We start from the raw sequence: 57,671 nt of genomic DNA on the forward strand, positions 1-57,671 counted from the left end.
CTGAAAGTATAAAGATGTTTTACTTAAATTTATGTCTTTGTTTTTATATCAAATAAGAGCTTCAATCAATTACATCCAACGGGTTAAAATTTTATACAAATACTATAATTGATATTGTATAAATTACCCTGAAGCAAAAGTCAAAAAATAGCAGATAAATAACTATTGCCTGTATATTTGTTATTTTTATCTTTGAAAACTATTAGCACAATAAATACCCATGATTACAAAAGCAACATCGGCAGATATTCCTGCATTAAACATATTAATCAATTCGGCATACAGGGGAGAATCATCTAAAAAAGGCTGGACAACAGAAGCTGATCTTTTAGAAGGAAAAAGAACTACTGAAGAAGAATTGATTCAAACAATTGAGGATCCTAAAAATACAATTCTGAAGTTTACTGAAAATGATAAAATCATTGGTTCAGTTTTGTTAGTAGAGAAAGAACAGCAATTGTATTTAGGAATGCTAACCGTTTCACCAGAATTGCAAAACAGCGGAATTGGTAAAAAAATGTTGGCGGAAGCTGAAAATCATGCTAAAACATTAGGTTTATCTTCGATTATTATGACGGTAATTTCAGTACGTGAAGAGCTTATTGCGTGGTACAAACGTCACGGTTATGTTGATACAGGCAAAAGAGAAGCCTTTCCTGAAAGCCATATTCATGTTACGGTATCAGAAGAACCATTAGAATTTATATTTTTGGAGAAAAAAATATAAAGCTATTTTTAGTTCAAACGTAAACTTCAATCCAGTCGCTAAGTTCCACGTAAAGACACAGAGATACAAAGAAAATCTCTGTACCTCTGAACCTTTGTTTCTTTGAACCTCTAAAAAAACTACATACTATTCTTAATCTTAGACAAAAACTCATGTGAAACTCCAAGATAGGAGGATAAATTCCTGTTGGTAACAACTTTCATTTTATGTGGATATCGTTCTGCAAACTCCTGATATCTTTGTTTGGAAGTTTTGTCTAAAACATCTAAAAGCCTTTGCTGAATAGCAATATTGGCTTTTTCGACCATTATGATGTGAAACTGAATTACTTTTGGAACGTGCTCAAATAACCACATTTTATTTGCTTTACTAATAACTATTATTTCGCTGTCTTCCATAGCTCTAACGTTGTAAGTAGTAGGTTTTTGATAATAAAAATTTTCAAGATCACACATCCATTCGTTCTCAAATGAAAAAAAAATAATTACTTCTCTTCCGTTATCGTTCAGGATGTAAGTTTTAAAAGAACCTTTTAGAATAAATACTTCATAAGAACATTTTGAATCCTGCATTTGTAAAAATTCGTTTTTCTTTAATTTGATAATCTCTAGTTTCTCTGCAATGCAATTCCATTCGTCATTTGTTAGGTTAATTTTACGTTCAATGTTTAATCTGAGGGGGCTGTACATGTGTTTTTACTTTTATTCTTACTCGGGGCGTAAGTATTTGAATTAATTAAAAATGATGTAATCGATTGCGCAAAAGTACTTTTTTTTTGAACTTTTCATCCTGCTTAACAATTATTTAAACAACAGTTTTTTGTAGATATCTTTTTTAGAATATTGAACTTGTTCAACATTTTTACAAGTAATTTTTATAGTAATTATCCAAAATATTTTTTGGAAATATTTTTCTGAAAATGTTGAACTTATTCAACATTTTTAGAAGTAATTAATTACAGTTTTGCACTCAGAAATTATAAACCCCTAAATTTAAATTATGAAAATTAAATCAACAATTTCAGTGTTCCTACTAACACTGGTATTCGGTTTTACGGCATGTAATACTGAAGAAACTGCAACAAACGAAAGCAGTACTTTATCAACTGTAAATTCTGCAGAAAATGACCTTACAACAGGCAAAGAAGGAAATTGCGCTGAAGTTCCGGGATGGGCATCCCAAAACGGTGGAACAACCGGTGGAGGAACTGCTGCAGAGACTGTGGTAGCCACTTATGCTGAATTAAAGGCAGCTATTGAGAACACTGCTGTAAAAGTGATAAAAGTTACCGGTACTATCACTATTTCTGCAAGATTATCATTTCAAAACCAAACCGGAAAAACAATTTATGGTGAGAGTGGTGCTAAAATTGTTTCAACAGACCAGACTAAAGATGGGTCAGGTATCATCTATTTTAAAGGATTAAAAAACATTATTATCCGAAACTTAATTTTTGAAGGCCCTGGAGCTTATGATACAGATGGCTGGGATAATGCAACTTTGGACAACTGTCAGAATGTATGGGTAGACCACTGTGAATTCAGAGATGGTGTTGATGGAAATTTTGACATCAAAAACAAATCTGATTATATAAGTGTTTCCTATACTAAATTTACTTATCTGAAAGCTCCAAAAGCTGGTGGCTCAGGAGGTACGGATGATCACAGATTTTCTGATTTAATTGGTTCAAGCGACAGTGCTACCGGAGATCGCGGAACATTAAGAATCACATTTGCACGTTGCTGGTGGGCAAGCGGATGTAGAGAAAGAATGCCAAGAGTTAGATTTGGAAAAGTACATATCGTTAACTGTTACTACAACAGTACCGTGAGTAATAAATGTATTGCTGCAGGTTTTGAAGCTGACATTTTGGTAGAAAAAAATTCATTCGAAAATGTTAATACCCCAATTGATTTAATGACAGGTCTTACTGCTGTAACGGTTAAAGATGATAATCTTTTTGTTGGTACTACAGGAAACAAACTTGGTAAAAACACAGCATTTACACCTCCATACACTATTGTAACGCTTAATAGTGCTGATGTAAAAGCCAATATTTCAGCAGCTGCAGGTGCAACATTTGCAGGTAATACTTGCGGTTCGTTTTAATTAAAAAAGGAGCTTCTTTTCTATAATTCAAATCACTTATTTGAAATTATGGAAAGATAATACAGAATTTGAATTAGTTTATTTAGTTAACCACGGATTACAACAATTTAAAGATTGTGTAATTCGTGGTTTTTTATTTAAAATCAAAGATTGATTCTTGGTTTATGAGTATCTTCTTTTATGCGTAAAAACTACAAAACCAATTCTGTAAACAAACGCTGAATAGTGTTTTCTAAATCCTTACAAAGTCCCGGATGCGGCCTTGAAGTTTGAATCGCCGAACTGCGTATCGCCGTTAACCATCGAAATCGGGACGGAATATCCATTTCGGCAATTGGTCCGCCATCTTTATCTCCCGTTACAATTTTCTTAAGTGCTGTTATATTACAATGCAATTGCTCAATATCAAAATCATTTGAAAGAGCTTCAATTTTGGCATCGTCAATGTGAGACAATACTTTTATAAATTTGGCTTTTTTGCAAAACAAAATGATTCCCACATTCAGAAATTCCTCGCGTTCTACCCTTGGTACTACACGAATTACGGCATACTCGTATAAGTGATTATCTTGCATTTTGAGCCTGGTTTACAAAAATTTCAGAATGATTTAATCTGGTTTGCAAAAATTGCAGATACACGTTTCTTAAAGTTTCAGGAGATTCATCCGTATCTTCCCATTGCAGCCATTCCAACGGAATCGTATTTACAATTTCTTCAAGTATTTCCATCGTTAAAAATGTTTTAAACTCGGCATCAACTTCTTTCAACAATGAAGCTTGTGGCAGTAAAACATGATCTTTTATCAACGCAAACGGGCTTTTGGCATGCTGTTCCCAGTTGTTCCAGGAATGATGAAAATACAAGCATGCACCATGATCGATCAGCCATAATTCTTTATGCCAGATCAGCATATTGGTATTTTTAAACGTACGGTCAACATTGGTAATATAAGCATCCAGCCAAACAATTTGTGATGCCTGCTTAGCATCGACAGTCGTTACAACCGGATCAAAAGTTATAGCTCCGGACAAAAAATGAAGTGCCATGTTTAATCCCTGACTTCCCTGCAATAGATCCTGAATTTCTTCGTCCCCTTCGGTTCTTCCAAAAGCTTCATCAAGATTCGCAAAAACCAATTCGGGAAGCTGTAGTTTTAAAGCTTTGGCAATTTGACCACCAATTAACTCCGCAATTAAAGCTTTTACACCATGACCGGCACCTTTAAATTTCAGGACATATTTAAAATCGTCATCGGCTTCCGCCAAAGCAGGTAAAGAACCTCCCTCACGCAGAGGCGTTATGTAACGTGTAACATTTACAGTTCTCAGATCGAAATTGTTTTTCATGTATGTAAAATATATTTCACAAGCAATATTTGCTCGAATACAAACTTACTAATTTAACTCGTCGGGTCTAATGCTTTTAACACATAGATACATAGATTTGTAAACTCAAAAACAGGCGTTTCACTTATTTAAAAACACAAAGCCATGTATCTGAAAAATGTTTTTTTTTATTTTTTTACATAAAAATACCCCTAAATAGTATCTAACTTTTCAGGGGTATTTCAAAATATGTCTTTTCTATATTCTTTACTCTTTATTCTATTCTCTTTATTCTATTCTCTTTATTCTATTCTCTTTATTCTATTCTCTTTATTCTATTCTCTTTATTCTATTCTCTAAAACTATCATTCCTCTTCATCCTCAACATGATGTGATTTCGAATAATTACGCCATTTTTCAAGGCAATCCTGAAAATCCTGAGGAAGTTCAGTGTCAAAACGCATCATTTCTTTCGTATTCGGATGCACAAAGCCAAGCGTTTTAGCATGCAGCGCCTGACGTGGCAAAGCTTTAAAACAATTCTCGATAAACTGCTTATATTTTGTAAACGTAGTTCCTTTCAAAATTAAGTGACCTCCGTAACGTTCATCATTAAACAACGGATGTCCAATATGCTTCATGTGCGCACGAATCTGGTGTGTTCTTCCTGTTTCTAATCTGCAGGAAATCAAAGTCACATAGCCAAAACGTTCCAAAACCTTATAATGTGTAATCGCGGGCTTCCCTATTTCAGGATCTGCAAAAACGGCCATTTGCATGCGGTCTTTTAAGTGTCTGGCAAGGTTTCCCTCAATTGTTCCTTCTTCTTCGGCAACATTTCCCCAAACAAGGGCAATATATTCACGCTCAGAAGTTTTCGCTTCAAATTGTTTCGCCAAATGCGTCATCGCAGCTTCGGTTTTGGCAACCACCAAAAGTCCAGAGGTATCTTTATCAATTCTATGAACCAGTCCCGGACGTTCACTGCTGTTCATTGGCAGATTATCAAAATGATGTGCCAAAGCATTTACCAGAGTTCCGGTATAATTTCCGTGACCAGGGTGTACAACCATTCCCGGTTCTTTATTAATCAGCAGCAAAGCATCATCCTCATAAACAATATTCAGCGGAAGGTCTTCCGGCAGAATATGATTTTCAAACGGCGGATGCGATAACATCACCGTAATAATATCAAAAGGTTTTACTTTATAATTTGATTTTACCGGAATATCATTCACAAAAATATTCCCTTCGCTTGCCGCATTCTGAATTTTATTCCGGGTTGCATTCGGAATCATATTCATCAAATATTTGTCAATTCGCAACAGCGCCTGACCTTTAGGTACATCAAATCTGAAATGTTCGAATAATTCGTCTTCCAGATCTAAATTTTCATTATTATTGTTCATCTTGCGGGGTTTCAGTAGTTGGCGCAGCTAAACTGTCTGTCGCCTGACTGTCATCTACATATGTTGCTTTTCCATCGCCTAAAACCAAATCAATTTTAGAAGCTTTCAACACACGGTCACCTACTTTTAAGTTTCTGCCTTTATAACGCATCTCCAAAACCATATCTTTTCCTAAGTTCGGGATATATGTAATCGTCCCTTCCTCAAGTCCTAAAGCCTTTAAAGTTGGAACAGCTTCACGATACGTTTTCTCGATTAAGTCCGGAATTTTAACAGATGAAAATCCGGAAGCATTAATTTTAATATATATTTTTCTGCCTACTTTCACTTTCGTTCCCGGCAATGGGTCCTGCTCAACAACACTGTATTTTGGAAATTCACTTCGGTAATCAACACTATCCAAAAGTACATAATCCAGGTCTAATTCGTCCAGCTTCTCTTCTACCTGCTCTTCAGTCAGTTTAGATAAATTCGGAACCTCAATTTCATGTCCGTGATCAGTTGTAAAAGTCAGCCAATGCATAAACAAATAACCCAAAACTGCAATAATAGCAGCTGCACCTAAAACTTGCAAAAAAAATACACGGCTTGTTAAATACTTACGTAAACTCATAAATTTATTTTTAGTTGTGGCAAAGATAAAGCTATTTCGTTTCAAAAAAAATGATAATTTTGTTTAAAACAAGAAAGCTTTCAATACCTTGGTATCAGAAGGAGCTTTTTCCTGCTGTCCGGCTATATCTTTTGCGGCGAACCCCGCCACAAAAGGATGTCGCTCCCATCAGGGCTAGGGCTGTAGGTTTCATAAGTACGTTTCTTCATTATTGTTCATAATCGTGTCAGACTGAGCGGAGTCGAAGTCACATATGCTGAATCACTTTGCAGGACTTCAACTCCGCTCAGTCTGACAAGCAAAACGATAAAACAAATTAGTGAAAATTAGTCGTGGCAAAAAAAAACAATTAAACGATTAAACATAATAAACATTAAAAAATGAAAAACATAGCCATCATCATGGGCGGATATTCAAGCGAATATAAAATCTCTCTAATCAGCGGAAACGTAGTACACCAATACCTCGACAAAACAAAATACGTAGGTTTCCGTATTCACATTTTTAAAGAAAAATGGGTATATGTAGACGAAAACGATGCTGAATTTCCAATTGATAAAAATGATTTTTCCGTAACAGTAAACGGGCAAAAAATTACTTTCGACTGTGTTTTTAATGCCATACACGGAACACCGGGAGAAGACGGATTAATGCAGGCTTATTTTGAATTGTTAGGTATTCCGCAATCATCCTGCGATTACTATCAATCGGCACTTACATTCAATAAACGTGATTTGCTTTCAGTCTTAAAACCATACGGAATCAAAACTGCAATTTCTTATTACCTAAATAAAGGCGACGTTATCAATACAGACGAAATCGTAAAAAAAGTAGGTTTGCCATGTTTCGTAAAACCAAACAAAGCAGGTTCAAGCTTCGGGATTTCAAAAGTAAAAACCGCTTCCGAATTACCAATTGCAATTGAAGTAGCCTACAAAGAAGATAACGAAATCATCATCGAAAGTTTCCTTGACGGAACAGAAGTTTCTGTTGGAGTAATCAATTATAAAGGCGAAATTAAAGTTCTGCCAATCACCGAAATTGTTTCCGATAATGATTTCTTTGATTATGAAGCCAAATACGAAGGAAAATCACAAGAAATAACCCCGGCAAGAATCTCAGATGAATTAACTCAAAAAGTGGCTGAAACGGCTAAACGTGCATACGAAGTATTAAAAATGAAAGGTTTCTCCAGAAGCGAATTCATCATTGTAGACAACGAACCATATATGCTCGAAATGAATACAATACCAGGCCTGACAACCGAAAGTTTGATTCCTCAGCAAGCTAAAGCAGCAGGAATTTCTCTCGAAGATTTATTCACAAATGCTATCGAGCTGGCCCTTTCATAATAAGCTACTAAGGTTCTGAGACTCTAAGATCTCAGAACCTTCTTTTTTTAATGATAAACAAACCACAATTACACCTGGACACGAGATATTATTAAACATGTGATTTTTATTTACTAATGCCATTGGCGCAAAACAATTAAATTAAATGATATTTTACGGAGCAAAATCAACTGCAATTAAAAATGGAGTAATCAGAAACGTTGCTTGTCCATATTGTCAAACAAATACAGTAATGAATTATACTGTATTTGGAAGATACGCACATATTTACTGGATTCCGTTTTTTCCGATTGGAAAACAACAAATATTAGAATGTAATCATTGTAAATCGACTTATGAATTAAAAAATTTGCCCGAAGTTATTAAACAAAAATTCCATAAAGAGCAAGAACAAAATCCTGCAAAAACACCAATAACGCATTTTACTTTTTCAATTATAATTGGATTAGGTATCGCATTTGCCTTTTTTTCCAGCTTAAAAAGCGATTCTGACAGTAAAGAATTTTCAGAAAACCCGAAAGTTGGAGATGTCTTTTTCGAAACAACGAGTACTGGAAAATACTCAACTTCGAGGGTTACAAAAGTAACAAAAGACAGTGTTTTTGTTTTAGTAAATAATATGGAAATTGAGCAAAAGTCAAGTGTTGATAAAATAAATATTGACAGCAATTTTACAACCGTTAAAGATAGCTATAGCCGAAAACAAATCATAGATTTCTATAAAGATGGAAAAACAATTTATGAAATTCAACGAAAATAAATGAAAAAAGCCATATTTCCCGGATCATTTGACCCAATCACATTAGGTCATGAAGACATTATAAAAAGAGGAATTTCACTATTTGATGAGATCGTAATCGCCATTGGTATCAATGCTGAAAAAAAATACATGTTTTCACTCGAAGAAAGAAAACGATTCATTGAGGAAACCTTTAAAAATGAACCAAAAGTAACGGTTATAACCTATGAAGGTTTAACAATTGATTTGTGCCACAAACTAAAAGCCAATTTTATTTTAAGAGGTTTGCGTAATCCTGCCGATTTCGAGTTCGAAAAAGCTATTGCACATACTAACAGGCGCTTGTCTAAAATTGAAACCGTATTTTTATTAACTGCAGCAAGAACCTCTTATATAAGTTCAAGTATTGTTCGTGATGTATTGCGAAATGGCGGGGAATATGAAATGCTGGTTCCGGATGCTGTGCGGGTTCATAAGTAATCATGTATGAAGTCATTGCGAGGAACGAAGCAAACACACTAATAAAATCACAATCTGCATAATTATGGAGCACGTCAATCGATATGAGATTGCTTCGTTCCCCGCAAAGACAAAACAAAAAAAGAAACCAAATATAAATTTGTAACCCTCCCGAATTAAAAGTAATTTCGACCCCTCAAATAAACACCAAACAATGAGCATAGAAAGAGAATTAAACAAACGCAGCGGATCGAAATGTGAACTTTGTGGCGCAACCGAAAACCTAAAGGTATATACCGTTTTACCAACACAAAAAGGCGGAATAGACGAAAGTGTATTGACTTGCAATACCTGTAATGACCAAATAGAAAATCCGGATAATGTAGATTTAAATCACTGGAGATGCTTAAACGACAGTATGTGGAACGAAAATGTTGCTGTACAGGTTGTAGCATGGAGAATGTTAAACCGTATGCGTGCTGCAGGCTGGCCACAGGAATTATTGGATATGATGTATCTCGACGAAGATACACTTGCATGGGCCCAGGCAACAGGCGAAGGAGAAGATGACGAAAATAAAATCATTCACCGCGACAGTAATGGAGTAATTTTAGAACACGGGGATTCTGTTGTTTTAATCAAAGATTTAAAAGTAAAAGGATCAAGTATGGTTGCCAAACAGGGAACTGCAGTACGTAACATCCGTTTAGATCACGAAAATGCTGAATACATTGAAGGAAAAGTAGATGGACAGCAAATTGTAATTATCACTCAATATGTGAAGAAAATATAAATTCTCAGTTACCAGTCACAGTTTTCAGTAAGTAATAAAACAGTCATGAAAACCGTAAACTAAAAAAGGCTATTCAAATTGAATAGCCTTTTTTGTATTTCTTATTTTTATTTTGAAATAAATTATTTTTGGAATAATTTATTGATTTGTTCTTTTACCAATGGTTCAGAAACGCTGTTTGTAGCAGAATCTCTGTCTTTGCTTGAAACCATAAATTGAACAGTAGCTTTATCCGGAACTACATTTCCTGTATAATGCAACCAGATATAATTATTAGGCAATTCTAATTTAATATCGTATAAAGGAGTTGCAGTAAAACCACCTACAATAATATTATAAAGATTAGTATAATCATTATCAAGGTTTTTGAAAGAGAACTTTCTTAAATTTGAAGTATCGTCATCATTCAAAATACTAGTATAATAAACAGTATATTCATCTCCAATTTTTTGAATATAATTGTTATTTACTTTTCCTAACTTTTCTACAGGCACAGTTTCTAAAACTTTAATTTGTGCAAAAGAGGCAAAACTACAGAACAAAATGGCAAGGGTAATAATCTTTTTCATAATGATTTTGGGGTTAATTTTTTAACTAATACAATATTCGCCGAAATTAATAAAAATTACCACTAAAATCATTATTTTATAAATATTAAATTGAGTTTTTTGTTCACTACCATTTCATTACAAAAATAAAAAACACATAACTTTTTAATAATCAATAAATTAAACACTTACATTACACAAAAAAAAAATTAAATATAAGACCCAAAAAAATTTATTTAAAGCACTAAAAAATCCAAAACTTACAATCAAAAAATAAGAAAATTACTTCTCCTCTTCTTTCTTAATTACCCTTCTGGCGACCTCAATTTTAAATTTTTTCCCCTTCATTTTCTCATCTTTCACATTTTTAAGCAAATCTTTCACTTTATTGTATTTTACAGCAGCAAACGAAATAAAATCTTTTACCTCAATCAAACCTAAATCTCCTTTTTCGAGTTTTCCTTTTTGAGAAAAGAATCCAACAATATCAATTTTATTCAGTTTTGTTTTCTTTCCGCCACTAATATAAATAGTTTGAAATTCCGGTGGTTTTGGTAAAGTAGTTGTATTTTCTACATTCAGGACATCCATCCCGTAATCGATATAATCAAGTTTTTTTTCACTTTCGTGGATGATGATGTACGCTGTTCCTGAAGCCTGCATACGTGCGGTACGACCATTTCTATGGGTAAATTCATCTTCTTTTAGAGGAAGATGATAATGAATTACATGTTTCATTTCCGGGATATCCAATCCACGGGCAGCCAAATCCGTTGTAACTAAATACCCCACACTTCCATTTCTAAACTGAATCAAAGCACGTTCACGCTCGTCCTGATCCATTCCGCCATGATAATACACAGAGTAAATCCCTTTTTCGTTTAACGTATCACTAATACGTTCAGCTGCGTCACGATGATTACAGAAAATAATAGCCGATTCCGATTTCAGGGAACAAATTAAATTGAATAAACTCTCTAATTTATCTTTTGAAGGAGAAACAACCATTTTCATCGAAAGATTTGCTTTTTCTTCTTCCTCAGGAATAAAATCTAAAATGGTCGGATTAACAACACGCGTATATCTTGGAATCTCAACATCTGAAGTTGCCGAAACCAGAACTCGTTTGTTCAGTTTCGATAATTTTCCGATAATAAATGACATTTGTTCATGAAAACCCAATTGAAGCGATTTATCAAATTCATCAAGAATTAAAGTCTGAATTTTATCTAAACGAAAAGTTCCTCTGTCAATATGATCAGCAATTCTTCCCGGAGTTCCGATTAAAACGGCCGGAGGATTGCTTAAGTTTTTAATTTCTGTATCAATAGAGTGGCCGCCGTAGCAAATATTTACTTTATAATCGGTACCCATTTTTTTCCAAACCTGTTCAATTTGTAATCCCAATTCACGGGAAGGAACCAAAATCAGACATTGAACCGAAAGAATTTCCGGCTGCAGTAATTCTAAAACCGGCAATAAAAAAGCTAATGTTTTTCCCGAACCAGTCGGAGAAAGCAGTAAAACATTATTATCATTAAGAATTGCGTCCTGCGCAACTTCCTGCATTTCATTTAGGCTTTCAATACCTAAATTTAAAAGTATATTATTGGAATGGTGTTTCTTATTCATTTTGCAAAAGTAAGTAAATTAGATTTGAGATTGTTAGATTTTTAGATTATCAGCAAATTGTAAAATTAATTTGACTTTCTAATAATTGCCACAAGTTTGAGGTTTTGCAGGCTTTACGGTAAAAATCTACATCACTTTAATCGTATTTCGAAACTGAAACCTGAAACTTGAAATCTTTTTAAAACAAACTGAAATTATCTATATTTGAATCACGTTTTAAAAACCAAAACATGAAACTTTTTCTTCTGCCACTCCTGCTCTTTTCATTTGCCCTTTTTGCTCAGAACGCTACAAAATATGATACTTTTTTTGAAAAAGGAAACGGAAATCAATCGGCTTCTTATCAGGAAACTATTGCGTATTACAAACTTTTAGCCAATGATTTTTCGACGATTCAAATCAAGGAAATGGGTTTAACGGATTCCGGTGAACCTTTGCATATGGTGGTTTACAATCCTGAAAAGGAATTTGATTTTGAGAAAATCCAAAAAAACAAAGCGGTACTTTTTATCAATAACGGAATTCATGCCGGCGAGCCCGACGGAATTGATGCGACCATGCAATTCTATAGAGATTTAGCAATTGGAAAAATGAAACCGCCCAAAAATACGGTTTTGGTATGTATTCCGGTTTATAATATTGACGGGGCTTTAAACCGAAATTCTACCACAAGGGCAAACCAGAATGGTCCTGAAATTTATGGCTTTAGGGGAAATGCAAGAAATTACGATTTAAATCGCGATCTGATGAAATCGGATACCCGAAATACGAAAAGTTTTGTTGAAATTTTTCAGAAAATAAACGCTGATGTTTTTATAGATAATCACGTCAGCAACGGTTCTGATTATCAATATAAACTGACCTACATTATGACACAGCACAACAAATTAGGAGCTATTCTGGGTGATTTTATGAATACCGAAATGATGCCTGCTTTAGTAAAAGATCTACAGAAAAAGAAAATTGAAACAACACCTTATGTAGATTCTTTTAAGGACACTCCGGATAAAGGTTTTGGGCAGTTTGTTGACAGTCCAAGATATACTACTGGTTATACTTCTTTGTTCAATACAATTGGTTTTGTAGTCGAAACTCATATGCTGAAAAAATATGCTGATCGCGTAAAAGTGACTTACGAATACATGAAATCAACAATGGATTTTACGGATGCCTATTACCAAAAAATCAAAGAACTTAGACTAAAAAATCTGGAACAATATCAGCCCAAAAAATCATATACTTTGCAATGGGAACTGGACAGTACAAAAGCCACCACTTTTTCATTTTCAGGATATGAAGCGGGATACAAACAAAGTGAAGCCACAACAGGAAACCGCTTGTATTACGATCGAAGTAAACCGTATAAAAAAGACGTTCCTTATATCAAAGAATTCAAATCACAAAAAGACGTTGTTATTCCATTTGCTTATATCATTCCGCATGGTTATTGGAATATTATTGATCTTTTGAAGAATAATAACATTTCGTTTACCCAACTTAAAAACGATACGATTATAGAAGTGGAAAGTTATAAAATTGCCAATTTCAAAACTGTTCCGAATGCCTACGAAGGACATTATTTACACCAAAATACAACCGTAACTTCTAAAATTGTAAAAATGGCTTTTGCCAAAGGCGATTATCTGGTTCCAACGAGTCAGAAAGGCGTGAAATATTTACTGGAAGCTTTTGAACCTGAAGGAGTAGATTCCTTTTTTAACTGGAATTTTTTCGATACCATTTTACAGCAAAAAGAACATTATTCTGATTATGTTTTTGAAGATACTGCAGCAAAACTTTTAAAAGAAAATCCAGCATTAAAAGCAGAATTAGAAACCAAAAAACAAAATGACGTCGAGTTTGCTAAAAACCCGAAAGCGCAATTAGACTGGATATACAAACATTCTGTTTATTATGAAAAAGCACATTTGCAGTATCCTGTTTATCGATTGCTTTAATTTTAACTGCAAAATTGGACAATTATATTAAACATTTGAAAAGTTTAAACGATTAATTTAAAACTAAATCATAAAAATTACCGCTCAATTATGAACAAACTTTTATTGACTTTTTTGATTTTGCTTTTTGCAAATTTATTATCCGGACAAAAATTAATTTCAGGCGAATATGATTCTGGAATGAGACTTTCGTATGATACATCTTCTAATATCCTTACTGGTTATTTTGAAAGTTATACCGGTTTGGATGAAGAAACACAAAACCCTAAGTTTTCTTGTATTTTTTATATCGAAGGTAAAGTAACAGGAAAGAAATTCTCGATTAAAACATATTACCCGGAAGACAAGAAAGATGATATGATTTCAGGTACAATTGAAATAATAGATAATAAAACAATAAAAATAAGTCTTCCTGAAGAGCATGGAGGTTGCTGGAACGTACAACATTTTGCCGATAAACCCGAAGAATTTGGTTTAGAGAAAAAAACAACCTGGACGCAAATTAGATATATAGACAATCCCAAATCTTATTTTTATAAAGATCAGTCAAATACCAATCGAACAAAAATATATTTACTCAAAGGTGATATTATTTGTGTTGATAAAATCGCAAATGGAAAAGCTTTTTGTACCTACTTTGGAAAAAAAATAACGAAAGGCTGGATAAATATAAGCGATCTGAATAAAGTATAATCGTGAAATAAATTTTAATTTCAAATATAAATTCAGCTATTAGATAAATAATTAAAAAAATGACTAAAAGATTCTAAGCCTCTGATAGCGCATTCTATGATAAAAAAACAAGTGAAAATTTAAAAATCAATTTTGAGGCATTTAATTTTGCCGCTTTTATTGATATTGCAATTGATTTTTGACCTTGATATTGAAAATTATAATTTTATTCTTCTATAATAATTTTATTTTCCTCTTCGAATAATAACTTGATGTTTTCGTAGGAGTTTTTTAGAGCTTCTTTGATTTGTTCCGGGTTTAACCAGGCAACTTTTTCAATACCTTCTTCTATTTGGCCTTGTGGTATTCCTTCAAAATCAGAATGCATTTCGAACCAATGCGTTATTTTGAGTTTATATTTTCCGTTACGTTTAAAAACGTGATATGTTTTTTGGAGTTTATCAATAATGCTAAGTTTTCCAACTCCTGTCTCCTCTTCTACTTCGCGCATGGCAGTGTTCTCAATCTCTTCGCCTTTCTCAATTCCGCCTTTAGGCAAATCCCATTTTCCGTTTCTGAAAATAAATAAAACTTCTCCTTTTTTATTATAAACCAGACCTCCGCCTGCTTTATTTACCGGAATTTTAGCTTTTAAAGTCTTCATAATCTCCTTTTCATCAGGATGATACAAATAAGCTTTCTGAATTTTATTTTGAAACATTTTGACAATAAGATGCTCAATATCAATACTCTCTAGGAGAAATAATTGAAAATCGGTCTCTCTTGAGATTTCATTTGTCAAAAAAAGTGGTTTGTCGTTCACAAAAACTTTATACATTTGTACTATGATTTTTAATAAAGATACAGCCGAAAAAACAGCCGAATTGCTTTTGCAAATAAATGCAATTAAATTGAATCCAGAAAATCCTTTTACATGGGCTTCTGGATGGAAATCACCTATTTACTGCGATAATAGGTTAATTCTTTCATTTCCGGTCATCCGAAACTACGTTCGTGATGAGTTTGCGAAGAATATAGAAAAACAATTTGGAAAACCAGATGTTATTGCCGGAGTTGCTACCGGAGCTATAGGAATTGGTATTTTAGTGGCCGAAAGCCTTGGACTGCCTTTTGTATATGTACGCCCGGAAGCAAAAAAACACGGCAGACAAAACCAGGTAGAAGGCTTTTTGCAAAAAGGTCAAAACGTGGTTGTTGTTGAAGATTTAATCAGTACCGGAAACAGCAGTTTGTTGGCTGTTGAAGCCTTACGCAACGAAGGTGCTAATATTAAAGGAATGGCGGCGATTTTTACTTATGGTTTTAATGTTGCCGAAGAGAACTTCAAAAATGCACATATCGATTTGTATACATTAAGCAATTATGATAATTTATTGGATTTAGCAGTTCAAAAACAATATATTACTGAAGATCAGCAATCTGCTTTACAAGAATGGAGTATGAGTCCATCGACTTGGGGACAAGAATAATTTTAGGATTTTGATTGCTGATTTTAGATTAATAATTTGAATTAAATAAAAATAAAAAATATATGAACTTAGAAAGTCCAAAAGTTACTGTTCAGAAATCAGCGCAGGAATTATTCGATTTATTGACTGATGTTAAGAATTTTGAGAAACTAATGCCGGATAACATTGCTAAATTTGAAGTAATTGGCGAAGATGCTTTTATTTTTGGATTGAAAGGAATGCCGGAAATAAAACTGAAAATGAAAGAAAAAACAGCTCCAAACAAAATTGTTTTGGGTGCTGCGAGTGATAAACTTCCGTTTACATTGGTTTCTAACATTGATAGTATTTCTGATTCTGAAAGTGCTGTACAATTACTATTTGAAGGAGAATTTAACGCTATGATGGCAATGATGATCAAAGGGCCAATTAGTAAGTTTATCGAAACTTTGGCTACTAATATGACCAAATTATAATTATCAATTGTTAATTATTTGATTTATACATAAAAATTTAAAGTCCGATTTTACGATCGGACTTTTTTTTTACCACAGATTCAACGAGATTTAATGATTTTTTTTGTTCACGCAGATTCTGCAGATTGAGCTGATTTATAGATTGAGCTGATTTATTTCTTTTATTCAAAGTTTTTTCAACAAAAGACAAAACCTCAGAACCTTGCCGCTTTGAGCTTTTATACCTTCCTCTAATAAAGCATCTGAATTTCCTTGATATCAAATTCTGAAACGGAATCATCTTCGAGCAAAATTTGTATTTTCCCAACAGAAGAAACACCCTGAATGATTCCCATAAAGTTTTTGTTTTCGAGATTTTTAAAAGGCATTGGAACTCCTTTTCGGAACAAAGAGTTAAAATATTCATTCCAAAAATCAGCAGAATTTGTCTTCCATAATTCGATTTTTTGTTTCATTTTTTCAATAATTAAAAATGGCAGGGAATCTTTATCAAATTCAGTTTTGCAAATTACCGCTAAGGATGAGGCATTCGGTAATCCGTCGAAATTAGTCTGGTTTACATTCAGTCCTAATCCAACTACTGACACGATCCTGCCATCACTTTTGATGATATTTTCGATTAGTATGCCACCAATTTTTTTATTGTATGCCATAATGTCGTTTGGCCATTTTATACTTAAATCAGGAATATCAAATGATTTTAATGTCTCAATTACAGCTAATGACACTATAATACTCAAATTAAAAAGCTCTTCATTATCGTAGAGAAAATCCTTAACCAAAACACTCATAATTAAGTTTTTACCCGATTCAGACTGCCATTTAGACCCCATTTGACCTTTGCCTTTTGTCTGATTCTCAGCCGTTACCACTGTAAAATTATCCAGCTCATCCTGACCCGATAATGCTTTAAGAAAATCGTTTGTAGAATCTATGGCATCGAGTTTGATTAGTTTCATTAAAATAATTTATTTATACTTAATTTAATATTTTGTTAAGGTTCAAAATTAATCACAAAAATTGGTAACTTTACAAAATCATATAAAATAATTCATGGCGAAAAAGACTATTAATAATGACGTTCTATTAGCGAACATAATCAAAGGAATTGAAGAAGTAAAAGGAAATGATATAGATATTCTTGACTTAAGAGAAATAGACACGGCTGTTTGTGACTATTTTGTTATTTGCAACGGAAGTTCTAACACTCAAGTTAACGCCATTGTAAATTCAATCCAAAAAACAGTATCCAAAGATTTAAAAGATAAACCCTGGCACGTAGAAGGAACCGATAATGCAGAATGGGTCCTAATGGATTATGTGCATATCGTAGTACATGTTTTCCAGAAACACATTCGCGAATACTATAATATTGAGAGCCTTTGGGGCGACGCCAAAATAACTACAATCGAAAATAAATACTAAAGAAACTCTCTTCTAATGGCTAAAGATAATAATCCAAATCAGAATAAATTTAGAATAAGTCCCTGGTTAATATATACCGCAATACTTCTAGTTTTTTTATTTATTAGTTTTGCAACCGGAGGATCAAACTTAAGCGAACCTATACAATTATCACCTCCTAATTTCAATAATCTTTTACAAAAAGGTCAGGTTGAAAAGGTGATTATTTACAACAAATCTGAAACTGAAGTATTTTTAACAGCAGCAGCTCTTAAAGATCCGGCTAATAAAAAAGTAGCCAAAGATATGTTTGACAGGGTAAACAAAGGCCCGCATTATATCGTAAAAGTAGGTGATATTCAAAATTTTGAAAAATCACTAAAAGCAGCGGTAGACCAAAAAAAATTAAAAGATTACTCCTTTCAGGAAAAAAACAACTGGAGTGATATTTTAATTAGTTTGTTACCAATTATCATCATTATCGGTGTTTGGATTTTCATTATGCGTAAAATGTCTGGTGGTGCCGGTGGCGGTGGCGGACAAATTTTCAACATTGGAAAATCGAAAGCTAAATTATTTGATGAAAAAACAGATATCAAAACTACTTTTAAAGACGTTGCCGGTTTAGAAGGTGCGAAAGAAGAAATACAAGAGATTGTCGAATTCCTGAAAAACCCTGAAAAGTATACAAACCTTGGAGGTAAAATCCCAAAAGGAGCTTTACTTGTAGGACCTCCGGGAACTGGTAAGACATTATTAGCAAAAGCCGTTGCAGGCGAAGCACAAGTTCCTTTCTTCTCATTGTCAGGTTCTGATTTTGTTGAGATGTTTGTAGGTGTTGGTGCTTCACGTGTACGTGATTTGTTCAAACAGGCAAAAGAAAAATCTCCTGCTATTATTTTTATCGACGAAATTGACGCTGTCGGTAGAGCAAGAGGAAAAAGTAATATGTCAGGCGGAAACGATGAGAGAGAAAATACACTGAACCAATTATTGACAGAAATGGATGGTTTTGGTACAAACTCAAACGTAATTGTTTTGGCTGCAACCAACAGAGCAGATGTTCTGGATAAAGCTTTAATGCGTGCCGGTCGTTTTGACAGACAAATTTTTGTTGACTTACCGGATATTCGCGAAAGAGCTGAAATTTTCAAAGTACACTTGGCTCCTATCAAAAAAGTTGAAGGTCTTGATTTAGATTTCTTAGCTAAACAAACCCCTGGATTCTCAGGTGCTGATATTGCAAATGTTTGTAACGAAGCTGCCTTAATTGCTGCCCGTAACAACAAAACTGCTGTAGACAGACAAGATTTCCTTGATGCAGTTGACAGAATCATCGGTGGTCTTGAAAAGAAAAATAAAATTATTACTCCTGAAGAAAAAAGAGCAATCGCTATTCACGAAGCCGGACACGCAACTGTAAGCTGGATGTTAGAGCATGCTGCACCGCTTATTAAAGTAACAATTGTTCCTCGTGGACAAAGTTTAGGAGCTGCATGGTATCTTCCGGAAGAAAGACAAATCGTCAGAACAGATCAAATGCTGGATGAAATGTGTGCTACTATGGGCGGAAGAGCTGCTGAAAAAGTAACTTTTGACCGAATTTCAACCGGAGCATTAAGCGATTTAGAAAAAGTAACACGCCAGGCTCGTGCAATGGTTACAATTTATGGTTTGAATGATAAAATTGGTAACGTTACTTATTATGATTCAACAGGCCAAAGTGAATATAATTTCTCAAAACCATATTCTGATGAAACAGCAAAAATTATTGATGCTGAAATATCTGAATTAATTGAGGGTCAATACCAAAGAGCAATTGAAATATTAGAAGAAAACAAAGACAAGTTAAATCAGCTTGCTGACATCCTAATAGAAAAAGAAGTAATTTTTAAAGATGACTTAGAAACTATTTTCGGAAAACGCACATTTGATAAAAATTTAGGAGAGGTAGTTTCTTAAATTTTAACGGAAATATTTATTATTTTTTAAAATCTTAATTCAAAATACCCTTTTGAATTAAGATTTTTTTATCTTTGAACGTTTTCAATTAACATGTAAAGTATTTCATATATAATGAGTTTTTTCAAAAAAATATTTGGTTCTGGCAATGCTTCTTCTGATGAAGAAAATGAAAGTGAGTATAGCAGCAATCCTATTTCAGAAAGTCATTTGTCCATTGATGAACAATTCATTTTTAATTTCAAGAAAAATGGAGGTAAATTTTTGTATTGCGAAAACAAACAAGAAGTTGAAGAACAATTTGAAAATATTTTAGAAGAAAATGATTGGTTTGAAAGTGAAGTTTTATGTTACGAACCGGCTCTTTTTAGTTTATTAGATGAAAATAAATTATTTTATAATTCTCCTGCAAATCCAAAATTTTTATTAGCAAGTTGTGAAAACCTAATTGCTGATGAGGGTTCTATATTGTTTTCATCCAAGCAAATCAAACAAAACAAACCAAACGAATTACCTGCAAATATTGTAGTTATTGCTACAACAAGCCAAATTCGCTGCATTAAAAGTGATGGATTAAGTGCCATTAAAAGAAAATACGAAAGAGACTACCCTACCAATATTACCACAATAAAATATTTCGAAAAAGCCAAAGAAGAAGATTTTACCCAATACGGAAGTGTTGCTAAAAATATGTACCTATTGCTCTTAGAAGATCTTTAAGATGAATGAAACACTCAAGAGAACCATTTCCGGTGCTGTTTATATCGCTTTATTACTAACATCTATTTTGTTTTCTACCGAAAGCTTTATTATTCTTTTTGGTGTTTTTCTAATTATTGCAACTTATGAGTTTTGCAATTTAGTTAAACTCAATAAAGTTTTTTCTATTCTATTTGTTTCTCTTTTTTATTCAACTGCCGCTTTAGTTAGTTTTTATAGGACTGAAACAGAAAATTACATCTCCAGTCTTCTGAAAGAAAATATTCAGCTCACTATTGATACTGATAAACTATTCTCTGTTTTACTTCTAATTACATTGATAATAGCTGTAAAATGTATTATATTTCTATTTAACAATACACAAACTATAAGCAAACCGTCTAAATATATCTATTTATTAGGATATATCATGCTGCCATTTATTTTTATCATCAAAATTTCATTCGGAATAAAAGATTATAATCCAAAAATTATTATTGGATTATTCATTCTTATCTGGACAAATGATACTTTTGCTTATTTAGTTGGAAAGTCTATAGGAAAACATAAATTATTTGAACGTGTTTCACCCAAAAAAACAATTGAAGGTTTCCTTGGCGGAGTTGTTTTTGCTGCTTTTGCAGGTTTTTTGATTTCTAAATTATACATCAGACCCAATCCTGATTTCAGTCAAAAATCTATTTTAATTTGGACTATAATCGCTTTAATTGTCAGCATTTTTGGGACAATAGGAGATTTAATTGAATCTAAATTTAAAAGGATTGCAGGTGTAAAAGACAGTGGCACCATAATGCCGGGACACGGAGGTGTATTAGATCGATTAGATAGTGTTATATTTGTAGCACCAGTTATATTTTTATTTTACCAAATTTTATATTATGTTTCATAAAGAAGGAGCCCCATCAATTTTACTAGGCACAGCTTTTACTGTTGCCGTACTTTTAATTGCTGAAAAATTTATTGACATCAATTGGCTTAGAATACTTGTTCAAATAGCAGCTCTATTGATTTTGATTATTATTCTGCAATTTTTCAGAAATCCCAAAAGAATCGCTATCAGAAACAGCGATCACATTATTGCTCCGGTAGATGGAAAAGTTGTTGTAATTGAAGAAGTTTATGAAGGTGAATTTTTTAAAGATAAACGTTTGCAGGTTTCTATATTTATGTCGCCTATCAATGTTCACGTAACCCGTTATGCAATGGATGGCATTATAAAATTCAGTAAATATCACCCTGGAAAGTTCTTAGTGGCCTGGCATCCAAAAGCAAGTGAAGAAAACGAAAGAACTACTGTTGTAATTGAAAATGATACTTTTGGACAAATATTATACAGACAAATTGCAGGTGCATTAGCCCGCAGAATTGTAAATTATGCACAGGAAGGAATGCAGGTTATTCAGGGAACTGATGCCGGATTTATTAAATTTGGTTCAAGAGTAGATTTATTTTTACCTTTAGGTACTCCAATTAATGTGGAATTAAATCAAAAAGCAATTGGAGGAAAAACTATCATTGCTACAAAAGCTTAAATGACTGAAAAAGATTTAGATACTCGTTTTTCTGAGGCTGTAGAAACTGCTTTGAAAATGACGCAAGCCTCACTGCCACAAGATGTGCAGTTAAGGCTTTATGCATATTACAAACAAGCTACTTTTGGAACAGCCAAATATAATCAATCTGAAAATTTTGATTTGCGTAATGCATTCAAAACTAATGCATGGATGCAGATTAGCCATATATCAATTGAAGAAGCAAAAGAGAATTACATCGAAATAATTAATTCACTAACATCAAAATAATTTACATTATGAAGAAGAACATCATACGTTTTACCATTTCAGCTTCATTATTGCTATTATTTTCCTGCAATGATAATAAGCTAACCGAGGTTGTTGAAGTTCCTTTGCCTACAAAAGAAGAAAAGATTACAATAGGGGTTCCTGCAGATGTAAAAGCAAATGAAGGTTCATTTGCACTAACCAAACTACCTTTTGGTTATGATGCACTGGCACCCGGAATTAGATCATTGACCTTAGAAACCCATTATTCTAAACATTATTTATCGTATACCAATAATTTCAATAAAGAAATAGCCACTACTGAATTTGAAAATGCTCCAATTGAAACTATCTTAAAAAAACTGGATATGAACAATGCCAAGCTTCGTCAAAATGCAGGTGGTTATTATAATCATACTCTTTATTTTGATATATTAACCCCAAAGGAACAGACTCCAAAAGATACTTTAGCTGGTGCTATAAACAAAGAATTTGGGTCTTTTAAAAATCTTACTGCTCAATTTAAAAACGAAGCTACTAAACAATTTGGTTCAGGCTGGGTTTGGATAGTGGTGGATAAAGCAGGTAAATTACAAGTTACAACAACCGAAAATCAGGATAATCCTTTAATGAGAAATGCTTTGATACCCGGAACCCCAATTTTAGGAATAGATTTATGGGAACATGCCTATTATCTGGATTATCAGAATAGAAAGGGAAGTTACATAGATGCTTTTTATAAATTGATTAATTGGGAAAAAGTAAACGAAAATTATAAAACAGCTCTGACAAAGGTTAAAAAATATTAATAATTTATTTTTACAAGTATAAAAAAAGTTTGATGAATAAATCATCAAACTTTTTTTATACTTGTAATAAGTCGTTAAATTTTGACTATCAGATTCCTGCAATAACTTTTATCTCATCAATTATTCGAAGTGCTAAAACATCTGCCTTCTCCTGAGATGGAGCTTCAGTGTAAATTCGGATAATTGGTTCTGTGTTGGATTTTCTTAAATGTACCCATTCTGAAGCAAAATCAATTTTCACACCGTCAATTGTTGTAATATCTTCGTTTTTATATTTTTCCGTCATGACAATCAAAATTGCATCAACATCTATTTGTGGTGTTAATTCAATTTTATTTTTGCTCATATAATATTCAGGATATGAAGCTCTCAATGCTGAAACTGATATCTTTTTATTAGCCAAATGTGTTAAAAACAACGCCACTCCAACCAAACTATCTCGTCCGTAATGTGATTCAGGGTAGATTATTCCGCCATTACCTTCACCTCCAATAATAGCATTATTTTTTTTCATTAATTCAACCACATTTACCTCGCCTACTGCACTGGCTTCATAGTTTCCTTTGTGTCCAACTGTTACATCACGCAATGCACGTGAAGATGACATATTTGAGACAGTATTTCCTGGTGTTTTACTCAAAACATAATCAGCACAAGCCACTAAAGTATATTCTTCTCCAAACATTTCTCCATCTTCACTGATAAACGCCAAGCGATCTACGTCCGGATCAACAACAACTCCCAAGTGTGCTTTTTCTTTTACGACCAATTCAGAAATATCAGTTAAATGTTCTTTTAACGGTTCCGGATTATGAGGAAAATGTCCGTTTGGTTCGCAGTATAATTTCACTACTTCTACTCCCATTAATTCTAATAATCTAGGGATAATAATTCCTCCCGAAGAATTCACTCCATCAACTACCACTTTAAATTTTGCCGCTTTTACAGCTTCAACATCAACTAAAGGCAGATTTAAAACCTCGTCGATATGAATATCCATATAAGCATCATTTATCGTAATTTCTCCCAAATTATCTACGTCAGAGAAATCAAAAGCTTCAGCTTCAGCAATTTCTAAAATCTTCGCTCCTTCTTCTCCATTTAAAAACTCCCCTTTTTCATTCAGTAATTTCAAGGCATTCCATTGTTTTGGATTGTGAGAAGCAGTCAAAATAATTCCTCCGTCAGCTTTCTCCAAAGGCACGGCAATTTCTACTGTTGGCGTTGTCGAAAGTCCAAGGTCAATTACATTAATTCCCAGGCCAATTAAAGTATTTACTACAAGGTTATGAATCATGGGGCCTGAAATTCTGGCGTCACGGCCAATTACAACCGTCAATTTTTCTTTTGAAGTATTATTTTTCAGAAAGGTTCCGTACGCCGATGCGAATTTTACAGCATCAACAGGAGTCAGGTTATCTCCTACTTTTCCTCCAATGGTACCTCTTATTCCTGATATTGATTTTATTAAAGTCATTTTTGTGAGTTATGGTTACTGGGTTACAAATATAAAAAAGTTACCGGGTTACTAAGAGGATTAGTTGAGATTTTAAATTATCTCTTTAATCACCAAGTTTTATCGACACAAAGTAATTAACAAAATGATTTAAAAAGTTTTTATACATTTACTAAAATAAACGTAGCGTCTTCCAAAATCAGAGCGTTAGTAACTCAAAAAAACATGAATTTTCTAGCACACATTTATCTGTCAGGGGACAATGATTTAATAAAAATCGGCAATTTTATGGCTGATGGAATCCGAGGGAAGCAATTTGAGCATTTTCCTGAGGATGTCCAAAAAGGGATTGTTTTGCACCGCTTTATTGATACTTATACAGATTCGCATGATATTTTCAGGCAAAGTACCAAGCGGCTACATGAAAAATACCATCATTATTCCGGAGTGATTGTGGATATTGTTTACGATCATTTTTTGGCTAAAAACTGGACCAAATATTCGGATGAAAAATTAGAAAGTTTTATTAATAGATTTTACCGGTCATTACATCAAAACTATGCTATCCTGACTGAAAAAACGCAGGATTTAATGCCTTACATGATTCAGAGAAACTGGCTTTTGAGTTATCAGACTGTGGAAGGAATTCATCAAATTTTAACTCAAATGGACAGAAGGTCAAAAAATCAATCAAAAATGCAATTTGCAAGTGTCGAATTAAAAGAATTTTATTCGGAATTTGAACAGGAATTCACTCTCTTTTTTGAAGACATAAAAGAGCATTCAAAACAAAAATTACTCTTATTATGAGAAAAATAACGTTTTTATTTATCTTAATTTATATCAGCTGCACAGCACAGGAAACTCAGACAAAACCAACAGGCTTGGTCGCAACAAAAGCAATGGTTGTTTCGGCTCGCGAAGAGGCTTCGAAAATAGGTGTAGAAATCATGAAAAAGGGAGGAAATGCTTTTGATGCTATGGTTGGTACAGAATTGGCTTTGGCTGTCTCTTTTCCTTTTGCAGGAAACATTGGCGGCGGCGGATTTATGGTTTATCGAAAAGCAAACGGCGAAGTCGGTTCTTTGGATTATCGCGAGAAAGCTCCTTTGGCAGCAACAAAAGATATGTTTTTAGATAAAGACGGAAATGTTATTAAAGGAAAAAGTACAGAGACAGCCTTAGCAATTGGTGTTCCGGGAACTGTTGCCGGTGTTTTTGCAGTTCATAAAAAATTAGGTTCACTGCCAATGTCAAAAATCTTAAAACTTGTTATTGAGTTGGCAGAAAAAGGAGTTGTAGTAACTAAAAAACAAGAAAATAATTTAAACAATTATCGCGAAGCTATTGTAAAAATAAATGGTTCAACTACACTTTTGGCGTCTAATTTTAAAGAAAAAGATACTATTAAATATCCAGCTCTTGCGAGTACTTTAAAACGAATATTAAAAAACGGACGAAACGAGTTTTATAAAGGTGAAACAGCAAAAATCTTAGTTGATTATCTTCAAAAAAAAGGCGGTATCATTACCCTGAAAGACTTGGCTAAATATGAAGCCAAATGGAGAAAACCACTTCAGTTTAATTACAAAGATTTAAAAATCACATCAATGTCTCCACCAAGCAGTGGGGGAATTTGTCTTGCCCAAATCTTAAAAATGCTTGAACCTTATGATTTATCAAAAATGGGGCATAATACAGACCAGTCTATCCAGATAATTGTAGAAGCAGAGAGAAGAGCTTACGCTGACAGAAGTACCTTTTTAGGCGATCCTGATTTTGTAAAAATTCCAATAAAAGGCTTATTATCTGATGCTTATTTAAAAGACAGGATGTCTACTTTTAATCCTGAAAAAGCGAGCCTGTCATCTGAAATAAAAGAAGGTAAAATAACTTATAATGAAAGTACGGAAACTACACATTATTCTATTGTTGATCAATTTGGAAACGCTGTTGCAGCAACTACAACACTAAATGATGGTTATGGTTCTAAATATTACTGTGACGAATTGGGTTTCTTTTTGAATAATGAAATGGATGATTTTAGTGCAAAACCAGGATCTCCGAATATGTTTGGCTTAGTAGGAAACGAAGCCAATAGTATTGCACCGCAAAAACGCATGTTAAGCTCAATGACACCAACAATTATTGAGAAAAACGGAAAACTATTTATGGTGGTGGGAACTCCTGGCGGTTCAACAATCATAACATCAGTTTTGCAAACTATTTTAAATGTCTACGAATATAAATTCAGTATGCAGGATGCTGTAAATGCGCCTCGTTTTCATCATCAATGGTTACCGGATCTCGTTACTTTTGAGCCAAATACTTTTGATAATAGCACCATCGACAGACTTAAGGCAAAAGGATATTTAATCAGTGAAAAAACAACTCCTGTAATTGGTAAAGTTGATGCTATTTTAATCTTGCCAAATAATAAGATGGAAGGCGGTGCTGATTTCAGAGGTGATGATAAGGCCGTAGGGTTTTAATTTCATAATCAGTTGATTAATAATCGGTTAAAAGAAAAGATATCAACTTGTTGTTTTTTAAAAAAATGAAGTATTTTTTTTACTAAATTTGCCCCGAAACTAAACAAAACCAATATGTCCGAAGAATCTTTTTCAGAAGAAAAACAACCAAATAAAAAATCAAGAAACATAAAAATAGGAGCTGTAATAGCCATTATTGCTATACTTGGAATTATTTTCATCCCTAAAATCTGGGCGAAATACAATAAAAAGGAAGTAATGTGCTTAAATGGTCAGACAGAAATTTACGAAAAATATAAAGATGCTGTCGTTTTAGTAAAACACACTTATACTGTCGAAATATCCATAAAAGGTTCTAAGCCTTTTCAACTTGAAGTTGGTGATACTAATTTAGAAGATAAAGCAATATCGGGAACAGGCTTTTTTGTTTCAGAAGACGGAAAAATAGTTACCAATCACCACGTTGCAGAACCCTGGTTATATCCGGATGAAAAAGAGGCAACTTCTTACGACTATATAAAAGAACGTATTGCAGCCATTCTTCCGGATTCCATAAGCGAAGAAAACTACAAAACTTTTATTGAAAAAAATTGGAGCAACTATGATGAAGAAGAAGGTGAAGAAGAAGATTCTGAAGAAGAAACCCCTGCTGCCGTTGCCACAACAATAGATTCTACAGCTACAAATACCGCTGCCGTTGCCTCTGAAGACACTGAAAATGCAACCAGCAACAACTCTACAGCAGCAGCAGAAGAGTCTGGCACAGAAAAAGAAGTGAAATATGTAAGTGTTGATGATATTAAAATTACTCCAAAAACAGTTGAAATTAGTGTAGCCTTGCATGGCTCTAAGGAAGATTGGCTAAAATGTAAAGTCTATAAAATTGCAGACGGAGATGAAGTAGATGTTGCGGTCCTGCAACTGGATAGCGAAACATTGCCCGGTTCTGTTACAAATATCATTGATTTGGATAATGCCATCACTGATGATTCTAAAATAAAACCCGGAACAAATGCCATTTTAATAGGCTATCCAATGGGTATGACTCTTGCCAATACACGACGTGGGATAAAAGTACAAGTATATGAAGGTCAAATAAATAAAGAATCTGATGGAGTAAGTATCCAATATAATGTAACGTCTACTCATGGAGCGAGCGGATCACCAGTATTTAACGAATGTGGGCAATTGATTGCAGTTAATTACGCAGGATATGACATTGCCCAAGGATATAACTTTGGAATTGTCGCAAAACATGCAGCTTCTTTAATTCAATAATTATTTTTTAAAATAACTGATTTTATTATTTAAATTTTATTGATTAAAAGGTTAAATTTGCTATATCCCTAACTTTTTATACTGAGAATGCTAAAAAAATATTTTAGAAAACTAGAAAGCATTATTGCTTTGGCACAATCATTAATGACTCCAAAGCAGTTTATTTTTTTTTCAAGTGTTTTAATAGGTATATCTTGTTCATTGGCAGTAATCGTTTTAAAAACTTTTGCCCATAGTGTTTTTTCTTTTGCTACATATATCAACGGAATATTAAAATTAAGTTTCATTAATAGTATCCTTCCAATTGTTGGAATTTTACTAACTGTTTTTATTGTAAAAAGAGTTCTTAACGGAAGTATTGAAAAAGGGACTTCTCAAATACTATACGCTGTAGCTAAAAAAGCAAGTATTATTCCGAAAAAACAAATGTATGCCCAAATTGTTACAAGCTCTTTAACTGTTGGTTTGGGTGGTTCTGCCGGTTTGGAAAGTCCTATTGTTATTACAGGCGCTGCATTTGGATCAAATTTTGCCCAAAATTATAAGTTACCTTACAAGGACAGGACTTTACTTATTGGCTGTGGAGTTGCAGCAGGAATTGCAGCTGCTTTTAATGCACCAATTGCAGGAGTTCTTTTTGCAATAGAAGTTTTATTAGTTGATGTAAGTATTTCTGCCTTTACTCCTATTATGATTTCTGCAGCAACGGGAGCCTTGGTTTCTGCAATTCTATTAGATGAAAGCATTTTATTATCTTTTAAACAACAAGAAACGTTTAATTATCACAATATTCCTTTTTATGTGCTTTTAGGATTATTAACCGGTTTTATAGCCGTTTATTATGCACGAAATTTTCAAAAAGTTGAGCACTATTTTTCTAAATTAAAAATTGGCCCTTATAAAAAAGCATTAATTGGTTCTTCATTATTAGCCCTGCTTATTTTTATTTTCCCAACTCTTTTTGGAGAGGGTTATGAAAGTATTAAAACCTTATCTGAAAATGACCCCGGGCAATTATTAGACAATACTTTGTTTGCGAATTTTAGAAATAATCAATGGGTTTTACTTCTTTTTGTCGGATGTACCATGATGGTAAAAGTCTTTGCTTCAGGACTAACAATTGGAAGCGGTGGTAATGGAGGAAATTTTGCCCCTTCTCTATTTTTAGGATCTTATTTAGGATATTTCTTTTCAAAATTCATTAGTCTGATCGGTTTATCCAAGCTCCCAATCAGCAATTTTACAATGGTTGGAATGGCAGGTATTCTTAGCGGATTGTTTCATGCGCCTTTAACCGCTATTTTCTTAATTGCCGAAATAACAGGTGGTTACAGCCTAATGATTCCGCTTATGATTGTTTCTTCTATAAGCTTTGCAATTTCAAAACGTTTTGAAAAATATTCTCTGGATGTAAAAGGATTAGCAAAAAAAGGACATGTTTTTACAAGTAATAAAGATTCTAATATTCTCTCAACTTTAGATATTGACACTATCATTCAGACTGATTATTTAACAGTACATCCTGATGAAAATTTAGGCAAACTTGTAGATCTTATTTCGCATTCTAATCAGGTAGTTTTTGCGGTTGTAAATAACGAAAAAGATCTTGTTGGAGTAGTTCATTTTAATGACATTCGTGAAATTATTTTCAACACATATCGTGTAAAATATACATTGATTAAAGATGTAATGAAAACTCCACCGGCAATCATTTTTACTTATGACAGCATGGAAATTGTAATGAGTAAATTTGAAAAAACAAAAACAGCATTTATTCCTGTTTTGCGAAATGATAAATATTTCGGTTTTATTTCCAAATCTATAGCACTTGAAGCTTATCGAACCAAGTTACGGTCCATGACGATTGAATAATTTAATATCGGATAGATTAAAATTTTTATTATCCGATATTAAGAAGTACCTTTGTTGGGTAATGTGGGATATAGACTTAACATATAGAACTGAATTTCAATCAACTTTCGACCGATTGTACCAAAAAAGGCTTGATTTGCAAAATAGCAGACCTCTGCCCAACATCGCTTTGCACAAAATTCGTGAAAGCCTTTCCTTAGAATGGACATACAATTCTAACAGTATTGAAGGAAATACGATGAGTTTACGTGAAACCCAAATGGTTATTCAGGAAGGAATCACTATTAAAGGAAAATCGCTTCGGGAACATTTTGAAACACATAATCATGATAAGGCTATTGATTATTTATATTCGATTGTAGATGATAACTATAAACTTCGAAGTATTGATGTTCTTTCGATTCACGGATTGGTTTTACGTTCTATTGAAGATGATTTTGCAGGTCGGTTACGAAATGGCGGCGTACGTATTTCCGGAGCCAATTTTATGCCTCCAAATGCCAATAAAGTTTCAGATTATTTAGATGAATTAATTGATTTTATCAATACCAATCCATTAGGTTTAAACGATATTGAACTGGCTACTATTTATCATCATAAGCTAGTATGGATTCATCCTTTCTTTGATGGAAATGGGCGAACTGTTCGTTTGAGCATGAATCTGTTATTAATGCGTTATGGCTTTCCTCCTGCTATCATTCTTAAAAATGACAGGAAAAAATATTATGAAGCACTCAATCAGGCTAATAATGGTAATTATCAAAAGCTAACGCTTTTAATGTGCCAAGCTTTAGAGCGAACTTTAAATATTTATTTAAGTGCAATGCCAGGCTCTGATTATGATTATCAAAAAATATCAGATATTGTCAGTGAGCCAAAAACTCCTTATGGTCAGGAATATGTTAGTTTATTAGCCCGAACCGGCAAAATAGATGCTTATAAAGAAGGCCGAAACTGGTACACAACCAAAGAAGCCATCGAAGAATATATGGCTACCAGAAAAAGAAAACGCTAACTCTAGGTTGGCGTTTTTTGTTACAATTTTTAACATAAACTTCTATACTCTAGCATTAAAAGAACAAATCAAAGTGGTAACTTTGCGTTTTGCTCAAATTTATGCTAGATAAAGACAATACTATTGAAGTTCTTGGTGCAAGAGTTCATAATCTAAAAAATATCGATATTTCTATTCCGCGTGAGAAACTTGTAGTCATTACAGGGCTTTCTGGTTCGGGAAAATCATCTTTGGCATTTGATACCATTTATGCTGAAGGACAACGTCGTTATGTAGAAACTTTTTCGGCTTATGCCAGACAGTTTCTTGGTGGTTTAGAACGCCCTGATGTTGATAAAATCGACGGACTTTCACCCGTAATTGCGATTGAACAAAAAACAACCAGTAAAAGTCCGCGTTCTACTGTTGGAACGATTACTGAAATATACGATTTTCTAAGGCTTCTTTATGCTCGTGGCGCTGATGCGTACAGTTACAACACAGGCGAAAAAATGGTTTCGTATTCTGATGAGCAAATTAAGGATTTGATTATTCAGGATTTCAGCGGAAAACGAATCAATATTCTGGCACCGATTATTAGAGCCAGAAAAGGACATTACGCCGAATTATTCCAGCAAATTACCAAACAGGGATTTCTGAAAGTTCGTGTAAATGGTGACGTTCAGGATTTAGTTTCCGGAATGAAACTAGATCGTTATAAAACGCATGATATCGAAATTGTAGTCGACAGAATGCTGATTGAAGATACATCTGACAATCAAAAACGACTGGCTGAAAGCATTAATACTGCGATGCATCATGGCGAAGATGTTCTGATGATTTTAGATCAGGACACCAATGAAGTGCGTTATTTCAGTAGAAATTTAATGTGTCCTTCAACTGGTATTTCGTATCAAAATCCGGAACCGAATTTATTTTCTTTCAATTCTCCAAAAGGAGCTTGTCCGCATTGTAACGGATTGGGAACTGTACATGAAATAAACGTAAAAAAGATCATTCCGAATCCGAAATTATCTATCAAAAGTGGCGGTTTTGCTCCGCTTGGCGAATATAAATCGTCCTGGATTTTTAAGCAATTAGAAGTTATCGGAGAAAAATTTGGTTTCAAAATTACTGATCCGATTGAAAAAATTCCGGAAGAAGCCATGACTATGATTCTTCATGGCGGAAAAGATAAATTCGTCGTAAACTCAAAAGATTTAGGTGTTACACGCGATTATAAAATTGATTTTGAAGGAATATCCAATTTCATCAAAAATCAATATGATGAAACTTCTTCGACCACTATAAAACGCTGGGCAAAAGATTTTATGGACGAAATTAACTGTCCGGTTTGCGAAGGCTCACGTTTAAAAAAAGAAGCTTTATTTTTTAAAATCAATGATAAAAACATCACTGAATTGTGTGATATGGATATCTCTGATTTGACTGCATGGTTTCAGGATTTGAATAACCATTTGTCAGACAAGCAGCTTTTGATTGCTTCTGAGGTAGTTAAAGAAATTAAAGACCGTTTGAACTTCCTTATGAACGTTGGTTTGAATTATTTGGCTTTAAGCCGAAGTTCAAAATCACTTTCGGGTGGTGAAGCTCAACGTATTCGATTGGCAACACAAATTGGTTCACAATTGGTTGGCGTTTTATATATTTTGGATGAACCAAGTATTGGTTTGCACCAAAGAGATAATGAAAAACTGATTCATTCATTGGAGCAATTACGAGACATTGGAAATTCGGTTATTGTGGTTGAACATGACAAAGACATGATTGAACGCGCCGATTATGTGATTGATATTGGACCTAAAGCCGGAAAATACGGTGGAGAAATCATCAGTATTGGAACTCCGGCCGAAACTTTAAAATCGAACACGATTACTGCTCAATATCTGAATGGTAAAATGAAACTGGAGATTCCAAAAGAGAGACGCAAAGGAAATGGTAAATTTTTGAAACTTTCGGGAGCAACCGGAAATAACTTAAAAAATGTTACGATTGAATTGCCCTTAGGGCAAATGATTTGTGTGACTGGGGTTTCAGGAAGCGGAAAATCAACTTTGATAAACGAAACACTCTACCCTATTTTAAATGCTTATTATTTTAATGGTGTGAAAAAACCACAGCCTTATAAAAAAATAGAAGGTTTAGAACATATTGACAAAGTAATTGATATTGACCAAAGTCCGATTGGAAGAACGCCACGTTCGAATCCGGCAACTTATACTGAAGTTTTTACTGAAATCAGAAACCTGTTTACCATGACTTCTGAAAGTATGATTCGTGGTTACAAAGCAGGACGTTTTAGTTTTAATGTAAAAGGCGGTCGCTGTGAAACCTGTGAAGGTTCCGGAGTTAGAACTATCGAAATGAACTTTTTGCCTGATGTTTATGTAGAATGCGAAACTTGTCAGGGCAAACGTTTTAACAGGGAAACATTGGAGATTCGATATAAAGGAAAATCTATTTCGGATGTGTTGAATATGACAGTGGATGAAGCGGTTCCGTTTTTTGAAAATATTCCTAAAATTTACCGAAAAGTAAAAACAATTCAGGATGTTGGTTTAGGGTATATCACTCTTGGCCAGCAAAGCACAACGCTTTCCGGCGGTGAGGCACAGCGTATCAAACTGGCAGGAGAATTGTCTAAAAAAGATACCGGAAATACATTTTATATTCTCGACGAGCCAACAACAGGATTGCATTTTGAAGACATTCGTGTTTTAATGGATGTGATTAACAAACTGGTTGATAAGGGAAATACGATTCTTGTTATCGAACATAATATGGATGTCATTAAACTTGCCGATTATATTATCGATATTGGTCCTGAAGGAGGAAAAGGCGGCGGAGAACTTATTGCAAAAGGAACTCCGGAAGAAGTTGCGAAAAGTAAAAAAAGCTATACGGCTAAGTTTTTGAAAAAAGAGTTGTCTTAACTCATTGGTAATTTTATTCATAAAGAAAGAACTCTTTTAATAGTTGCTTTAGTTTTATTTACCGCACACGCTACATTTTGTATTTTAATTTGATATTCTCAAACCTAAATAAGGTTTTGAACATTTATGGTTGTTAATGAATGCCGGAGCTGAATAAATGACAGAACTGTTTTTGGTGTTTTTTTATTGCATTTTGATATTTTAGTATCTTTTTTGATAACTCATTTAGGGTATATTTGTTAATAGTGTTTATATTTTAACAAATAAATTATGTTTTTCAAAAAAATACCGCTTTTAATTTTGTTTTTGTTGATTTCGATTGTTTCGACTTCACAAAATAAAATCAATACATTTCTTTATGAAGGCCAGGTTGACAAACTTCAGGATAATAATGTTGTGCTAATCGGAACAGCTTCTTCGGTTTCGTTCAATTTTACAGGGAAAGAATGTTCAATCTCTCTTCAAGACATAGGTTACCGGGAACATCATAATTATGTTTCCTTGGTTTTTGACGCAAAATACATTGGAAAATTGAGAATTGAAAAAGGTGCTGCTCAATCTTTTCCAATAAAAATCACTTGTGATAAAAAATACCATAATCTCTCGATTTATAAAAAATTCTATTCCTCCTTTTATTTTTTTATAAATAACAGTTCTTTGGTAGGGTAATCTGTATCAGGGCTGTTTTTCTATCGAATCCTATCAAAAGAATAAAACATGACTTCCCCATAAAAACTTGATACCCGCCCATGAGGTCAACTTTTTTTTATAACAGTTCATGAAAATAAAGATCTGATTATTGAAGAAAATGTTCATAAAAAGCCTGCACTTCCCCTCTATACAATTATTACAATAAACGAATTTACCAATACTGGTAATGTAAATTTTTTCCCTTTCTATACAAACTAAATTAAAAACCCCTTAAACCAAATTACCATGAAAAAAAGAGTACCTCTTTTTATTGCATTTTTACTAGTATCCATGACAACAAGTGCCCAAACCATAACTTTGCGAGCTGCCATAAACAAAGCCGGTCTTCAGCGTGCCTTATCACAGCGTATGGCAAAAGATTATCTGCTCATAGGAGCAGGAATTAGAATAGAGGAAGCCAAAGCCGACATGGATGAAGTCACCTCAATCTTTAACGAAAACCTTCATGATTTGACTTTATTTGCCAAGGCTCAAGACCTTAAAGATGCCTTGCGGATGGAAGAATCTATCTGGGCTAAATTCCGACAAGTAGTTACCGACACGCCAGACATAAGTCAAGCTACCACTATCATCAAGAACTCAAACGACCTACTTACCATATCTGAAATAGTGGTGCAAAAATTGCAAGCCAATAACAATAACAGAGGAGCAAAACTTACCAATGAGTGTGGGCGTCAACGCATGTACTTGCAGCGTATAGCAATGTTATATACTGCCAAATACTGGGAAGTTCCATACACTAATCTCAACAAGGAGTTAAGTGAAAGCATAGAAGGTTTTGAAAATGGTATCAATATCCTCCTTGCAACATCCGAGAACACAATGGAAATAAAGGAATTACTTAAATTTCAAAAATCGGAATGGGATTTCTTAAAAAAATCATTTGATAATTTAAACAATCTTAAACCAGCAAGTGTTTTTAGCAGTACAGCACTTATGGCAAAAGATTTTAATAAAATCACTACGCTGTATGAAGGAGTTGCAATAAATTAAGATTAACCTAAAAAACAGCAGTTTCTACATTCCCAGACAAACAGTATTCTCACCTAAGCTGTGCAAATGACATTTGCACAGCTTTTCATAAGGTTTTATTACTGTGTCAAAGACTATTTTTTGTATTTTAATTTATGTAGGTACTCGCCACAGGCAAGCACCAGATTTGTGTGTAAACGAATGCCAGTGTGGTCTTCAATTTCAACTTATCTGGAGAATGTGTTAAATTTTTCGATATGTTTTTTGGCATTCATTGTCAGAATTTCTTTGTTGTCTGAAAATGTCTGAATTTCAAAATAGGGACTTTTTTTGCTTTTTCTCCAAGTGCCGACAATTTCATTTTCAGATAAAATTATTGATTTAAAAATACCGTTCCCGATTTTTGACTTATCCAAATCAGTTGGTAAAACTATATCTCTACCTTCTGAATAACCTACTGTATATTCGTCGTAACACGGTAATAAAGCGAAAGTAGTTTTTTGGGGAATATTACTTTCAATCTTAAAATAATAATATTTCAAATCATTAAATATAAAATACTCAAGCCGTTTGTCTAATTCAGCAATCCCTATTTTCGCATCACCCAAACTCAAACCACTCCACCATGCAAAATCTTTTAAAGTGGCAGGTCCTCGTGATTTAAAATACAACTGCGTAAGTTTTGTAATGGCTTCTACTTTTGAGATTTTACCAGTCATGGGTACTCTTTTTTCAAAAAGAGCATAGGTTCCTTTTTTTTCTCCATTACATAAAAGCATTTCTAATTCGGCTCTAATAATGATTTGTGTTGCCAACAAGTTACCAACTGTGATTTGTTGCTCCGATAAATACGTCATTATATCCTCTTTGGTAAGATTATCAATTTCTCTGAATTTTTGCTCAATTATTTTCCATGCTTTTAAGAATAGTTCATCTGTCAACCCTTCTTTTTTATCAACATACTGTGTAGCTTTTTTTACATTAGGTGCCGAAAGTTCCAGCATCCACCGAATATCTTTTTGATGCACCAAATGCCAGGTAGGTCGCAAAATATGAGTTCGGATAATTTCACCCGAATTGATTAGGTTTTCAATAGCGCTTCGATTGGGGCTTTTTATGCGTAAACCTACCGCCCAAAGTGCCATTAAATAATCTTGAGCCTGTATTGCCCCAAAATGAGCTACAACTTCATCAGATTTTTCAAAACAATTAGTTGATAAACCTTGATTAAACAAGCGTAGCTGTATGATTTCTTTTCTATTCATCTTATTTAATTTTGCCTGAATAAAATTCTCTAATATCATTTACCAGCAAGGTGGGTACTTCCATTGCTGGGAAATGGCAACCTTTATCATAAAAAGTCCATCTATTTGGTTCACCCATAAATGAAGTCAATTTTTTTAATAAAGATTCATCTTCTTTTTTTCCAAAACAAGCTATCGCTGATTGAACTTTTGGGGGAGTCCATTGATTGGCTTCCTGCAAATTATCGCCACCCCAATCGAAAGCCATACTCATATTTTCAGCAAGAATCTCTGCACTTGATGCACCTAATTGATTGAACCAGTATAGTGAAACATTCGTTAGAATTTGATCAATATCAATAGTATCTTCTGGTAAATTTTTATCTTCATCTGACCATTCTTTATATTTTTCAAGTATCCAGGCCAATTGGCCGATTGGGCTATCTGATAATGCAATGCCAATGGTATGTGGTCTTGTAGACTGGATTTCTAAATATGCTGTTCCGTCTTTTTTGTATTGTTTCATTCGTTCTAAACTCATGTTTTCCTCATTTGTAAAAAATGAATTATCAGAAGGAAACATCCCAAGCCCCGCAACTGCAAAAAAATCCGAGTTGATATGTGTACCAATTAAGCTGTATGCCGCAACACCTGACATGATACCAACTATACCAGCACCCATATCGCCACCATGAACGGCAAACTTCTCATAACCCAGTTCCTTCATTAATGTTGTGAATGCTTTCGCAATTCTAATCATATTCCAACCTTTGTCTTTTACTGGCGTTGAAAAACCAAAACCGGGAATAGAAGGAATAATCAAATCAAAAGCAATTTGGTCTTCAGTTTGTGGATTGGTAAGCGGTTCGATAAGTTTGATAAAATCTACAAATGAACCTGGCCAACCATGAATAAGCATCAACGGTGTGGCATTTGACTTTGCTGATTTAACATGTAAATAATGGATATTTTGCCCATCAATTTCCGAGATAAATTGCGGAAATTTATTGAGGATAGCCTCTTGTTTTTTCCAATCAAATTTGTTTAGCCAATAGTCTGCTACTTTTTTTAAATACTTCACTGGCACACCTTTCCCCCAGTTATTGTCAATAGTTGAATTAAACCAACGGGCATTTGTAAGCCTTTGACTGAGATATTCAATATCTTTGTCAGGAATTTGAATTGTGAATTTTTTCATGGTTTTAGAATTTTAGTTTTTAACTTTTGTTGAAACAAAATTCGTAATAAAACAATTTTTAAAAGATAACAATTGTTAATAAATGCTATCGCCTGTTTCTGATTCTGCTTAAAGAAATAGCGGTTATACCCAAAAAAGAAGCAATATAATGCTGAGGCACTCTTTGAAGGATTTTTGGGTATTGCTCTAATAATTCTTTATATCGTTCTTCCGGGCTGTTTTTTATCCTGGACAGAAAGAGTTTTTCGATGTATAAAAGCCGTTGAATGGTTTGTTCTTCGATGTCTTGCTTAATTAATGGTGAATTTTTAATGATTTTAAAATAGTCTGTTTTAGTAAGTGAATGTACTATAGATGATTCCAGACTCTCAATCGAATAAAGGCTTGGCTGATTATATCGAAAACTTTCGGCAGATGAAATACCCTCACCCTCAAAGAAAAATTGAAAGGTAATATCTTTACCATCATTATTGAAAGAAAGTCTAAAGCAACCTTTTTCAATGAAGTAAATTTTTTTAGCGATTTCCCCTTCTTTTAGTAAAATTGTTTTTGCCCAAACCTCTTCTCGCTTGAATAAGTGGCTGAATTTTTCCCATTCTAACTGTATACTTGTTTTTGTCCTATTCATTAGTTTATTTACAAAAGTCGATTTGTCAATATAACAGGTAACGTTCTCACTCTTCAAGCTGTTTGCGAGCTTTATAGCAGAGTATTTTCTTCTAAACGAAAATATGAAATAAAATGGTAATTCCACTAAATCCATAAATCGATTGAAACATGTGTTATGCGCTATATTTTATGTTCTAAAATTTGTATTTATCTAATTCTATTGCTTCGTCAAAGTGATTCTTAAATTTTTCTGATATTTCTGCATCTTTAAATTTCATGATTGTATATGAACTATCCCAGGCAGTTATTTCAAAAAATTGAGTTTTCAACTTTAAATTTGTCTTTATTCCAAACGTTGTCGTTTCCTTCAACATATGGAAACTTTTCTTTGTCAAATTTTGGGTTTTCAGATTTCCTTACTGCAGAAATTACACCCCAAATAACTTGAATATCTGATTCAATTATTATTTTAAAATTTTCAGATGAAAGTATTGAATAGTGTTTTATTTACCGCGTTGCAAACGCTACCTTTTGTGTTTTAATTTTATGTAGGTACTCGCCGCAGGCAAGCACCAGAGTGTTGTGTATAAACGAGCGCCAGTTTGGATTTCCTTACTTCACTACAGTCGCCTCTAACTCAATTTTTAATGTTTCAAAAAGGCTTTTAACTTCAAGTAATGTGCTGACTTGCTTAATATTATTTTTTTCAATCCATTTCTGAAAAACATCAAAACATTCAATAAATTCTTCTGAAGATGTGGTGTAAATATTCAATCGTACAATATTTTTTGATTCATAACCAGCCTCTTTGATTACTTGTTCCAAATTTTGTATGGCCTGAGTCAATTGACTTTTCATACTGTCAGTACTTGCTTTTCCTTCAAAGTCTGTGGCTGTTTGGCCCGATATATATAGTGTGCTTTCTACATTTTTTACTTCGACAGCCTGCACATAACTACGGGCATTTTGCCATTCCCAAGGGTTGGTGATTCGCTTTTCCATTTGATTTTTTTTACTCTGCGCTGAAACACTTATAATTGTTAATAATGTTATAGCTACGTTTGTTAATTGTTTTTTCATTTTTTTTCTTTAAAAATTACACTACAAAATTGTGAAGAAAAAAATCAGAAATGTGTGAGCTACATCACGAATTTAGCTTATTTGTATTTTATGAATAAAGTCTGCTTAGTGTTTCTCTTGAAACCCCTAAATATAATGCAAGCTGGGTTTTCGGTATTCTTTGTAATAGTCCGGGATATTGTTTTGATAGCTGAGCATAACGTTCTTTTGCATTGCTGGTCAATAACGATATAATACGTTTTTGTGCACCAATAAAACCAGAATTTGCTTTTTTGAGTAAGAAACTTTCCATTTTTTGAAACTGTGAACATACCTTTTGATAATTTTCTAAAGAAATACATAATACGTTGGTATCTTCCAAACATTGTAATGACATGCTTGCTTTGGTTTGAGTGAAATAAGCCGGAAAGTCACTTTCCCACCAATTTTCCATTGCAAAAGATATTATGTGCGACTTTCCAGATTCATTGGTATAAGTAAGTTTTAAAAGTCCAGATACTACAAAATAAGCATATTTTACATCGTTACCTTCTTCGATAAGAAATTCCTTCTTTTTAAATTTTTTTGGAGTGAAAAGGGCATTTATATTTGAAAACTCGTTATCCGTTAAAACTACTACCTCTTCTATGTGAGTTCTAAGTTTTTTTTCCATAAAAAATAAATTATAGTTTGTTGCATTAAGTTATTGAATTTACCGATAGTGTTTAAAATTACCTATAACGTTCCGGTACTACAGCGGGTTTGGGACTAAATTAAGCCCATTCTTCGGATTTGCCAAAACATCCCAAATACAAAAACAACTTTCCATTAAGCTAATTGCCAAAATCCGTTGTAGTAGCTGTTATGCGATCGTACTTTTAGCATTTTCTATTTATATATTCCGTGTAGTTTGTTTCAAATTTTTTGAATTCATCAAATGGAAAATCATTTTTTCGTTTACTAGCATATTCAGTATCTTTCATTAGCATTTCGGTTTTCTTTAATTGGTTATAAAAAAGTATCAATAAATGCTTAGTCTTTATTTCAAAACTTACTTTGGTTTCATAATCCTCTATTTTTTCACCGAATTCCTCATCAAACTCTTCAATTGAAACATTTACTTTATTCTGTTGATTTATTATTTTATTAATTCTAATTCTATTTCCTCCAGGTTCGCCAAACCAATAAAATTCTGTTTCATTTTGATTATTAATTATATTTTCTAATGATTGTATTAAATCAATAAATGGATTTCCAAATGTTAAAGTTAAATCTACTATTGTAATTTTACTTTCAATAAAAAATAAACAAGTTCCCCAACCGTGAGGATTAAGAATTAACATTAGATCAACATCGTCAGTTTTTCCCATTTAAATTTCTTTAGATTCTGTTCGGTTTTCGAGTATTTCGCACAACGTTCTGGTACTACAGCGGGTTTGGGTCTAAATTAAGCCCATTCTTCGGATTTACCAGCTCATCCCAAATATAAACCAACTTCCCATTAAGCCTATTGCAGAAATCCGTTGTAGTAGCTGTTAGCTGTTGTATTTTATTCAATTACATATATTAATTTAGGAGCTCCTGCATCGTGTTCACCAACCACTAAATAAAAAGGCTTTTTAAAATTCAATTTACTAAACAGCTTTTCATTGTCAGCCCTTAAAAATGTTTTATGTGCTTCAATAAGTGCTGTGGTTTCAAATAAATTATAAATGTCCATTAAGTCATCCCAATCATCGAAATCATCTTCTTTTCCCTGAATTTCTCTTGTCAAATCGTAAAGTAATGGAATTTCACAACCAGGTAAACAAGAAATATTTTCTAAATAATTAAGTCTATCATCCATAGTTTCAAAAATGGGTGATTGATTGCTATTGTAATTGAAATCGATGGCAAATGTGTCAAATTCTCCACCGTAAAGTCCACTATGTTCGAAATAAAGCATATTGAAGCTTTTATTCATGTCTTTATTGTACTTATCATTCAACCAATATTTGTCAATGTTTGTTTTCAAATCATTGAACATACTTTCAATATATTTATTGCTGTCATGATCTTTCCAAAGTTTATAAAATTCAGATTGAGTTTTATTCTTTGTTAGTTTTAGACTTTCAGTTACAATTTTTTCTAATTGATTTTCACTTTCTTTTAATCTTCCGATTATAATTTCATTTTTCATTACAGTATTTTTTTTTTAACATAACAGCTAACGGTTGGCAGCTACAAGAAGTTGGCGATTTCGAAGCACAAAACTGTCTGCACTGAACTTGATACGAAGCACAATGCTTCATTTAACCACTGAACCGCCAATTTCTTGTAGGTGTTGTTAGCTGTGGTTTATTTTTTTAATTGTTGCTCAACTATCGATAATTCTTTTTTCATTTCATTACTTGTAATTTCTTTTTTACATCTAATCACATAATCCAATTTAGTTGAATATTGTCCAAGTTTAACAAAAAGAATGTCTTTTAAACGCACAACACCTGCCTTAATTTTTGGGTCAATAGACAAAACTTTTTCATACAATTCTTCAAAGTTCAAATCAGAAAAATTTTGATTCTTTGCAGCATTTTCAAATGTTTCCACTAAAATTTGGGTTTTATTGTTGCTGTCAAATGTGTTAAAGAATGTGTTGTTAGCTAATAAGTTCTTCATTGTCATATAATCAACTTGCTTTGTCAATGCAATTAAGGCACAGTAAATATATTTTTCTCCAAATACTTTTGTGTTTAAAACCTTAATTACTTTTTCGATACCGAACTTCAAAGCAAAGTTTGCAATGAAAATGTTTTTAATTCTTTGTATTTGGTTTTTCTCTTTTGATATTTCACATTGCTTTATTAACTCAATAAACTTTTCGTAATCAGATATTTCTGCGTAGTATTCTAAAAGCAATCGATAACCAATAACTTTTGGATTGTCAAAAATTCTAACCTCTAGTTCAGAATATTTTTCTAAAGTCTTTAGAGCTTCAATAACTTCATTATTTGTAAGCAACGCTCTTAACAAATAGTTTAATTGATGCATTCTTATTATGTGATCATTTATACTTGTAACATAATCTAATCTATTCTCAAAAGAAATTGTGTTATCGTCAAATTGCTTCTTTAAATTATTATTCCAAGTCAAAGAAGAATAACAATTGTCGAAAAGTGAAATTGATTTAAGCTCAGATTCGTCAAAAAGTCCCTTTGCAAGGGACAATAATTCATCTTTTGAACCCTTGTCATAAATTAAATTCAGTCCGAAAATCGATTTTTGTATTTTGTTCATTGTGTCCGTTTCGGGTTCGTTAAATCACAGCCAACGTTCTCGCGCTACAAACAGTTTGGGATTAAATCAGCGTTATCTTTCCGATTTGCTAAATCTTACAAATACAAACCAATTTTTCCATTAAGCCAAATCCCCAAATTGCTTGTAGCGTGTGTTGGTGGCAGTTTTTATTTCGTCCGTTTTGCTTCTATCTTATTTCCATTCTGTAATAAAAACAAATTTGAAATTTCTCCTTTTTCGTTCTTTTCAAACTGAATTTGTGCATCTACTACTTTATAGAAAAATAACATTTCACTTTCTACAAATATCGGGAACACATTTTGTCCTGTCAATTGTGAAAATAGTTGGTCTTTATCTAATGAAATTTTGATTTCAAAATCTTTTTCAACTTGATAAGTCCCAACAAACTTTTGAAGTTCTTCATTTGTAATAATAATTTCTTTTCTGATTTTTTGTACAGGTAATGGTTTATTATATAGAATACTTCTAATTGCTTTTGAAGGAATTGTAACGTTGTTGTGATTTTGAAGTATTATTATTGTTTTATCATTTGTAATATGTCTATCGATAAAAGTTACATAACCTGGCCAACCACCGTCATGGTTTGCAATTTTTCCAAAATCAGCATTTTCTTCAATTCCCCAACCAAAACCATAATTCCTTTTAGCTCCGTCTTTCAAAGTTGCTAATTCAAAAACTGCTTTCATTCCCTCTTTTGTGAGTAATTTATTGGTGTATAATGCTCTATCCCAAATCAATAAATCCTTTACAGTTGAATTAACTCCTCCGTCTCCAACAACACCATCAAGCCAAATAACTATTTTAGTTTCTTTCAATTCGTCTGGTAAAACATATTTTTTCAAACTATCTGAGTAAACATAACCAAAAGCATAATTGTCAATTTTCTTTGGCGATAATCTACGATTGTAGACAAAGGTATTTTTCATTTTCAACGGTTGGAAAATAGCTGTTTTTAGATAGTCAGCGTATGTCAAACCCGATGCTTTCTCAATTATTAATGCCAATAGTGCATAGCCCGTGTTGCTATATTCCCATTTAGTATTTGGCTCAAATAATATTTTTGGTTGATGTTTACTAAATATATTAATTATGTCTTTGTTAGTGGCAATTTTAGATTTGTCAAATAAACTATCCATAAGCTTCATATAGTCAGGTAGACCTCCAGTATGATTTAATAAGTTTCTTACAGTTATACCTTTGTAAAAAGAAAGTTCGGGCAAGTATTTTTTGATGTCATCGTCCAAATTCAACTTCCCTTTTTCTTTAAGTATCATTATCCCCATAGCTGTAAACTGCTTTGAACAAGATGCCAATTCAAAAATCGAATTTTCGTTCAATTTATCTTTTGTTGTTTCGTTTGCAAGTCCAAAACTATGGCTATAAATAACTTTCCCTTTTTCTGCAATTAGAAAATTTCCATTGATTTTCTCTTTTGAATAAAGAGAATTAAGTAAACTGTCAATTTTTTGAATTCTGTCTTGTCCAAATGTAAGATGTCCAATTAAAAGAAGTCCGATTGTAATTGTTAATTTCATTTTTTTATTTCTTGTTAACTAATGTAGATGTTTCGCAAAATTGCCACCAACGTTCTGGTACTACAGTGGGTTTGGGACTAAATTAATCCCTATTCTCGGATTTGCCAAATCTTCCAAATACAAACCAATTTTTCCATTAAACCAAATACCCAAATTGCTTGTAGCGTGTGTTGTATGACGTTTTTATTTCAGTATTGGTTTGTATTCATTAGAAGTATGCCATTCTTCAATTATCTGTAATTTTCTAAATCTTTTGCTTATTAATAATTTTAAGACGTTGCTATTTTCGGTTGGTGCTAATTTTATCCACAGTGGCAATTCATTTTTATATGTTGTCAAATTATCACAAATCTCATTTAAGCTTTGTCTTTTACCAATTTTTTCGGGTAATGACCAAAATTTCATAATATCATCAGAGTTAGTTTTCGACCCTTGTTTTTCTTCGGGGTCATATTCAATAATATATTCCAACTCGTCGGGGTCTTCAATCAAAAAATTTTCAATTCCTATTTCTGATAGAAATTTAGTTAATTGGGTTTTTAAAAATATTGAATTTGATTTTTGCACTCTCTCTCTTTTAAAATGTCATACAACGTTCTCGCGCTACAGCGGGTTTGGGACTAAATTAAGCCCTATTTTCGGATTTGCCAAATCATCCCAAATACAAAACCATTTTCCCATTAAGCCAATTGCCCAAATCCGTTGTAGTGGCTGTTATGTGATGGTTTAATTTTCTAACCGCCATTTGTCGAATTCATTTTCTAAATTTTTAAAAGTTTTTTCTATGTCAACAATGTCAGTAGCAGATAAAAGTTTTTTAGGTATACTTTTTAATAATGTGTAAAAGTTTCTGGTCAAATAACTACAATAAATAATATCTGTTTCTATTGGTAAATCATTTGGTATTTCTATTGATTTCTTTTCAAGTAGTTTAAATTTGATTTCTTCTATTATTCTTCCAAAAGCATCTTGTTTTATTAGCTCTATTTTCTCCAATTCAGTCCACTTTGTAAATTTTCTTATACGATTGTAGTGTTCTTCAATATATGAAAATCCTTCAGAATTTATGTCCTTGTATGCGTTTTCCTCACGAAATTTCTCCATACATTCATTACACAAATAATCTTCTCTTCCGTTAAGTTTGCCACATTTGAAACATTGCACATTTAGAATGTTTTGATATTTTTTGACAATCTTATCTACAATGATTTCCTTTTCTTTTTCATTAACTTTAAATCGAATAGTGATCGATCCGTGTTTTTCGCTTATATCAATGCTGGAAATTTTCGTTAAATTCCTTCTGTCTAGTTCCTTAAAAAAGGAATTTAAAGTACTTATTAGTCCTTCACTATCTGAAAAGTATTTTAATATTTCATCTTTATTGTTCATATTCTCGGTTTAGAAAACTATCACATAACGTTCTCGCGCTACCGGTAGTACTATCTGTAAGTAGCTATAGTTTCGGGTTTGACTAGTTCGAAAATAAAAGGAATAGAATTAAATGATCCCCTTCCATATCTAATTTTCTCTTTTGAGTTATTCATAGATGAATTCAACTTTTCTTGTAATTCTTCTTTTGTATTTATGTTGAATATTTTTTTTATTTTTTCAAAATGCTTTTCCGAAGTTATTTTTTCAAAGAAATTTGTGTTAGACCTTTCTCCGTATAAATAAGTATTAGGAAACCAAGTATCATATATACTATTCTTGTCTAAGTAACTAACGAAATAACATAATGTATCAGCTAAGATTAAATCTTCTTTTTTTAAGTTTTCTGATAAATTTGTAATTATATAATCTCCAAATCCAGTTATTTTATTAAAAACTCGAAAACTGTAATTTTCTAAATTTTCGTGATAATTATATAAAAAAACGAATGATTCCGGTTCAGATTTACTTTTATATTTGTCTTTTTTGTAATATTTTGAATGTAACAAATCTGCAACCAATTCATAATTTTTGTTTTTTAAACAAACGGCTATTGTGTATATAAAAAGTTCGTGAAAAATAATTTTAAATATTTCAAATCTTGTTGTAGTCCAGCTTCCAATTTCCTCTCTTGGGATATTAAATATTGGAGCATTTTCAAAAAATTCAATTAATGTTTCTTCTGAGTTATCAATTTCATTAGAAGAAAGAATGTCAACAAATTTTATGTAATCTTCTCTTAATGGTTTGTATGATATCAAACTATTGAACAATTGTTCTCCATATAAATTAAAATTATTTGGTGTATCCTTTTGTTCAAAATTCCATAAGTTCTCTAAAAATAAATCTATAAAATTGTTAAGTTCTTTGGTAGAAACTGAATTGTTTTTTTTTAATTGATTTTCAATTGTTCTTAGTTTATTATTTGTTTCAGATAAATTAACCGTTCTTTCTGTAATGTAAACAGGTGGTTTAATTCCAAGTTTTGGTTTTGGTATTGAAGGAACTTCGAGAATATTTCTTAAAAGTTCTTCATAGCTATCTTCAAAACTTTCTACTCTAGAAAAATCAATATATTTTCTACTTTTTAAATAAATAGGAAGGAAAGGCTCTCCATTTTCATCTCTTTCTAATACAACTGGAATAAATTTTTCTTGCTTTTCTTTTGAATAGATGTTTGGAGTGATTATTTGAGTTTCAGTTCCAACTCCACCTTCTCTTATATTTGCTTTTTCTGTATATTTTTTATTTGAAATAATAAGAACTCTAAATATTTCTTCAGATTTCACCATTTCTTCCATAAAACTATAAATGTCGTGTCCATCTTTTAACGACCATCTGTCTAATACAACATCTACTGTGTCATTCATTAATCTTGTTGCCAAGTTAACTATCCATTCTTGATCTTCACTGTTTCCCCAGCTATAAGATATGAAAATTTTTTTATTCATTGGTTGTTTAAAGTTGTTGAATTTTTCCTCATTTTGCGCGTATTATCGCCAACTTGTATATATATCTGACGACATCCGACTTATCACTCCTAAATTGGGTGGTTATGTCTGACAAATGTCAAATTTTATTGTTATTCAAATATATGATAATTTCCTATTAATCATTAATTAGGGGGATTAATTTGTCTCATACTTTTGTAGTAAGAAATTGTAATTTAAATAGTCTTTAGCACACATCGTTTATGTCTTTAAAAACGCTAACATAAAATTAGTAATGCACAAACATTCATATGAAACCTAAAACCCTAGCCCTGATAGAAGCGACATCCTTTTTCTGGCTTCTTTAGCCAGAAAAAGATACAGCGGATAGCAGGAATCAGCTCCTAATCTAAAAAACTGAAAATTCATAAAATAGAAAAAAGCTGCTCCGGGGCAAAATAGAGCAGCTTTTCACAACTAAACCAAAACTTAAACTATTTAATTGCAGGTATTCCCTCATGTGTAGGGATTACTTGTTTTATGGTTCCGTCCGGGTTAAATTCCAGTTTATCGATGCAGACTTCGCGGTGAAAACCTCCGGCCTCACCCATTTTTATTCCTGTTGGATAGGAAAATCTGTGATACGTGATGTACCATTCGTCTTTGTTCGGGATTTGCAATACTGAGTTATGTCCGGTTGCATAAATTCCCTGATCGGGAATTCCCTGGATTACAATATTGTTTTGAGGAATTTCAATTGGACCTAAAGGCGATTTTGAAGTTCCGTATCGTACTTTATAATTCGGACTTCTGGTGTCGTCTTCACTCCACATAAAATAATACGTTCCTTTTCTGTATATGATGTAAGTTCCCTCACGGAAAGTTTTATCTACGGTAATTAATTTTGTGCTTCCTTTGAATGAAATCATATCCGTATTTAATTCGGCTACGGCCATATAATTATTACCCCAATACAAATAACTTTTTCCGGTTTTAGGATCCGTAAAAACATCCGGGTCAATTTCCTGTCCACCTTTTACTCCTTCGGGTCTGGCAGCTACCAAAGCTTTTCCACTGTCTTTAAATGGCCCTGTTGGACTATCTGATACAGCAACACCTATTTTTTGTGCTGCAGTGAAATAATAAAAATATTTGTATTTCCCTTTTATCTTTTTCTCTACGATACATGGCGCCCAGGCATTTCGGTTTGCCCAGGTGACGTCTTTTTTAAGATCTAAAATTACGCCTTCGTCTTTCCAGTCTTTTAAGTTATCTGAAGAAAAGGTTTTAAAATAAGTCCCGGACCAGCCATCAAATCCATCACTGGTTGGATAGATGTAATATTTCTTTGTTTTGTTGGAATATAAAATATCCGGATCTGCGTAATATCCTTCCAGAACCGGGTTGTTATTTACTTTTGGGTATTTCGCCGGCATTCCCCATTTATTTGTAATTCTTTTAAGCTCAGAACGTGTTATTGGCAGAATCGTTCCGTGACGCGGATTAAAATCCATTGAAATGTCATTGTCGATAACCGTAAAATTTTCTAAATCCTTCGTTTTTGTAAATTGATATCTTCCTTTTGTATAAACATCATACATCAAAATATAATCATCAGAATTATTTAGTTTGAAGATACCGGAACCTTCTACTCCATCTTTGGTCTGTTGCAGATAATTATCGTTTTCTGTCCATTTTCCAGATGTCAAATCGGTTGTTGTGGCTACTTTTATACCAGGACTTTCTGTTTCAGTTTTATAAAAAAGATGATAAATACCGTCTTTTTCAATAATATCTCCGTCAATGCAAGCTTTTTCAGATTTAGGAACGAAAAGTAATTTTGGAGCACTTTCTAAAGCTGTAAAATCTTTATTCGCATAAGCGTAGTAAATTTTATCAGGTCCTCCGGCATGCTGCAGACTAAAATAAATCATATACTTACCAGCTTTGGCATCGTAAATGGTTTGTGGTGCCCAAACTCTTTTCAGGTTTTCGTTTCCGGGATATGTGGTTTGAATATTTACAACACTGCTTTGCCATTTTATCAGGTCAGTACTTTTTAGTAAAATCATGGCGCGATTACTGTCCCATCCTTTTGATGAAGTCATATCGGTCAATACCATATAAAATGTTTTTCCGTCGTCTCCACGCAAAATATGCGGATCCCGGACGCCGCCTGTAGAACTGATTACTTTGCTGTCTATAACCGGTTTGTTATTGTTAAGGTGATAATAATGATATCCGTCTGCACTGACAGCATATCGAACAGCTTCATCCTCAATAGCATTTCCTGTGAAATAGACAAATAAATAGGCTGTTAAGTCTTTGTCTGCAATAATCGGCGGGGTTCCCTTTGTGTTGTTCTGAGCCTGTAAACCATTAAGGAGCATTAAAAATAATACGAGGGTTAGATATATTTTTCTCATTATTTTTTGCTTTTAATTTTATACAAAACTGAACTGTGAGGTTTTAAAACTGACGAGATTTCACCTGACGAAACATTCGATTTTTCTCCTGTCCATAAATTGGTCAATTCTACTTTTCCTGAAAGATTCAGATCTGAAAGATTTACAGTCACTTTTTCTGAATTTGCATCCGAAATATTGAACAAAGCCAGATAAACACTTCCGTCTTTTGCATTTTTTGAAGCCACAGCTATTTTTCCGTCTTTCTGAAAAAGCTGTTTTACGGCAGTACTTTCATTATGCATTTTTACGACTTCTTTGTTCGTTAATAATGATAATGTAAAAGCATCATTACTTGGTAAATCTCCTCCAAAAAACAATGGTGATCTGAAGATATTAAAAAACGTTATCAGCGTGTATTGCTCGTCTTTGGTTAAACGGGACATCCTGTCTTCGCCACGTTCTCCCCTTAATGAAATTCTCCCTAACGGAATCATATCGCAGTCCGGCCATGTTCCCGGAGCGATATACGGATACCATTTTTGAGCAACATCCATCAAGTGTGTAACGTGTGGCCAGGTATCCCAGACATCATCAACCATTCTCCACATATTGGCATGTGTAGTTACGTGTGATGCTGCAGAAATTGGAGTTTCACCAGGTGACGTACTTAAAACAATTTTACGTCCGCATTTATCAATTGCATTTCTGATCAGGTTAATTTCACCTTCGTGATACGGTCTTGATAAATCATCAATTTTAATAAAATCTATTCCCCATTGTGCGTAAAGTTCAAACAAAGAGTCGTAATATTCCTGCGCTCCCGGTTTGTCTGCAAGAACGGTATAATTATCTTTCAGCCATTCACATTGCAAAGCTGTGGTATATATTTGGTCGGCTGTGATTCCGTTGGCGCCTTTAATCGGCATTTTGTCTTCAACTGCTTTTTTAGGAATTCCACGCATGATATGAATTCCGAATTTTAATCCTTTTTTATGGATATAATCGGCTAAAGGCTTAAATCCCTGTCCGTCTTTTGCAGATGGAAAACGGTTTAAAGCAGGCTGATATCTTCCGTATTGATCAATTACATAACGAGGATCGGTTTGATTATATCCTCCGGCTTTATCATTTTCTACAAACCATCTGATGTCAACCACAATATATTCCCAACCGAATTTTTTAAGGTTTTTCACCATATAATCGGCGTTGGCTTTTACTTCGTGTTCTTCTACGGTAGAACCATAACAATCCCAGCTGTTCCAACCCATTGGCGGTGTTTGTGCCCATTGCTTAAACTCTCCGTTTTTAAAAGTTTTTTTGGTTTGTGCATTAGAAGAAACTGACACCAAAACAATTCCTAAAGCCAGAGCAATTTTATTTTTAATTCTCATTTTAATCTGAATAACGTTAATAAATGTAAATACTACACTTCAAATATAATAAACTTTACTTTATTAAATACAATTAACCCGTCTGCAAAACTAAAAGGCAGACAGGTTAATTGGCAATTTAAAAAACTAACCAAAATTTTTTATTTTATAAAACTGCTATTTTACATTTACAGTAACTTCAACCGGTTTTAACCACTGGCTTGTAAACGTAACTTTTATTGGTTCTGCTGAATCTCCATTTGCCTGAATGTAAGCTGCAATGTGACCGTGAAAAACTCTCTGTACATTGTCTGTATAATCAGTCATGTCACTGTTGTTGCCTGCTTCAAGTCCTAATAATGTTCCCGGACCGGTAATAGTACAGGTAACTTCATTATCTGAAAGCATTACCGGCAGGCCATTTTGATCTCTTACCTGAACCATAATTTTGGCAACACCTTTGTCTTTGGCAATCGTGATATCTTTATCTGCAATTGTCAATTCAACCGGCTGTTGTGTTGATGTAATTGCATAACGGCTTACTTCTTTATCATTGGAATCTAAACCAACTGCTTCTAATTTTCCTGAAGCAAAAGGAATATCCCAGTAAATAATTCCGGTTTTTTCGTCATATAATTTAGTTTCTCCTACTACTTTTCCGTTTAATTCCAAACGTGCTTTTGCAGCATTGGTGTAACAAACCACACGGATTTTTTCTCCTTGCCCGTAATTCCAGATTGCCCAGGCATCTTTAGAAATATCTTTTTCATTTTTTAATGGATATGTTCCAAGATAAGCCATTGGTTTATCTGACCATAATGACTGACGGAAATATCCTCTTGGCTTAATCACTCCGGCAAAATCAACTAATCCTGAATAAAACCCTCTTGAAGGCCATCTTCCTGATTCTCCTAAATAATCAATCCCTGTCCATAAAAACTGTCCGAAAATATGTTTGTTGTTTTTTACGGCTAACCAAGGTTCCATGTCATGAACATTTTCACTTCCAAAAATTACTCTGTTCGGGTATTTTTCATGATCTGACTGGTATTTACTTTCTGTATAATTGTATCCTGTAATGTCTAAGGCTCCCGGATATTCTGTTTCGTTAGACATTGCAACTCCAGCTAAACCTGCTGTCGTCGGACGGGATTTATCATATTTTTTAACTGCAGCAACCAAACGTTTTGCAATGGCTCCAAGACGCATTGCATCAGGTGCATCTTTTTTGTAGCCTCCATAAGCCGCTTGTCCAAAGCCTTCTTTTCCTTTGTCTAAAACAGGGTGAGAATATGGATCGTTAGGGTAATCTACTTCGTTACCAATACTCCATCCGAATACGGAAAGATGGTTTCTGTCGCGGCGTACAAAATCTTCCAGATCTTTTTCTCCCCAATTTGCAAAAATATCAAACGATCCTTGAAATCCCGGAGTTCCGTAATTCCAACCTTCTAACCATTTGCGTTTAGGAAATTCCCATTCGTCATAAGCTTCATTTAATACCAGTAATCCTAATTCGTCACAAAGCTCATAAAAGTCCGGAGCCTGCGGATTATGACTTGTACGGATTGCGTTTACTCCAATTTCTTTAAGTGTTTTTAGTCTTGTTTTCCAAACTTCACGTGGTACGGCAGAACCTAAAACTCCTGCATCGTGATGTAAACACACCCCTTTCATTTTCATCCATTTTCCGTTAAGGGCAAAACCATTATTCGGGTCAAATGTGAAGTTTCTGAAACCAGTCTGTGTAACTGTTTTATCGATTTCTTTTCCGCCTTTTAAAACGGTTGTTTTAAGCTGGTATAAGTTTGGATTGTCTAAATCCCATAATTTAGGATTATTAACATTCATTTTAACCGAAATCTTTCCGCTTTGATTTGCTGCAACATCAATTTTACTTGTCGCTTTTGCAACTGATTTTCCGTCTTTTGAAATTAATTCATTTACAACGGTAAGACTTGTTTTTGCTGCTGAACCATTTTCTACATCAACCTCAACATTCAAAGTTCCGTTGCCTTTATTCATTTCCGGATAAGCGTAAACTCCCCATTGTGCAATATGAACCGGATTTGCATAAACCAACCAGACATTTCTGTAAATTCCTGAACCTGAATACCATCTTGAATCAGCACTCTGACTGTGATCGACACGAACTGAAATAGTATTTTCTCCTCCGTATTTTATGTGTGGAGTAGCATCATAAGCAAAAGAAATATATCCGTTTGGACGTTTTCCTAATGAATGTCCATTGATAAAAACTTCACTTCTGTTGTAAACTCCTTCAAAATATAAATATACTTTTTCACCGCTTTTGCTTTGAGGAACATTAATTGATTTTCTATACCATGCAATTCCACCGGGCAAATAACCTGTACAACTCGCTAATGTTGGACTTAACTGTCCTTTTACGCTCCAGTCATGCGGTACATTTACCGATTGCCATTTACTATCGTCATAGTTGGCGGTTTGAGCTTCGGGTGTATCCTGAAGGTTAAACTTCCAGTTATCATTGATTTTTTTGGAATCTCCAAACGATATCTGGCTAAAAGCTGACAGGCAAGAGAAAATAAAAATGGGTAATAAGATTTTTTTAGTAATCACTATTTATAGTTTTTTTGTTAATATATTTTTTTAGTATTCAGTCGCAGTCGCAGTTTTCAGTTCCAAATTGTGACTGAAAACTGCGGCTGAAAACTAATATTGTAATTCTCCCACAAAAGTGACAATTGATTTTGCCGGAATTTCCAGATTATCAATTTTTTGAGCCCCACTTCTTTTTAGATTTGAATTTTCAGCCGTAATATAAGGTGTCAGTTCATTGTTTTTTAATGCTCCTTTAGATAAATCAAATTTATATTTCTGAGCAGAATTTCCACAGTTTACAGCTACAACGATTAGCTTTTTGTTTGTCGTATCCTTGTAAGCAGTAAGCATTACATCGTTTGCTGATCCTAATTCATCCTGATTCGGAACATCAACTCTCAGCATTCCCGGACGTATAAACAGAGAATAATTTCCTAAAGCCCAAAGCAATTTTGAATCATGAAATTCCCCATCGTTTTTTACATATTCCGGTGTGGTTCCTCCTTTACTTTTTCCGTCATCCAGATAGATTAAGCCATCTTTATAGTCTACACGTGTAATTGATGTCCACCATTGCCATGAAGCAGCGTTCGCAACTGCAATGTCATTGTGTATCAGGCGCGCTACAAATAATGCGGTCTGCATTCCCAGATCTCTTCCTCCGCCTGAACCTCCGGGGATTTCGGATTCTCCCGGATTTTCTAATATACAGTATTCAGACTGCCAATATTTTAATCCCGGCTTTTGCTTAACTTCTGTAGCGATTAATTTTCTGCTCAGAACCTGTTTATCCACTGGCCATGTTGTAAAATAACTGTGTCCTAAAATGACGTTTTTTACATTAGAAAGTTTAGAAATATTGGTTTTGGTTTTTCCGAAAAAATAGTCAATCTGATTGTCGCGGTTTTCCCCATTTACATTTTCATATAAATAATTGATTTGCGCCGCTTCTGCAATCACAATTTCTGTGCTCATTTTTTCAGCTTTGAGTTTTTCTGAAAGTGATTTGGTCAAATCGTAAATTTCCTGATTGGTTGCCGGAGTTCCTTCCTGACTGTTCTGATCACCGCTTTTAGGCATCCATTCCCATTGCGGCTCATTTATAGGACTGATATAATCGAATTTAATTCCTTCTTTTTTCTCTAATCCCTGAATACTTTGAACTAAAAAATCGGCAAATTTTGGAATTGCTCCATCTTTTAGATTCAGTTTATTCTTTTGAGATGCAAAAGATAATCCGTTGTTTGTCATATAAACCGGCGGACTATTAGTAAAAATCAGAAATTTTTCGACACCGCGTTTTTTAGCCGCCTGTAAAAACCATCTTTGTCCTTCTTGTTTAGAAAAATCATATGTTCCATCGGCATTTAAGAAACATTCGCTCCTTCTCCATTCATCAGAAACTTTGCTTTTTTCTCCTTGTTCTGTACTTCCTGCACCCAGATTAAATCTCCAGATCGAAAGCCCGATTCCTTTTGGATTTCCTTGTGCATCAATTTCTTTACTAAAAAGCAAATCAGCAATCGCATTCTTTTTCTGCTCTGGCCAATTTTTTCCAACGAACTGTGTTCTCCATGCATCAGAGCCTCCAAAACCGTCCATGGTCTGTACAACATTATCTGTGCTAATGATGACGGTTCGCTGTGCAAAAGACAGCGAACTCATCAACAATAAAAGCGAGAGGTATACCTTTCTCATTTTTTTATATTCTTTCTATTTTTTGATTTTGAATGATTCTAAAAATCTCAAAAATAGTATTTCATTAAACTTCTTTCTTAAAAAGAATTCTTATTTACCCTTTTTGTTTGCTTTTTAAAAACATAGAAACATAGTTTTTTGCAATTAGAAGCCGTTTCACTTTTTTTAGCTGTCATAGCTATATGAAAATCAACAAATTGATCTATAACATTACTTTATACTATGTCTCTATGTCATTAATTACTTTTATTTATAAGTTCCAACGTAGGTTACAATTGATTTTGCAGGGATTTCAAAATTTGTAGCGTCAACAGCTGTACCTTTTTTCAAACTTAAAGTTTCAGAAGTTGTATAAGGTATAAATTTATTATCTGTCAAAGCACCTCCTGAAAGATTCAATTTGTATGTTTTAGCCGATTTGCTAATGTTTACTGCAACAATTACCAGCTTTTTCGTGGCTACGTCTTTGTAAGCTGTAAGCATAACATCTGTAGTAGCTGCTGCATTATCCAACTCAGGAATTAAAACTCTTACCATTCCAGGTTTTACAAAGAATGAAAAGTTTCCTAAAGCCCAAAGTGTTTTTGAATCTCTGATGAATCCGTCATTTTTGCAATAATCAGAATTTCCGGCTCCGTTACTTGCGCCATCATCTACGTGAATTAAACCGTCTTTGTAATCACCACGGCTAATAGCTGTCCACCATTGCCAGGAAGTAACACCACCAATAGCAATATCTGTACTGACAATACGAGCAGTCCAAAGGGCAAGCTGAATTCCTAAATCTCTTCCCGGACCTGCTCCACCAGGTAATTCTGAAGTTCCCGGAGATTCCAGTACACAATATTCTGAAGACCATAAACTAAGTCCTCCAATTGCCTGTACTTTTGAAGCGGCAGATTGTCTTGAAGAAATCATTTCGTTCAAAGGCCATGCCTGCCAGTAGCTGTGTCCTGATATAGTTTTCTTTACATTACTTAATCCTGCAATATTTTTAGCTGAATTAGTTCCAAAGAAATAATCAATTTGATTTGATCTGCTTTCTATTCCTGAAACTGTTTTGTATAATGATTCGTAAGCTCCAGCTTCTCCCACTACAATTTTAGCTTCAAGTCCTTTTGCCTGTAATTTTGGCGATAAAACATTCACGAAACTGTAAATATTGGCATTTGTTGCCGGTGAACCTTCTTGTGCCGAACCATCCCAATTGTATTGTGGTTCATTAAACGGGCTCACATAATCGATTGTTAAACCGTGTTCTGTTTTTAATTTATCTAATGAAGTTGCCCAGAAATCAGCAAGATCCGGCATTTTTCCTTCTTTCAAATTATAAAATTCTTTGATTGAAGCATGCGCTTTTCCGTTTTGTGTTAAGTAAACAGGAGCACTATTTGTAAAAGCCAGTAATTTGGCAACACCACGTTCTTTGGCAGCTTTCATAAACCAAACCTGACCTGCTTGTTTAGTCATGTCATAAGAAACTCCGTTTGTAGTAAAACACTCGGTACGTCTCCATTCATCACCAATATCACTTGCATCACCTTGTTCTGTACTTCCTGCACCAAGATTGAAACGCCATAATGATAATCCGATCCCTTTTGGATTTCCATCAGCATCCAATTCGTTACTGAATAATAAATCGGCGATTTTATTTTTTTTATCTGAAGGCCAATTTTTTCCAATGAAATTACATTGCCATGCATCAGAAGCTCCAAAGCTTTCCATGGTTTGAAGGTTCATATCCAAATTCACATTCAAAGTAGTAGTTGTCGCTGTTTCCGGATTTGAATTATCTGAATTTTCAGATTCACAACTTACCAGGAAAGAGTTAGCGAAAAGCAAGCCTGCACATAGCAGACTTACTTTATTATTGTTTATAAACTTCATATTAGTAGTTAGGGTTTTGAGTAATTAGACCTCCACTTAAATCTATTTCTATCTGTGGTATTGGCCACAACAAGTTTTTAGCAGGATTAAAATTGATTCCTTTGTCCTGTGATTCTCTCGTATTTGTTGTTTCGTAAGGATCAGTTGAACTTAAGTTATACTGAACAAAAGTTCCGTTTGGTCCCATCAAAGATTCGATAACCGGTTTTCCTGTATTTGGATCTTTTTCACGACGAATATC

Annotated in this window: 53 protein-coding genes (1 of these 53 running past the window's edge); 25 read left to right on the forward strand and 28 right to left on the reverse strand. The window is 33.5% G+C overall.

The window, feature by feature from the left end; genetic code table 11:
- The first annotated feature begins 220 nt into the window (after nucleotides 1-220).
- Complete coding sequence (locus PMI10_RS14525) at nucleotides 221-727, forward strand: GNAT family N-acetyltransferase (protein ID WP_007809286.1); 507 nt, start codon at nucleotides 221-223, stop codon at nucleotides 725-727.
- Nucleotides 728-846: 119 nt separating this feature from the next.
- Here the strand turns inward: PMI10_RS14525 and PMI10_RS14530 are convergent, their stop codons facing one another.
- On the reverse strand, nucleotides 847-1,416 hold the full coding sequence (locus tag PMI10_RS14530; protein WP_007809287.1) for a Crp/Fnr family transcriptional regulator: 570 nt from the start codon (nucleotides 1,414-1,416) through the stop codon (nucleotides 847-849).
- Nucleotides 1,417-1,726: 310 nt separating this feature from the next.
- On the opposite strand from PMI10_RS14530, the gene PMI10_RS14535 reads away from it, so the two are divergent.
- Complete coding sequence (locus PMI10_RS14535) at nucleotides 1,727-2,836, forward strand: pectate lyase family protein (RefSeq protein WP_007809288.1); 1,110 nt, start codon at nucleotides 1,727-1,729, stop codon at nucleotides 2,834-2,836.
- A 191-nt stretch (nucleotides 2,837-3,027) separates the two neighbouring features.
- Here PMI10_RS14535 and PMI10_RS14540 read toward each other — a convergent pair whose 3' ends face one another.
- The 4 genes from PMI10_RS14540 to PMI10_RS14555 all read right to left on the reverse strand — a co-directional run bounded on the left by PMI10_RS14540 (nucleotide 3,028) and on the right by PMI10_RS14555 (nucleotide 6,184).
- On the reverse strand, nucleotides 3,028-3,411 hold the full coding sequence (locus tag PMI10_RS14540) for a DUF3037 domain-containing protein (RefSeq protein WP_007809289.1): 384 nt from the start codon (nucleotides 3,409-3,411) through the stop codon (nucleotides 3,028-3,030).
- A complete protein-coding gene (locus tag PMI10_RS14545; RefSeq protein WP_007809290.1) occupies nucleotides 3,401-4,183 on the reverse strand; it encodes a HipA family kinase in 783 nt (260 codons plus the stop codon). The genes PMI10_RS14540 and PMI10_RS14545 overlap by 11 nt, the downstream gene beginning before the upstream one ends.
- Before the next feature lie 344 nt (nucleotides 4,184-4,527).
- Entirely contained in the window at nucleotides 4,528-5,571 is a 1,044-nt protein-coding gene (locus PMI10_RS14550) for an RluA family pseudouridine synthase (RefSeq protein ID WP_007809291.1), read from the reverse strand.
- On the reverse strand, nucleotides 5,561-6,184 hold the full coding sequence (locus PMI10_RS14555) for a PASTA domain-containing protein (protein ID WP_007809292.1): 624 nt from the start codon (nucleotides 6,182-6,184) through the stop codon (nucleotides 5,561-5,563). The genes PMI10_RS14550 and PMI10_RS14555 overlap by 11 nt, the downstream gene beginning before the upstream one ends.
- A gap of 380 nt (nucleotides 6,185-6,564) precedes the next feature.
- Here PMI10_RS14555 and PMI10_RS14560 point away from each other — a divergent pair, with 380 nt between their 5' ends.
- The 4 genes from PMI10_RS14560 to PMI10_RS14575 all read left to right on the forward strand — a co-directional run bounded on the left by PMI10_RS14560 (nucleotide 6,565) and on the right by PMI10_RS14575 (nucleotide 9,527).
- Nucleotides 6,565-7,536: a D-alanine--D-alanine ligase gene (locus tag PMI10_RS14560; protein WP_007809293.1), complete on the forward strand. Its 972-nt coding sequence runs from the start codon at nucleotides 6,565-6,567 to the stop codon at nucleotides 7,534-7,536.
- Between the two features lie 145 nt (nucleotides 7,537-7,681).
- A complete protein-coding gene (locus PMI10_RS14565; RefSeq protein ID WP_007809294.1) occupies nucleotides 7,682-8,296 on the forward strand; it encodes a zinc-ribbon domain-containing protein in 615 nt (204 codons plus the stop codon).
- The gene (gene coaD, locus PMI10_RS14570; protein ID WP_007809295.1) at nucleotides 8,297-8,755 is read left to right on the forward strand and encodes a pantetheine-phosphate adenylyltransferase; all 459 of its coding nucleotides are present in this window, start codon (nucleotides 8,297-8,299) and stop codon (nucleotides 8,753-8,755) included.
- Between the two features lie 193 nt (nucleotides 8,756-8,948).
- Nucleotides 8,949-9,527, forward strand: a complete 579-nt coding sequence (locus PMI10_RS14575) for a PhnA domain-containing protein (RefSeq protein WP_007809296.1) — start codon at nucleotides 8,949-8,951, stop codon at nucleotides 9,525-9,527.
- A 122-nt stretch (nucleotides 9,528-9,649) separates the two neighbouring features.
- Here PMI10_RS14575 and PMI10_RS14580 read toward each other — a convergent pair whose 3' ends face one another.
- Both PMI10_RS14580 and PMI10_RS14585 read right to left on the reverse strand, forming a co-directional pair.
- Nucleotides 9,650-10,096, reverse strand: a complete 447-nt coding sequence (locus PMI10_RS14580) for a hypothetical protein (RefSeq protein ID WP_007809297.1) — start codon at nucleotides 10,094-10,096, stop codon at nucleotides 9,650-9,652.
- A 261-nt stretch (nucleotides 10,097-10,357) separates the two neighbouring features.
- On the reverse strand, nucleotides 10,358-11,707 hold the full coding sequence (locus PMI10_RS14585) for a DEAD/DEAH box helicase (protein ID WP_007809299.1): 1,350 nt from the start codon (nucleotides 11,705-11,707) through the stop codon (nucleotides 10,358-10,360).
- 230 nt (nucleotides 11,708-11,937) lie between these two features.
- On the opposite strand from PMI10_RS14585, the gene PMI10_RS14590 reads away from it, so the two are divergent.
- Entirely contained in the window at nucleotides 11,938-13,665 is a 1,728-nt protein-coding gene (locus PMI10_RS14590; RefSeq protein ID WP_007809301.1) for a M14 family metallopeptidase, read from the forward strand.
- Between the two features lie 90 nt (nucleotides 13,666-13,755).
- Nucleotides 13,756-14,358 (forward strand): hypothetical protein, encoded by a 603-nt coding sequence (locus tag PMI10_RS14595; RefSeq protein WP_007809303.1) that lies wholly within the window; start codon nucleotides 13,756-13,758, stop codon nucleotides 14,356-14,358.
- 205 nt (nucleotides 14,359-14,563) lie between these two features.
- Here PMI10_RS14595 and PMI10_RS14600 read toward each other — a convergent pair whose 3' ends face one another.
- Entirely contained in the window at nucleotides 14,564-15,175 is a 612-nt protein-coding gene (locus tag PMI10_RS14600) for an NUDIX hydrolase (RefSeq protein WP_007809305.1), read from the reverse strand.
- Between the two features lie 7 nt (nucleotides 15,176-15,182).
- On the opposite strand from PMI10_RS14600, the gene pyrE reads away from it, so the two are divergent.
- Both pyrE and PMI10_RS14610 read left to right on the forward strand, forming a co-directional pair.
- Entirely contained in the window at nucleotides 15,183-15,827 is a 645-nt protein-coding gene (pyrE, locus tag PMI10_RS14605) for an orotate phosphoribosyltransferase (protein WP_007809308.1), read from the forward strand.
- Nucleotides 15,828-15,889: 62 nt separating this feature from the next.
- Nucleotides 15,890-16,282 (forward strand): hypothetical protein, encoded by a 393-nt coding sequence (locus tag PMI10_RS14610; RefSeq protein WP_007809310.1) that lies wholly within the window; start codon nucleotides 15,890-15,892, stop codon nucleotides 16,280-16,282.
- A 230-nt stretch (nucleotides 16,283-16,512) separates the two neighbouring features.
- Here PMI10_RS14610 and PMI10_RS14615 read toward each other — a convergent pair whose 3' ends face one another.
- Nucleotides 16,513-17,241, reverse strand: a complete 729-nt coding sequence (locus PMI10_RS14615) for a biotin--[acetyl-CoA-carboxylase] ligase (protein ID WP_007809311.1) — start codon at nucleotides 17,239-17,241, stop codon at nucleotides 16,513-16,515.
- A gap of 94 nt (nucleotides 17,242-17,335) precedes the next feature.
- Between PMI10_RS14615 and rsfS the strand changes: the two genes are divergently transcribed.
- The 7 genes from rsfS (at nucleotide 17,336) to PMI10_RS14650 (ending at nucleotide 22,958) form a co-directional block, all read left to right on the forward strand.
- On the forward strand, nucleotides 17,336-17,707 hold the full coding sequence (gene rsfS / locus PMI10_RS14620) for a ribosome silencing factor (protein WP_007809313.1): 372 nt from the start codon (nucleotides 17,336-17,338) through the stop codon (nucleotides 17,705-17,707).
- Between the two features lie 15 nt (nucleotides 17,708-17,722).
- A complete protein-coding gene (ftsH, locus tag PMI10_RS14625) occupies nucleotides 17,723-19,648 on the forward strand; it encodes an ATP-dependent zinc metalloprotease FtsH (protein ID WP_007809314.1) in 1,926 nt (641 codons plus the stop codon).
- A gap of 114 nt (nucleotides 19,649-19,762) precedes the next feature.
- Nucleotides 19,763-20,368 (forward strand): hypothetical protein, encoded by a 606-nt coding sequence (locus tag PMI10_RS14630; protein ID WP_007809316.1) that lies wholly within the window; start codon nucleotides 19,763-19,765, stop codon nucleotides 20,366-20,368.
- Between the two features lies 1 nt (nucleotide 20,369).
- Nucleotides 20,370-21,257: a phosphatidate cytidylyltransferase gene (locus tag PMI10_RS14635; RefSeq protein ID WP_007809318.1), complete on the forward strand. Its 888-nt coding sequence runs from the start codon at nucleotides 20,370-20,372 to the stop codon at nucleotides 21,255-21,257.
- Nucleotides 21,247-21,900 (forward strand): phosphatidylserine decarboxylase family protein, encoded by a 654-nt coding sequence (locus PMI10_RS14640; protein ID WP_007809320.1) that lies wholly within the window; start codon nucleotides 21,247-21,249, stop codon nucleotides 21,898-21,900. The genes PMI10_RS14635 and PMI10_RS14640 overlap by 11 nt, the downstream gene beginning before the upstream one ends.
- The gene (locus PMI10_RS14645) at nucleotides 21,901-22,170 is read left to right on the forward strand and encodes an acyl-CoA-binding protein (RefSeq protein ID WP_007809322.1); all 270 of its coding nucleotides are present in this window, start codon (nucleotides 21,901-21,903) and stop codon (nucleotides 22,168-22,170) included. It begins immediately after the preceding gene.
- A gap of 8 nt (nucleotides 22,171-22,178) precedes the next feature.
- Complete coding sequence (locus tag PMI10_RS14650; RefSeq protein ID WP_007809324.1) at nucleotides 22,179-22,958, forward strand: superoxide dismutase; 780 nt, start codon at nucleotides 22,179-22,181, stop codon at nucleotides 22,956-22,958.
- Between the two features lie 88 nt (nucleotides 22,959-23,046).
- Here the strand turns inward: PMI10_RS14650 and glmM are convergent, their stop codons facing one another.
- Nucleotides 23,047-24,435, reverse strand: coding sequence for a phosphoglucosamine mutase (gene glmM / locus PMI10_RS14655; RefSeq protein ID WP_007809327.1), 1,389 nt, complete (start codon nucleotides 24,433-24,435; stop codon nucleotides 23,047-23,049).
- 204 nt (nucleotides 24,436-24,639) lie between these two features.
- Here glmM and PMI10_RS14660 point away from each other — a divergent pair, with 204 nt between their 5' ends.
- From PMI10_RS14660 to PMI10_RS14695, 8 genes are all read left to right on the forward strand, one after another.
- Nucleotides 24,640-25,224: an acyl carrier protein phosphodiesterase gene (locus PMI10_RS14660; protein ID WP_035631935.1), complete on the forward strand. Its 585-nt coding sequence runs from the start codon at nucleotides 24,640-24,642 to the stop codon at nucleotides 25,222-25,224.
- A complete protein-coding gene (gene ggt, locus PMI10_RS14665) occupies nucleotides 25,221-26,906 on the forward strand; it encodes a gamma-glutamyltransferase (protein WP_007809331.1) in 1,686 nt (561 codons plus the stop codon). Before PMI10_RS14660 ends, ggt begins: the two co-directional genes overlap by 4 nt.
- Before the next feature lie 114 nt (nucleotides 26,907-27,020).
- Nucleotides 27,021-28,184 (forward strand): S1 family peptidase, encoded by a 1,164-nt coding sequence (locus PMI10_RS14670; protein WP_007809333.1) that lies wholly within the window; start codon nucleotides 27,021-27,023, stop codon nucleotides 28,182-28,184.
- An 87-nt stretch (nucleotides 28,185-28,271) separates the two neighbouring features.
- Nucleotides 28,272-30,056 carry a chloride channel protein gene (locus tag PMI10_RS14675; RefSeq protein WP_007809336.1) on the forward strand — a complete coding sequence of 595 codons (1,785 nt, stop codon included), beginning with the start codon at nucleotides 28,272-28,274 and terminating at the stop codon, nucleotides 30,054-30,056.
- 61 nt (nucleotides 30,057-30,117) lie between these two features.
- Nucleotides 30,118-31,071, forward strand: coding sequence for a Fic family protein (locus PMI10_RS14680; protein ID WP_007809338.1), 954 nt, complete (start codon nucleotides 30,118-30,120; stop codon nucleotides 31,069-31,071).
- A 101-nt stretch (nucleotides 31,072-31,172) separates the two neighbouring features.
- Nucleotides 31,173-34,004: an excinuclease ABC subunit UvrA gene (gene uvrA, locus PMI10_RS14685; protein ID WP_007809340.1), complete on the forward strand. Its 2,832-nt coding sequence runs from the start codon at nucleotides 31,173-31,175 to the stop codon at nucleotides 34,002-34,004.
- Between the two features lie 270 nt (nucleotides 34,005-34,274).
- On the forward strand, nucleotides 34,275-34,673 hold the full coding sequence (locus PMI10_RS14690) for a hypothetical protein (RefSeq protein ID WP_007809342.1): 399 nt from the start codon (nucleotides 34,275-34,277) through the stop codon (nucleotides 34,671-34,673).
- A gap of 267 nt (nucleotides 34,674-34,940) precedes the next feature.
- Nucleotides 34,941-35,708 (forward strand): type IV pili methyl-accepting chemotaxis transducer N-terminal domain-containing protein, encoded by a 768-nt coding sequence (locus PMI10_RS14695; protein WP_007809344.1) that lies wholly within the window; start codon nucleotides 34,941-34,943, stop codon nucleotides 35,706-35,708.
- Between the two features lie 206 nt (nucleotides 35,709-35,914).
- On the opposite strand, the gene PMI10_RS14700 is transcribed toward PMI10_RS14695, so the two are convergent.
- The 18 genes from PMI10_RS14700 to PMI10_RS14790 form a co-directional block, all read right to left on the reverse strand.
- A complete protein-coding gene (locus PMI10_RS14700) occupies nucleotides 35,915-36,952 on the reverse strand; it encodes a winged helix DNA-binding domain-containing protein (RefSeq protein WP_007809346.1) in 1,038 nt (345 codons plus the stop codon).
- A gap of 1 nt (nucleotide 36,953) precedes the next feature.
- Nucleotides 36,954-38,129, reverse strand: a complete 1,176-nt coding sequence (locus PMI10_RS14705) for an epoxide hydrolase family protein (RefSeq protein ID WP_007809349.1) — start codon at nucleotides 38,127-38,129, stop codon at nucleotides 36,954-36,956.
- 85 nt (nucleotides 38,130-38,214) lie between these two features.
- Nucleotides 38,215-38,757, reverse strand: coding sequence for a Crp/Fnr family transcriptional regulator (locus tag PMI10_RS14710; protein ID WP_035631937.1), 543 nt, complete (start codon nucleotides 38,755-38,757; stop codon nucleotides 38,215-38,217).
- 593 nt (nucleotides 38,758-39,350) lie between these two features.
- Nucleotides 39,351-39,740 (reverse strand): RidA family protein, encoded by a 390-nt coding sequence (locus PMI10_RS14720; protein ID WP_035631939.1) that lies wholly within the window; start codon nucleotides 39,738-39,740, stop codon nucleotides 39,351-39,353.
- 166 nt (nucleotides 39,741-39,906) lie between these two features.
- Complete coding sequence (locus tag PMI10_RS14725; RefSeq protein ID WP_007809357.1) at nucleotides 39,907-40,470, reverse strand: Crp/Fnr family transcriptional regulator; 564 nt, start codon at nucleotides 40,468-40,470, stop codon at nucleotides 39,907-39,909.
- Between the two features lie 205 nt (nucleotides 40,471-40,675).
- A complete protein-coding gene (locus tag PMI10_RS14730; protein ID WP_007809359.1) occupies nucleotides 40,676-41,167 on the reverse strand; it encodes a hypothetical protein in 492 nt (163 codons plus the stop codon).
- Nucleotides 41,168-41,346: 179 nt separating this feature from the next.
- A complete protein-coding gene (locus PMI10_RS14735; RefSeq protein WP_007809361.1) occupies nucleotides 41,347-41,976 on the reverse strand; it encodes a hypothetical protein in 630 nt (209 codons plus the stop codon).
- Between the two features lie 158 nt (nucleotides 41,977-42,134).
- Entirely contained in the window at nucleotides 42,135-43,070 is a 936-nt protein-coding gene (locus tag PMI10_RS14740) for a hypothetical protein (protein ID WP_007809363.1), read from the reverse strand.
- A 167-nt stretch (nucleotides 43,071-43,237) separates the two neighbouring features.
- Nucleotides 43,238-44,626: a serine hydrolase gene (locus tag PMI10_RS14745; protein ID WP_007809366.1), complete on the reverse strand. Its 1,389-nt coding sequence runs from the start codon at nucleotides 44,624-44,626 to the stop codon at nucleotides 43,238-43,240.
- A gap of 183 nt (nucleotides 44,627-44,809) precedes the next feature.
- The gene (locus PMI10_RS14750; protein WP_007809369.1) at nucleotides 44,810-45,193 is read right to left on the reverse strand and encodes a hypothetical protein; all 384 of its coding nucleotides are present in this window, start codon (nucleotides 45,191-45,193) and stop codon (nucleotides 44,810-44,812) included.
- A 159-nt stretch (nucleotides 45,194-45,352) separates the two neighbouring features.
- Nucleotides 45,353-46,015, reverse strand: coding sequence for a hypothetical protein (locus PMI10_RS14755; RefSeq protein WP_007809371.1), 663 nt, complete (start codon nucleotides 46,013-46,015; stop codon nucleotides 45,353-45,355).
- A gap of 50 nt (nucleotides 46,016-46,065) precedes the next feature.
- Nucleotides 46,066-47,505, reverse strand: coding sequence for a toll/interleukin-1 receptor domain-containing protein (locus PMI10_RS14760; protein WP_007809372.1), 1,440 nt, complete (start codon nucleotides 47,503-47,505; stop codon nucleotides 46,066-46,068).
- A gap of 473 nt (nucleotides 47,506-47,978) precedes the next feature.
- A complete protein-coding gene (locus PMI10_RS14765) occupies nucleotides 47,979-49,910 on the reverse strand; it encodes a family 43 glycosylhydrolase (RefSeq protein WP_007809374.1) in 1,932 nt (643 codons plus the stop codon).
- Nucleotides 49,910-51,283, reverse strand: coding sequence for a glycoside hydrolase family 27 protein (locus PMI10_RS14770; RefSeq protein ID WP_007809376.1), 1,374 nt, complete (start codon nucleotides 51,281-51,283; stop codon nucleotides 49,910-49,912). The genes PMI10_RS14765 and PMI10_RS14770 overlap by 1 nt, the downstream gene beginning before the upstream one ends.
- Nucleotides 51,284-51,439: 156 nt before the next feature.
- Nucleotides 51,440-53,863: a sugar-binding domain-containing protein gene (locus PMI10_RS14775; protein WP_007809378.1), complete on the reverse strand. Its 2,424-nt coding sequence runs from the start codon at nucleotides 53,861-53,863 to the stop codon at nucleotides 51,440-51,442.
- A gap of 93 nt (nucleotides 53,864-53,956) precedes the next feature.
- On the reverse strand, nucleotides 53,957-55,543 hold the full coding sequence (locus PMI10_RS14780) for a glycoside hydrolase (protein WP_007809380.1): 1,587 nt from the start codon (nucleotides 55,541-55,543) through the stop codon (nucleotides 53,957-53,959).
- Nucleotides 55,544-55,789: 246 nt separating this feature from the next.
- Nucleotides 55,790-57,430, reverse strand: a complete 1,641-nt coding sequence (locus PMI10_RS14785) for a glycoside hydrolase (RefSeq protein ID WP_007809382.1) — start codon at nucleotides 57,428-57,430, stop codon at nucleotides 55,790-55,792.
- 1 nt (nucleotide 57,431) lies between these two features.
- Nucleotides 57,432-57,671: the 3' portion of a RagB/SusD family nutrient uptake outer membrane protein gene (locus tag PMI10_RS14790; RefSeq protein ID WP_007809385.1), read on the reverse strand. 1,362 nt of this gene lie beyond the right edge of the window; 240 of the gene's 1,602 nt are visible here — the last part of the coding sequence; its start codon lies off the right edge, out of view; its stop codon occupies nucleotides 57,432-57,434.

It is taken from the genome of Flavobacterium sp. CF136 (assembly GCF_000282055.1).
In the GTDB taxonomy this organism is placed as follows: Bacteria; Bacteroidota; Bacteroidia; order Flavobacteriales; family Flavobacteriaceae; genus Flavobacterium.

Excerpts from the sequence above, each read along its gene's own strand:
- PMI10_RS14615 (WP_007809311.1), bottom strand. The coding sequence starts at position 17,241 with ATGAAACTAATCAAACTCGATGCCATAGATTCTACAAACGATTTTCTT.
- PMI10_RS14695 (WP_007809344.1), top strand. The coding sequence starts at position 34,941 with ATGAAAAAAAGAGTACCTCTTTTTATTGCATTTTTACTAGTATCCATG.
- PMI10_RS14540 (WP_007809289.1), bottom strand. The coding sequence starts at position 3,411 with ATGCAAGATAATCACTTATACGAGTATGCCGTAATTCGTGTAGTACCA.
- PMI10_RS14550 (WP_007809291.1), bottom strand. The coding sequence starts at position 5,571 with ATGAACAATAATAATGAAAATTTAGATCTGGAAGACGAATTATTCGAA.
- glmM (WP_007809327.1), bottom strand. The coding sequence starts at position 24,435 with ATGACTTTAATAAAATCAATATCAGGAATAAGAGGTACCATTGGAGGA.
- PMI10_RS14535 (WP_007809288.1), top strand. The coding sequence starts at position 1,727 with ATGAAAATTAAATCAACAATTTCAGTGTTCCTACTAACACTGGTATTC.
- ggt (WP_007809331.1), top strand. The coding sequence starts at position 25,221 with ATGAGAAAAATAACGTTTTTATTTATCTTAATTTATATCAGCTGCACA.
- PMI10_RS14690 (WP_007809342.1), top strand. The coding sequence starts at position 34,275 with ATGTTTTTCAAAAAAATACCGCTTTTAATTTTGTTTTTGTTGATTTCG.
- PMI10_RS14670 (WP_007809333.1), top strand. The coding sequence starts at position 27,021 with ATGTCCGAAGAATCTTTTTCAGAAGAAAAACAACCAAATAAAAAATCA.
- PMI10_RS14555 (WP_007809292.1), bottom strand. The coding sequence starts at position 6,184 with ATGAGTTTACGTAAGTATTTAACAAGCCGTGTATTTTTTTTGCAAGTT.
- PMI10_RS14730 (WP_007809359.1), bottom strand. The coding sequence starts at position 41,167 with ATGGGAAAAACTGACGATGTTGATCTAATGTTAATTCTTAATCCTCAC.
- PMI10_RS14635 (WP_007809318.1), top strand. The coding sequence starts at position 20,370 with ATGAATGAAACACTCAAGAGAACCATTTCCGGTGCTGTTTATATCGCT.
- PMI10_RS14720 (WP_035631939.1), bottom strand. The coding sequence starts at position 39,740 with ATGGAAAAGCGAATCACCAACCCTTGGGAATGGCAAAATGCCCGTAGT.
- rsfS (WP_007809313.1), top strand. The coding sequence starts at position 17,336 with ATGGCGAAAAAGACTATTAATAATGACGTTCTATTAGCGAACATAATC.
- PMI10_RS14645 (WP_007809322.1), top strand. The coding sequence starts at position 21,901 with ATGACTGAAAAAGATTTAGATACTCGTTTTTCTGAGGCTGTAGAAACT.
- PMI10_RS14575 (WP_007809296.1), top strand. The coding sequence starts at position 8,949 with ATGAGCATAGAAAGAGAATTAAACAAACGCAGCGGATCGAAATGTGAA.
- PMI10_RS14595 (WP_007809303.1), top strand. The coding sequence starts at position 13,756 with ATGAACAAACTTTTATTGACTTTTTTGATTTTGCTTTTTGCAAATTTA.
- PMI10_RS14585 (WP_007809299.1), bottom strand. The coding sequence starts at position 11,707 with ATGAATAAGAAACACCATTCCAATAATATACTTTTAAATTTAGGTATT.
- PMI10_RS14755 (WP_007809371.1), bottom strand. The coding sequence starts at position 46,015 with ATGAACAATAAAGATGAAATATTAAAATACTTTTCAGATAGTGAAGGA.
- PMI10_RS14650 (WP_007809324.1), top strand. The coding sequence starts at position 22,179 with ATGAAGAAGAACATCATACGTTTTACCATTTCAGCTTCATTATTGCTA.
- PMI10_RS14580 (WP_007809297.1), bottom strand. The coding sequence starts at position 10,096 with ATGAAAAAGATTATTACCCTTGCCATTTTGTTCTGTAGTTTTGCCTCT.
- PMI10_RS14590 (WP_007809301.1), top strand. The coding sequence starts at position 11,938 with ATGAAACTTTTTCTTCTGCCACTCCTGCTCTTTTCATTTGCCCTTTTT.
- PMI10_RS14710 (WP_035631937.1), bottom strand. The coding sequence starts at position 38,757 with ATGAATAGGACAAAAACAAGTATACAGTTAGAATGGGAAAAATTCAGC.
- PMI10_RS14680 (WP_007809338.1), top strand. The coding sequence starts at position 30,118 with ATGTGGGATATAGACTTAACATATAGAACTGAATTTCAATCAACTTTC.
- PMI10_RS14530 (WP_007809287.1), bottom strand. The coding sequence starts at position 1,416 with ATGTACAGCCCCCTCAGATTAAACATTGAACGTAAAATTAACCTAACA.
- PMI10_RS14640 (WP_007809320.1), top strand. The coding sequence starts at position 21,247 with ATGTTTCATAAAGAAGGAGCCCCATCAATTTTACTAGGCACAGCTTTT.
- pyrE (WP_007809308.1), top strand. The coding sequence starts at position 15,183 with ATGATTTTTAATAAAGATACAGCCGAAAAAACAGCCGAATTGCTTTTG.
- PMI10_RS14565 (WP_007809294.1), top strand. The coding sequence starts at position 7,682 with ATGATATTTTACGGAGCAAAATCAACTGCAATTAAAAATGGAGTAATC.
- PMI10_RS14760 (WP_007809372.1), bottom strand. The coding sequence starts at position 47,505 with ATGAATAAAAAAATTTTCATATCTTATAGCTGGGGAAACAGTGAAGAT.
- PMI10_RS14735 (WP_007809361.1), bottom strand. The coding sequence starts at position 41,976 with ATGAAAAATGAAATTATAATCGGAAGATTAAAAGAAAGTGAAAATCAA.
- uvrA (WP_007809340.1), top strand. The coding sequence starts at position 31,173 with ATGCTAGATAAAGACAATACTATTGAAGTTCTTGGTGCAAGAGTTCAT.
- PMI10_RS14740 (WP_007809363.1), bottom strand. The coding sequence starts at position 43,070 with ATGAACAAAATACAAAAATCGATTTTCGGACTGAATTTAATTTATGAC.
- PMI10_RS14630 (WP_007809316.1), top strand. The coding sequence starts at position 19,763 with ATGAGTTTTTTCAAAAAAATATTTGGTTCTGGCAATGCTTCTTCTGAT.
- coaD (WP_007809295.1), top strand. The coding sequence starts at position 8,297 with ATGAAAAAAGCCATATTTCCCGGATCATTTGACCCAATCACATTAGGT.
- ftsH (WP_007809314.1), top strand. The coding sequence starts at position 17,723 with ATGGCTAAAGATAATAATCCAAATCAGAATAAATTTAGAATAAGTCCC.
- PMI10_RS14700 (WP_007809346.1), bottom strand. The coding sequence starts at position 36,952 with ATGAATAGAAAAGAAATCATACAGCTACGCTTGTTTAATCAAGGTTTA.
- PMI10_RS14600 (WP_007809305.1), bottom strand. The coding sequence starts at position 15,175 with ATGTATAAAGTTTTTGTGAACGACAAACCACTTTTTTTGACAAATGAA.
- PMI10_RS14785 (WP_007809382.1), bottom strand. The coding sequence starts at position 57,430 with ATGAAGTTTATAAACAATAATAAAGTAAGTCTGCTATGTGCAGGCTTG.
- PMI10_RS14705 (WP_007809349.1), bottom strand. The coding sequence starts at position 38,129 with ATGAAAAAATTCACAATTCAAATTCCTGACAAAGATATTGAATATCTC.
- PMI10_RS14610 (WP_007809310.1), top strand. The coding sequence starts at position 15,890 with ATGAACTTAGAAAGTCCAAAAGTTACTGTTCAGAAATCAGCGCAGGAA.
- PMI10_RS14770 (WP_007809376.1), bottom strand. The coding sequence starts at position 51,283 with ATGAGAATTAAAAATAAAATTGCTCTGGCTTTAGGAATTGTTTTGGTG.
- PMI10_RS14545 (WP_007809290.1), bottom strand. The coding sequence starts at position 4,183 with ATGAAAAACAATTTCGATCTGAGAACTGTAAATGTTACACGTTACATA.
- PMI10_RS14560 (WP_007809293.1), top strand. The coding sequence starts at position 6,565 with ATGAAAAACATAGCCATCATCATGGGCGGATATTCAAGCGAATATAAA.
- PMI10_RS14765 (WP_007809374.1), bottom strand. The coding sequence starts at position 49,910 with ATGAGAAAAATATATCTAACCCTCGTATTATTTTTAATGCTCCTTAAT.
- PMI10_RS14780 (WP_007809380.1), bottom strand. The coding sequence starts at position 55,543 with ATGAGAAAGGTATACCTCTCGCTTTTATTGTTGATGAGTTCGCTGTCT.
- PMI10_RS14725 (WP_007809357.1), bottom strand. The coding sequence starts at position 40,470 with ATGGAAAAAAAACTTAGAACTCACATAGAAGAGGTAGTAGTTTTAACG.
- PMI10_RS14525 (WP_007809286.1), top strand. The coding sequence starts at position 221 with ATGATTACAAAAGCAACATCGGCAGATATTCCTGCATTAAACATATTA.
- PMI10_RS14745 (WP_007809366.1), bottom strand. The coding sequence starts at position 44,626 with ATGAAATTAACAATTACAATCGGACTTCTTTTAATTGGACATCTTACA.
- PMI10_RS14660 (WP_035631935.1), top strand. The coding sequence starts at position 24,640 with ATGAATTTTCTAGCACACATTTATCTGTCAGGGGACAATGATTTAATA.
- PMI10_RS14675 (WP_007809336.1), top strand. The coding sequence starts at position 28,272 with ATGCTAAAAAAATATTTTAGAAAACTAGAAAGCATTATTGCTTTGGCA.